Genomic DNA, 57,671 nt, shown 5'->3' on the forward strand with positions numbered 1-57,671 from the left:
ATCCCGACCTCGGCCGCGACCGCCTCGGCGACCGCCTTGTTGTCGCCGGTCAGCAGGATCGGTGTCAGGCCCAGCGCGCGCAGGCGGCGGATCGCTTCCGGGCTGCTCTCCTTGACCGCGTCGGCGACGGTGAGCGCGCCGCGCACCCGGCCGTCCCAGGCCACCTGGACGGCGCCCTCGCCCGGCGACGTGACGCCGATCCCGGCGCCTTCGAGGAGCGCCGCACGGCCGACCAGGACGTGACGGCCTTCCACCACACCGCGTACGCCGAGGCCGGGGACGTTCTCGAAACGCTCCGGTGTGGGCAGCGCGCCCACGCGCTCCGCGGCGCCCGCGGCGACGGCGCGGGCGACGGGATGCTCGGAGGCGTGCTCCAGCGCACCCGCCAGACGCAGCAGCTCACGCTCGTCGGTGCCCTCACAGACGTGGACGCCCTGGAGGGTCATCCGGCCGGTGGTGACCGTTCCGGTCTTGTCGAGCACGACGGTGTCGACGCGGTGCGTGGACTCCAGCACCTCGGGGCCCTTGATGATGATCCCGAGCTGGGCGCCGCGCCCCGTGCCGACCATGAGGGCGGTCGGCGTGGCGAGGCCCAGCGCGCACGGGCAGGCGATGATCAGGACGGCCACGGCCGCGGTGAAGGACGCGGTGGCGTCGCCGGTCACGGCCAGCCAGGTCAGCAGGGTGCCGAGCGCGATGAGCAGCACGACGGGTACGAAGACGGCGGAGATCCGGTCCGCGAGGCGCTGGACCTGCGCCTTGCCGCTCTGGGCCTCTTCGACCAGCCGGGCCATCCGGGCGAGCTGGGTGTCGGCGCCGACCCGGGTGGCCTCGACGACGAGACGGCCGGAGGTGTTGAGCGTGGCGCCGGTGACGGGGTCGCCGGCGGTCACGTCGACGGGGACGGATTCGCCGGTGAGCAGGGAGGCGTCGACGGCGGACGCGCCCTCGGTGACGGTGCCGTCGGTGGCGATCTTCTCGCCGGGCCGGACGACGAAACGGTCGCCGACGCGCAGGTCGGCCACGGGAATCCGTACCTCGCGGCCGTCGCGCAGGACTGCCACGTCCTTGGCGCCGAGGCGCATGAGGGCGCGGAGCGCGGCACCGGCGGCGCGCTTGGCGCGGGCCTCCAGGTAGCGGCCGAGGAGGATGAAGGTGGTGACGCCGGCGGCGACCTCCAGGTAGATGGCCGACGCGCCGTCCGCGGGGGTGGCCGTGAGGTCGAATCCGTGGCGCATGCCGGGCATGCCCGCGTCACCGAGGAACAGCGCCCACACGGACCAGCCGAAGGCAGCCAGGGTGCCGACCGAGACGAGGGTGTCCATGGTGGCGGCGCCGTGCCGGAGATTGGTCCACGCGGCGCGGTGGAAGGGCAGGCCGCCCCAGACGACGACGGGGGCGGCGAACGTGAGTGAGAGCCACTGCCAGTGGTCGAACTGGAGGGACGGCACCATCGCCAGGAGGACGACGGGCGCGGCGAGCGCGAGGCAGACGGCGAGGCGCTGCCGTAGCGCCCGCGTCCGCGCGTCCGCCTCACCGGTGGTCGCCTCGGCGCCCGGGCGGGTGTCCCGGGCGTCCCGAGTGTTCTGGGAGGTCGGAGCGTCGTGGCCGGCGGTGGGCGCGGGGGCGGGGGCCGGTGGGGGCGGTTTGGGTGGCTCCTCGGCGGTGTAGCCGGTCTTGACGACCGTCGCGATGAGGTCGGCGACCTGGACCCCGGTGGGGTGGGTGACCGTCGCCTTCTCCGTCGCGTAGTTGACGGTCGCCGAGACGCCGTCCATGCGGTTGAGCTTCTTCTCCACGCGGGCCGCGCAGGAGGCGCACGTCATGCCACCGATGAGGAGCTCGGTGGTGGCGGTCCGGGTGTCCGGTGGGGTCGTGATGCTGGTCATGGGCGGTTCCAAGGGCGGGGGCCGGGCCGACCGTCGTCACGGTACGGCCCGGCCGCTGGGGCCGTGGGCTCGGGCCCGGCTCAGGCCTGGCCGACGAGCTCGTAACCCGCCTCGTCGACGGCCGCGCGCACCGCGGCCTCGTCCAGTGCGGTCTCGGACACCACGGTAACGCGGCCGGTGGCGGCGACCGCCGTCACGGAGGTCACGCCGGGGATCTCGGAGATCTCGCCGGAGACGGCACCCTCGCAGTGGCCGCACGTCATGCCCGTGACCCGGTAGACGGTCGTGACCGTGCCGGCGGCCGGGGTGTCGCCCGCGCCGTCGTGGCAGGAGCCGGTGGACGAGCAGCAGGAGCCGGTGGTCGCCTGGGGGAGTTCGGTCTTCGGCTCGGGGGTCATGGCGTTCTCCTCTGGTTCGGTCAAGGTCGGCAGGGGCGTACGGGGCCCACGGGGGCACCGTGACTCCCTGACACTCCTCACAGTATACCCCTAGGGGGTATAAACGCCAGGAGGGTGGGCCCCGAACCCCGGCAGCGGCCCCCCAGCCCTGGCGGCGGGGTGCGCCCCGGGCCGGGGCGGGAGGGTGGCCTCGCGGGGTCACTGGTTCCGGGTCGCCCACTCGCGGGCCAGGACCGACATGCACAGCGAGTCGATCCACTCGCCCTCGTGCAGCAGGGTCTCGCGCTCCACCCCCTCCCGGATGAAGCCGGCCTTCTCGTAGACGCGCACGGCGCGTGGGTTGAAGGCGTAGACACCCAGGGAGATCCGGTGGAGGCCCAGCCGTTCGAAGCCGTACCCGAGGAACAGGCCGATCGCCTCGGTGCCGAGGCCCCGGTCCCGGCCTCTGGGGCCGATCAGGGTGCGGAAGTTGCAGCTGCGGTTGGGCTCGTCCCACTCGTTGAAGACCAGCTCGCCCACCACTTCTCCGGAGGCCCGGTCGACCAGGGCGAGGTCGAGGCGGTCGCTTTGGGCGCTGCGGGAGCCGTACCAGGTGCGCAGGAACGCCTCGGACGGGGAGGGTGCGGCAGGGGCGGTGCCGGTGAACCTGACGACCTCCGGGTCGGCGAGGATCTCCGCCATCGTGGGGGCGTCGTCCTCGGTGAACGGCCTCAGCAGCACCTTCTCGCCGGTGAGGGTGGGCTTGACCGAGAAGTCGGTGGGGGTGGTGATCGGCGGGTCCGCGGGCATGCGGCGATCCTCCGCAGGATCCGTGCCGGTCCGCAACGGATTTGGGGACCGTGGCTCGGCCGGGCGGCGGCCGGCCCCGTACCGGGGAGGGGTACGGGGCCGGCGGGGGTGTCAGTCCCTGCGCCCCCGATTGCCGGGCCGGTTGGCGACCCAGACGCGGATCGTGTCCGCGTACCAGTAGGGCTTGCCGCCCTCCACGTGGTCGGGCTGCGGAAGGAGGCCGTGCTTGCGGTACGACCGGACGGTGTCCGGCTGTACCCGGATGTGTGCGGCAATCTCCTTGTAGGACCAGAGCCTTCTGTCCGTCATCTGTGGCACCTCCCTGCGAGAGCCGCGACGGCGGCCCGGGAGGGCCGTCGGGGGAGCCGCGGCGGGACGCTGGCGATCACTGAGCCTGTGCCCGCTCAACGACGGAGAGTGACGAAATGGGGATGCCTGTTGAACGGCTGTGACGGAAGAGCCGCGTAATGCAGACAAGCGTGACGAGGGAGAGACCCCTGTTACACGCGTGACGCCGACGCGCCCCGCCCCCAGGTGGCCGTGTCCCCACCCTGCGAGCCCCGCGACTTCACCGCCGGTTACGCGCGCGGACCGTGCTTCCGCCGACCGGCGGTTGTACGGTGCACGTGGACGAGCGGATCTTTGAACTGCTCGGCCGGAAAGGCGTGTTCGACGGTGTCACGGGGTGCGCGTCGTGCTACCGCGTACCGCGTACCGCGTACCGCGTACCGCGAGACGCCCACGCCCAGATCGCCTCCGGCGCGGGAGGCCGCTTCGCCCTGGCAGGAGCGAGACGCGAGCGACGACTCCCCGCTCGCCGCGGCCCCGCGCCGGAGGTCCCGGGTGGAGCCGCGCGGCACCATCGCCCGGGCCAGCCTGCGCCAGCCCGCGCGAGGTCCGGGGGCCTCGCCGCCGCCGAGCCCTCGCGCCCGCCGCCGCCGAGACCTCGCCCCGTCGTCCCGGTTGCCACCGACGCCGTCGGAACCTCGCCCGCCCGTCAACGCCTCGCCGCCTCGCGCCCGCCCCTCGGCCCTCGCCCCGTCGCCCCGCTCACGGCGGGCACCGGAGCGACGGCCGACGCGGCCACCGAGGGCGGCCCGCCCCAGGTCGCCCGGCGTAGGACGACGGCGCCCCGGGCGGCGCCCCTGCGGGGGAGGTCCCGGTGGGAGACGACCCGGCGGGAGACGACCCGGCGGGAGACGACCCGGCGGACTGCGGCGAACCGGCCCGGGCGGCAGCGGCCTCCCGCCGTCCGCGTACGACGAGACGCCCCCGGTGAGGAGCCGCGAAGCCCGGCGGCAGCGACCGGTACGGCACCGCCACCCTCGGTACGGCACCGCCCACCGATACCCCACCGCCACCCTCGGGCCGGCGCGCCCGGCACCACGTGCACCGACGGCCCGCTCCCGGTGGACGTCGCGGGGCGGCGCCGCCTCCCCCCGACCTGCGCGTCCCGCCCGCCCGCACCCTTCGTGACCTGCGCGAAGAACCCGCCGACGAGCGGAGCTCGGCCGTCCCCACATGTGTCTACGCGGAGACCGAAAGGCCAGACACAGTGTCGGGCGCGGCCCTCGCCGAGGCATGGTGGGATGGGCCCGTGGCCGAGACCGCGACCGCTCGTCGCCGGTCGGGGCCCGCGAGGAGTACGACCGGCATGTCGCAGCCCGACGCCGCCACCTGTAGAGGAGTAGGTACGTCATGACGAAGACCGTCCACCACTGGATCGGTGGCAAGACCGTCGAGGGCACGTCGGGCAACTGGGGCCCGGTCACCGACCCGGCGACCGGCGCCGTGACCACGCGGGTCGCCCTCGCCTCCGCCGGGGAGGTCGACACCGCCGTCGCCGCCGCCAAGGCCGCGTACGCGACCTGGGGCACGTCCTCACTGGCGCAGCGCACCGCCGTCCTCTTCCAGTACCGCGCCCTGCTGGACGCCCACCGCGACGAGATCGCCGACCTGATCACCGCCGAGCACGGCAAGGTCCACTCGGACGCCCTCGGGGAGGTCGCGCGCGGCCTGGAGATCGTCGAGCTGGCCTGCGGGATCACCGTCCAGCTGAAGGGCGAGCTGTCCACCCAGGTCTCCAACCGGGTCGACGTCGCCGCCATCCGCCAGCCGCTCGGCGTGGTCGCCGGCATCACGCCGTTCAACTTCCCGGCCATGGTGCCGATGTGGATGTTCCCGCTGGCCATCGCGTGCGGCAACACCTTCGTCCTCAAGCCGAGCGAGAAGGACCCGTCCGCCGCGAACCTGCTGGCCGAGCTGGCCTCCCAGGCCGGCCTGCCCGACGGGGTCCTCAACGTCGTCCACGGCGACAAGGTCGCCGTCGACGCCCTGCTGGAGCACCCGGACGTCGCCGCCGTCTCCTTCGTCGGTTCGACCCCGATCGCCAAGTACATCCACACCACGGCCTCCGCGAACGGCAAGCGCGTCCAGGCCCTCGGCGGCGCCAAGAACCACATGCTGGTCCTCCCGGACGCCGACCTGGACGCGGCAGCCGACGCGGCGGTCTCGGCGGCGTACGGCTCCGCCGGCGAGCGCTGCATGGCGATCTCGGCGGTCGTCGCGGTCGGCGCCATCGGCGACGAGCTCGTACAGAAGATCCGCGAGCGCGCCGAGAAGATCAAGATCGGCCCCGGCAACGACCCGACGTCCGAGATGGGCCCGCTCATCACCGCCGCCCACCGCGACAAGGTCGCCTCGTACGTCACCGGCGCCGCCGCCCAGGGCGCCGAGGTCGTCCTCGACGGCACCGGCCACACCGTCGACGGGTACGAGAACGGCCACTGGATCGGCCTGTCCCTGCTGGACAAGGTGTCGACCGACTCCGACGCGTACCGCGACGAGATCTTCGGCCCGGTGCTGTGCGTGCTGCGCGCCGACACCTACGAGGAGGGCGTCCGCCTCATCAACGACTCGCCGTTCGGCAACGGCACCGCGATCTTCACACGCGACGGCGGCGCCGCCCGCCGCTTCCAGCTGGAGGTCCAGGCGGGCATGGTCGGCGTGAACGTCCCGATCCCGGTGCCGGTCGGCTACCACTCCTTCGGTGGCTGGAAGGACTCGCTCTTCGGCGACCACCACATCTACGGCAACGACGGCGTGCACTTCTACACGCGCGGCAAGGTCGTCACCACCCGCTGGCCGGACCCGTCCGAGGCCCCCGTCGGCGTGGACCTGGGTTTCCCGCGCAACCACTGACCCAACCGCCGAGGACCGCGGAACGGCCGGCCCCCACCGGGGCCGGTCGCTTCCCGGTGCCGTGCGGCGGAGGGCTAGAACCGCGAGTACAGCAGCCTGTTCGGGGAGCCCGTGAGCGGGTTCTGGACCTTGCCGGTCGTCGCGTTGTTCACCAGCGCGTCGCGCACCTGCGCCGGGGACGCCGTCGGGTGCGCCGCCAGGTAGAGGGCCGCCACGCCCGCCGTGTGCGGGGCCGCCATCGACGTACCGGAGATCGTCTTCGTCGCCGTGTCGCTGTCCTTCCACGACGAGGTGACGTTCACGCCCGGCGCGAAGAGGTCCAGGCAGGTGCCGTAGTTGGAGAACGACGCGCGCTTGTCCGCGCTGTCCGTCGCCCCCACGGTGATTGCCTCGGGGACGCGCGCCGGGGAGGTGTTGCAGGCGTTCTCCGGCAGGCCCAGGATGTTGCCGTTGCCGGCCGCGATGGCGTACGAGACGCCCGACGCGATCGACCGCTTGACGGCGTTGTCGAGGGACGTGTTCGCCCCGCCGCCCAGGCTCATGTTGGCGACGGCCGGCTTGACGGCGTTGGCCGTCACCCAGTCCACCCCCGCGATGACCCCGGCGGTCGTGCCGGAGCCGTTGCAGTCCAGGACGCGGACCGCGATCAGCTTGGCCGCCTTGGCCACGCCGTACGTCTTCCCGCCGACCGTACCGGCGACGTGGGTGCCGTGGCCCTGGCAGTCCTGGCCGTTCTGCCCGCCGCCGACGGTGTCCGTGCCGACCACGGCCCGCCCGCCGAACTCGCTGTGCGAGGTACGGATGCCGGTGTCGATGATGTACGCGTTCACGTTCGACGCGGTCGTGTCGTACGTGTAGGTCTTCGACAGCGGCAGGTTCCGCTGGTCGACGCGGTCGATCCCCCAGGTGGGGTTCGACTGGGTGGCGCTGAGCCGCACCGTCGCGTTCTGCTCGACGTACGCGACCCTCGGGTCGGCCGCGAGGGCGGCGGCCTTCGCCCTGGACATGGTGGTGGAGAAGCCCGTGAGGGCGCTGCGGTACTGGTGCCGCGGCGTGACGCCGAGGTCGGCGGCGCGGGTGGAGCCGTCCTTGAGGACGACGATCCAGCTGTTCGCGACGGCGGTCTCCGTAGGGGCGAGACGGAGGTCACCGAGCTGCGCGCCGTGCGCGGTGGGGGTGGCGGCGAACTGCAGAGCGGCAGCGAGGGCGATGACGGGTATCAGCGCGCCGATGCGGCGACGGGGCCTGCGGGACGGGGCTCTCATCTCGGGGCACCTGACCTTTCTTGCGGACGGGTGCCACAGCGTCTCGGCTGGTCATGTACCGCACAAGAGAGCTAGTCGGTCCTCCCCACTTCGTCGCCGAATTCCCACGTCAGCATGGCGAATTCTCCATCGTCGGCGCCACCGGCCGACCGGTACGTCGCCAGCGCCGGGTCGTTGTCGGTGTCCACGCCCACCCACATGTCGTAGCAGCCGCGCTCGCGGGCCACGGCGGCGAGCGCCTCGGTCAGCGCCCGCCCGATGCCGCGCCGCCGGTACGGCTCGTCGACGGACAGCTCGTACAGGCACATCTCCGCGCCCTTGTCGGGGTGGAGCATCTCGATGCCCGACACCATCCCGGCCGGCGCCCCGCCCACGTACGCGATGAGCATCAGATGACCGGGCGCCGCGAGGAACCGCTCCGCCCACTCGGGGCGCGCCGGGCCGTCGTAGAGGTGCTCGGCGGCGACGAGTTCGGCGACGGTCGTGGCACGGCGGATCTCCATGGGGCCTCCCGGCATACCGCGGCTGGTGTACGGCGACGGTAGTGCGTACTCCCTGAGAAGGCCCGATCTTTCATGCCGCCGGCAGCCGGGACGGCGCGGCGGCCCGCTTAGGGTCGAGTCATGCAGATCCGACTTCCCCGCCCGGCCCGCCTGCCCCGCCGCCGCGCGGCCGCGCTGGCCACCGCCGCCGTGGTGCTCGCGGGCGCCGGCACGTGGACGGCCGTCGCCTCGGACGGTGAGCCCGCCGTGCACCGCGAGGACACGGTGATGACCATGCCGGGGGCGACGATCGACACGTCGTTCTTCACCGCGCCCGGCACGGAGCGCCGCCCGGCGGTGCTCCTCGGCCACGGCTTCGGCGGCAGCAAGGACGACGTACGCGCGCAGGCCGAGGACCTGGCGCGGTCGGGGTACGCCGTGCTGACCTGGTCGGCGCGCGGCTTCGGCGCCTCGACCGGCCGGATCGGGCTCAACGACCCCGCGTACGAGGTCAAGGACGTGTCGCGGCTCATCGACTGGCTGGCCCGGCGCCCCGAGGTACGGCTCGACCGGGCGGGCGACCCCCGCGTGGGCGTGACAGGCGCCTCGTACGGCGGCGCGATCTCGCTCCTGGCGGCGGGGTACGACCGGCGGGTCGACGCGATCGCCCCCCGGATCACGTACTGGAACCTGGCGGACGCGCTCTTCCCTGACGGCGTCTTCAAGAAGCTCTGGGCCGGCATCTTCTTCTCCACGGGCGCGACCACCACGCCGGTCACGCCTCCCCGGCCTCCGGCCCAGGAGGAGCCCCCGGGCCAGGGCGAGCCCCCGGGCGGTACCCCGGCGGAGGGCGCTGCCACCCCCGGCACCGGTACGGCGCGGGGCGCCGCGACGCCGGAAGGCGGGCCGGCAGGCGGGCCGGGCGCCGGTGCCTGTGGGCGGTTCCAGGACGTGTTGTGCGCGATGTACGAGCGGGTCGCCGTCGCCGGGAAGCCGGATGCCGCGGCCCGTGAACTGCTCGCACAGCGCAGCCCCTCCGCCGTCGGGCACCGCATCAAGGTGCCCGCGCTCATCGTGCAGGGGCAGTCCGACTCCCTCTTCCCGCTCGCGCACGCCGACGCCATGGCCACGGCCCTGCGGGGCAACGGCGCGCCCGTCGCCGTCGACTGGATCGCCGGAGGGCACGACGGCGGTGACGGTGAGACCGAGCGCGTCGAGGCACGCATCACCACCTGGTTCGACCGCCACCTCAAGAAGGACACCGGCACCGACACCGGGCCCGCCTTCCGCGTGAGCCGCACCGGCGGCGTCGACTCCACCGACGGCCAGGCCCGACTGCGCGGCGCCACCGCCGACCGCTACCCGGGCCTGCGCGGCGGCGACCGCACCCTCGACCTCACCCCCCGCACCCCGCTGACCTTCCGCAACCCCGCCGGGGCCAGCCCGCCCGCGATCTCCGCCGTGCCCGGCCTCGGCGGCGGGCTGTCACAGCTGTCGTCGCTCGGCGTCGGCCTGTCGCTCGACTTCCCCGGCCAGCACGCCCGCTTCGAAACCCGGCCCCTCACCGAGACCCTGCGCGTCACCGGGACGCCGACCGTGCGCGTGAAGGTCACGTCCGACACGGGCGAGGCGGTCCTCTTCGGGAAGGTGTACGACGTCGGGCCGGGCGGGCGCCAACAGGTGCTGCCCGCCCAGCTGGTCGCGCCCGTCCGGGTCGACGACGCGCGGGGCGGCAAGGAGGTCCGGCTCACCCTCCCCGCCATCGACCACGAGGTCGAGGCCGGGCACCGGCTGAGCCTGGTCCTCGCCGCCACCGACCTCGGCTACGCCTCCCCGGCGGCCCCGGCGACGTACACCGTCACCGCGACGAGCGGCCTGTCCGTGCCGACCGCGCCCACCGTCCGCACCCAGGCGGCCGGCCTGCCGTGGTGGGTGTGGGGCCTGCCGGCCGCCGGTGCCCTGATCGCCGCCGCCCTGCTGCTCACCGCCCGCCGCCGTACCACCGCGCCCGCACCCGACCCCGCGCTCGCCGACGTCCCGCTCACCATCAGCGGCCTGACCAAGCGGTACGCCGGTGCGAGCGACCGGTACGCGGTCCGGGACCTGTCGTTCCGGGTCGACAAGGGCCAGGTACTCGGGCTCCTCGGCCCGAACGGCGCGGGCAAGACCACGACCCTGCGCATGCTCATGGGCCTGATCACGCCCGACGACGGTGAGATCCGCGTCTTCGGGCACGCCATCCGGCCCGGCGCACCGGTGCTGTCCCGGGTCGGGGCGTTCGTCGAGGGCGCGGGTTTCCTGCCGCACCTGTCCGGGCGGGAGAACCTGGAGCTGTACTGGCGGGCCACCGGCCGCCCCGCCGCGGACGCCCACATCGACGAGGCCCTGGAGATCGCGGGCCTCGGCGAGGCACTGGCGCGCGCCGTGCGGACGTACTCGCAGGGCATGCGGCAGCGGCTCGCCATCGCCCAGGCGATGCTCGGCCTGCCGGACCTCCTCATCCTCGACGAACCGACCAACGGGCTCGACCCGCCGCAGATCCGGGAGATGCGGGACGTGATGATCCGGTACGCGGCCGGGGGACGGACCGTCATCGTCTCCTCCCACCTCCTCTCCGAGGTCGAGCAGTCCTGCACGCACCTGGTGGTCATGGACCGCGGCCGGCTGATCCAGGCCGGCCCGGTCGCCGAGATCACCGGCGCGGGCGACACGCTGCTCGTCACCACGGACGGGGAGGTGCCGGAGCCGCTGGTCGAGAAGGTCGGTGCCCTGCCGGGCGTCGGCTCGGTGGCCCGGGCCGAGGGCGGCCTGCTGGTACGCCTGGACGGAGCGACGGCCGCGGGGCTGATCGCCGAACTGGTACGGCTGGACGTGCCCGTGACGGGGGTCGGACCGCACCGCCGCCTGGAGGACGCGTTCCTCACCCTGATCGGAGGAGGATCCGCGTGACCGCCATGAAACCCCCGACCGGTACGCCCCACCCGACGGACCCGACGGACCCGGCCCCCGGGAGCGAACCGGCCCCCGGGACCGAACCGGCCCCCGGGACCGAACCGGCCCCCGGGACCGAACCGGCCGACGCGACCGAACCGGCCGACGCGACCGCCGCGCCCGGCTACCGGGCCGGGCACACACTGCCGTTGCGCGTGGAAGCCGTACGCCAGCTCAAGCGCCGTCGCACCCTCGTCATGGGCGCGATCCTGGCCGCCCTGCCCTTCGTCCTGCTCGTCGCCTTCGCGATCGGCGGCACCCCGGACGGGCGGGACAACAGCCGGATCACCCTGATGGACACGGCGACCGCGTCCGGCGCCAACTTCGCCGCCACCTGCCTGTTCGTCTCGGCCGGCTTCCTGCTGGTGGTGCCGGTGGCGCTGTTCTGCGGGGACACGGTGGCATCGGAGGCGAGCTGGTCGTCCCTGCGCTATCTGCTCGCGGCGCCCGTGCCGCGCGCCCGGCTGCTGTGGTCCAAGCTGGCCGTGGCACTCGGCTTCAGCGCGGCGGCGATGGCGCTGCTGCCGCTGGTGGCGCTCGCCGCCGGCACCGTGGCGTACGGCTGGGGGCCGCTGGAGCTGCCCACGGGCGGCTCCCTGGCCACCGCCGACACCGTGCCGCGGCTCGCGCTGGTCGTGGCGTACGTCTTCGTCTCCCAACTGGTCACCGCGGGGCTCGCCTTCTGGCTGTCGACCAGGACCGACGCGCCGCTCGGCGCGGTCGGCGGCGCGGTCGGCCTGACGATCATCGGCAATGTGCTGGACGCGGTGACCGCGCTCGGGTCCTGGCGTGACTTCCTGCCCGCGCACTGGCAGTTCGCCTGGGTCGACGCCCTCCAGCCGCACCTGGAGTGGGAGGGCATGGTCAAGGGCGCGGCGGTGTCCGTGACGTACGCCCTGGTGCTGTTCGCGCTCGCCTTCCGGGGCTTCGCGCGCAAGGACGTCGTGTCGTAACCGTCGCCGCCCTCACAGCCAGCCACGACGAGCCGCTTCCGCTCCCGCCCGGAAGCGGCTCGTCGTGCCGAGGGCCGCCAGGAGCTCACCCACGCGCCGGCTGTACGTCCGTCCGGATATCCCGAGCCGGGCCGCGGCCGTCTCGTCGGTGAGCCCGGCCATCAGGGCGTCCAGAACCGGCCGCAGGTGCGGTGGCAGCACCCCCGGTGGCGCGGGCACCGACGTCACCTCGTCGCCCGCCTCCCACCACGCCTGATGCGCGCGCACCAGCGCCTGTACGACGACCGGGTCGCGGATCAGCAGCAGCCCGTTGTAGAGCAGTTCGAGGTCGAGGGGGACGGCCGCGACCGTACGGTCCACGACGATCATCTTGAACGGGATCGACTCGGTCAGCCGCGCCCGACCCGTCAGCCGCCCCGCCGCGGCGACGTCGGCCGCCGTGACCCGGTCGAGCGCGTGCCGCGGCACGATCTGACGGACCGTACCGGCCCGTTCGGTCGCCGTGCGCACGCACGCGCCGGCGAGCTCCAGGAAGGGCTGAGGGATCGACTGGCCCAGGCACGCGGCCGGATCGTCGAAGGTCAGCAGCTCCCGGCTGGCGGACTCGGCGAGCGCCGCGAGCGTCGCGCAGATCTGTCTCGTCCCGCGCACCGGCTGCCCGGCCGGTCTCGGTTCCGGGCGCGCCGGCTGCTGACGGGCCATCTGCTGGGTGACCTGCTTGGCCAGTTCTGGTGGCGCCTGCTGTGGCGCCGCTCGTGCCGGTGTCATGTCCCTCGATGCCGTTCGGCCGAGCACGGAGCCCGGAACGTTCGCCACGGCCGACCACCCCCCGCCATCCCCTTGGAACACATCCCGTCGGAACGCACGCCACTCCATGTACGCATGTGACTCCGTACCGTGACAAGGGCCAGTTCAGGGGTTGGCGAGTCCAAGCCAACGCGGAACCCGCGGCGCGCCGTTGCCGCATCGAGACCCATCCGCAACACCCTCGACTGCTCCACGGGGCCTTCCCGGACGTCACATACACAAGTGCCGACGAGCCCCGGGGGGAACCGCATGCGGAAAATGAAGCCGATAGCAGCGACGAGCGCGGCGACGAAAGCCCTGCTCGCCGCCGTGCTCGCCGGAGGGCTGCTGCTCACCGGCTGCTCGGGCGGCGCGTCCACCGGGACCGACCGCGCATCCGCCGGGCAGCGGGGAGTCCACCCCGTCCCCGGGGCCCCGGCAGCCCCCGGTTCCCCGGGCGGCTCCGGCGCACACCACGACGGCGGAGCGCGCCCTGATGGCTCCGATGAGACCGCGCGCGAGCCGTCACCGCGCGCCGACCTGCTGTCCACCTTCGCCCTGGACGTCGACACCGCTTCGTACGCCTACGCGCGCCGTACCCTCGCCGACGGCCGGCTGCCCGAGCCCGCCACCGTACGGCCCGAGGAGTTCGTCAACAGCTTCCGCCAGGCCTATCCGAGCCCCGACGGCGGAGGTTTCTCCGTGACCGTCGACGGCGCCCGCACGGACGCCGAGAACTGGTCCCTCGTGCGCGTCGGGCTCGCCACCCGCCCCGCCGACCGCGACGCCGAACGCCCGCCCGCCGCGCTCACGTTCGTCGTCGACGTCTCCGGGTCGATGGCCGAGCCCGGCCGCCTCGACCTGGTCAAGGAGTCCCTCGGCGTCCTCACCGGCCAACTGCGCGACGACGACTCGATCGCGCTGGTCACCTTCAGCGACGAGGCCGAGACCCGGCTCCCCATGACCCGCGTCGGCGGCAACCGCGACCGGGTTTACAGCGTCGTCGACGCCCTGGAGACCAGCGCCTCCACCAACGTCGAGGCGGGCGTGACAATGGGCTACGACACGGCCGTGGAAGGCCGGCGCGAGGGCGCCACCAACCGCGTCGTCCTGCTCTCCGACGCGCTCGCCAACACGGGGGCGACCGAGGCGGACACCATCCTGGAGCGGATCGACGAGGAGCGCCGGGAGTACGGCATCACGCTCTTCGGGGTCGGCGTCGGCAGCCAGTACGGCGACGCGCTGATGGAGCGGCTCGCGGACAAGGGCGACGGCCACACCACGTACGTCTCCACCTCCGAGCAGGCCCGCAAGGTCTTCGTCGACCAACTGCCCGCCCACATCGAGCTGCGCGCCCGGGACGCCAAGGCGCAGGTCGCCTTCGACCCGGGGACGGTCCAGGAGTACCGGCTCATCGGCTACGACAACCGCGAGGTCGCCGACGACGACTTCCGCGACGACCGGGTGGACGGCGGCGAGGTCGGCCCCGGCCACCAGGTGACCGCGCTGTACGCCGTGAGGACCCGGCCGGGCGCACTGAGCCGCGGCGGGCACCTGGCGACGGCCACCGTCCGCTGGCTCGACCCCGCCTCCCGCGCCCCGCACGAGCGGTCCGGGTCCCTGGAGACCGGCGGCCTCACGGCCCGGTTGTGGGGCGACGACACCACGCACGGGCTCCAGGTCGCCGCCGTGGCCGCGTACTTCGCGGACGCGCTGCGCGGTGGCGAACTGCCCGGCGCGCCGGCCCTGCGCGACCTCACCGAACGGGCGGCGGCCGTGGCCGGCCGGACCGAGTCCGCCGTCGTACGACAGCTGGCCGCGTCGGTCCGGCAGGCGTACGCCCTGAAGGGCGGGCCGGGGGAAGGACCGAAGAGCGACGGTCACCACGGCTGACGCCACGCGGGCACCGGCTGCCATGATGTGCCGCATGCCCACGCTGCTGCTCGCCCTCGCGGTGGTCTCCACCGGCCTGTACGCGGGTTTCATGCTGATCTTCCGTACGGGGGTCATGCCCGCCCTGGCGCGGCTGACGGACGAGCAGTTCGTGACGGTGATGCGGCACATCAACGTGTACGTGCCCCGCGCGGTCTTCCTGGCGGTGTTCGCCGGGGTCGTCGTCCTCCCGGCCGCGGCCCTCGCCGTACCGGTCGAGGGCCGCTCCGGAACCCGGAGATGGCTGATCCTCGCCGCGCTGGTCTGCGCCGTCCTCAACCACCTGGTCACCCTGGCCGGGAACATCCCGCTCAACAACGCCCTGGCCGCCTCCGAGGGCGGCGACCCCGGCCCGGCCCGCGCGGCCTTCGAGTCCCGCTGGAACACCTTCCACCTGCTCCGTACGGTGCTGATCACCGCCGCCTTCGCCCTGCTGGTCGCCGCCTCGCTCACCTGAAACGGTCGTCCCGCCCGCGTCAGGCCGCCGTCTCGTCGGGCTGACACCCGGGTGCACCGTTTGCAGTACCCCGGATGGCGGCAGGCCCCCATCCGTGTCCGGATGGTCACAGGCCCCTCACTCCGGGAGGGCCGCCGACCAACCGACGAGAAACGGACGACACACGTGACCCGCTCCCGCACCCCGCAGCGCTGGGCCGCCACGGCCTTCGCCTGTCTCGCCCTCAGCGGCATAGCCGTAGGTGCCGCCGGCCCCGCCTTCGCCGACGGAAACGCCGCGCTCCCCACCGACAACGCCTTCCTGCGCGCCTCGCACCAAGGCAATCTCGCCGAGATCGCCGCGGGCAAGGACGCCCAGAAGAACGCCACCACCGCCTGTGTGAAGCACGTGGGCGGGGTTCTCGTCCGCGACCACACCAAGCTGGACGCCGCCACCAAGTCGCTCGCCGACAAGCTCGGCGTGGACCTGCCCGTGGCTCCCACGCCCGAGCAGCAGGAGACGCTCGCGAACGTCATGAAGAAGGCCGGCACCAGCGCGTACGACGCCGCCTGGCTCGACGCCCAGGCCGCGGCCCACGAGAAGACGCTGGCGCGCATCGACCACCAGGTCTCCCACGGCAGGAACGCCGAGGTGACCGCCGCCGCCAAGGCCGCCCGCCCCGTCGTCGCCATGCACCTGGGCATGGTGCGCGGCGGCACGTGCCGCGAACACGCGGCCGAGCCGAAGACCATCCACGCCGGCAACGGCGGCCAGGCCGCGACCGCCCTCGCGTCCGACGTGCCGGTGCTCGTGGCGGTGCCCGCCGTGGCGCTCGGCGGTCTGCTGGTCGCGGGCGGCGCGTTCTGGGCCGCGAACCGCATCCGCCGCAACGACGGCCGCTGACCCGGTCGCCTGCCGTGACGCGCGACCACGACGGTCTCCGGCTGCGCGGCGAACCCGGCCCGGACCGGCTACTGGTCTGGGCCGGGCTCGCCGCGGCGTCCTCCGCCGCGCTGACGTGCCTGTGGCCGGGGGCGGCCGGGGACCCCGCCGTGCGCGCGCCGGACGCGGGCACCCTGCCGACGGCCACGTCGGCGGGCGGGGCCGCGCACGTGGCCTCCCCGCCCGTCGCGCTCACCATCCCGGGCCACGTCGAGCGGGCCCCGGTCGACCCGGTCACCGCCGACGTGAGGGGCGCCCTCGCGGTGCCGGAATCCCCCGCGCGCCTGGGCTGGTGGGCTCTGGGCGCCCACCCCGGCGCCGCCCGGGGCACCCTGCTGCTCGCGGGCCATCTCGACTCGGCCGCTGAGGGAGCGGGCCCGCTGGAGGCGCTCCACGACGTCCCCCTGGGCGCGCGCGCCCACGTCACCACGGCCGACGGCGCCCGCCACACGTACAGGATCGTCGCTCGCCGTACGTATCCGAAGGCCGGGCTCCCGACCGACCTGTTCGGCGCCCACGGGGCACCGCGCCTCGCCCTGGTGACCTGCGCGGGCGTCTTCGACCCGGACGCGCACGCGTACGCGGACAACCTCGTCCTCTACGGCGTCCCGCTCCAGCCCGGGCGCTGAACTCCCGGCGCACGACCGGAGTGTCGCCGCCGCGGTCCATACGGCGGCGGACTCCCGGCCCCCGTCCCCCCACCCGCGGACCGGACAACCCGAAGGCCCGCGTCGGCACTTCGCGGGAGCGCCCCCGGTCCACCGGTACCGCCGCACGGCGGTACCGAGGGTGAGAGAGCGCGGGCGGGCGGTGGCCCCCTCGTACAGCGCGGTACACCCCATGGCGCAGACAGCCGCGCGCCCCGGCGTCCCGCGCCCGTATCCGGCCGGAGGGGCGCCCCCCTGTGCCGTGATCGTGAGCACGCGAAGCGCTTGGTGTACGAGCGGTACGCATCCGGGCATGAAAGAGCCTGACCCGCGTTTCCGCTGGTCAGGCTGTGTGCGCGCCCCCGGCAGGACTCGAACCTGCGGCCAAGCGCTTAGAAGGCGCCTGCTCTATCCACTGAGCTACGGGGGCCGGTGGTGGCCTTGTGGCCTGGAGCCCCTGGTGGGTGGTCCGTGACCTTGCCGGGGACAAGGATAGGGCTCCGATCGCCTTGGCCCGGTCGCTTCACCTGCGTGGCACGATGTGGAGGTTCGGTGAAGCGAATCGATAATCGCAGGCAAGTGCGATTCCCGCAGCGCTTTTTGCGCCACGCGCCCCGGGTGTTGTGCACTCGTTATGCCTGTGTCCCACTCGCGCCTTGTGTCCCATGTGCCTGATCGGCGCGCAGAGAAGGCCATACGCTTCAAAACGGTGCCGAAATTGGGCATTCTTCACATGTGGTGACCATGGACGTACGGCCTCAGCTCATCGACGCACTCTCCGCCCTGCGCGACCGTGTCGCCGCCGTGCGTCTTCCTCTCCCTCTTCCAGGGGCACCCCGTGCGCGGCAGACGCGGGCCGAGTTGCTCGCACAGCTCGACGACTATCTGGTGCCCCGCCTGAAGGAGCCCGAAGCGCCGCTGCTCGTCGTGGTCGGAGGGTCCACCGGGGCGGGGAAGTCGACGCTTGTCAATTCCCTGGTCGGGCGACGCGTCAGCGAGGCCGGGGTGCTGCGGCCGACCACGCGGACACCCGTTCTCGTCTGCCACCCCGAGGACCACCACTGGTTCGCCGGGATGCGTGTGCTGCCCCAGTTCACGCGCGTCTGGACGCCGGAGGACGCCGAGCTGGAGGCCGTGGGGGAGAAGGCGCTGCGCGTCGAGACCGCCCACACCCTGCCGCGCGGGCTCGCGCTGCTCGACGCGCCCGACATCGACTCCCTCGTCGTCGAGGGCCGCGAGCTGGCCGCCGAGCTGATCTGCGCCGCCGACGTGTGGGTGATGGTGACCACCGCGTCGCGGTACGCGGACGCCGTGCCGTGGCATCTGCTGCGTACCGCCAAGGAGTACAAGGCCACCCTCGTCACCGTCCTCGACCGCGTACCCCACCAGGTGGTCGGCGAGGTGTCGCGGCAGTACGAGGCCCTGCTCGTCAGGGCGGGGCTCGGCGACGTACCGAGGTTCACCATCCCCGAACTGCCCGAGTCCGCCGGCGGCGGCAGCGGACTGCTGCCCGAGAACGCCGTGGCCGCCCTGCGCGCCTGGCTCGCGCACCGCGCCGAGGACCCGGCCGCCCGCCAGCAGGCCGTCGGACGGACCGCCCGCGGCGTCATCGACTCGCTGCGCTTCCGCATGCCCGAGCTGGCCGGGGCGGTCGCCGCCCAGTACGCCGCCGCCGTACGGCTGTCCGGCGCTGTCCAAGGGGCCTACGAGGGGGAGGGGGAGCGCGTCCGCAGGGAGCTCCGGCGCGGGGCGGTCCTCTCCGGCGACGCCCGCACCCGCTGGCGCGGCTACCCCCGCGACTGCTCCGCCACCGAACTGCTCGACTCCCTCACCGAGTCCCTCGGCGCGCTGCTCCAGTGCGCCGTCGCCGCCGCCGACGAACACGTACAGGAAGCCTGGCGGCGTGAACCGGCGGCCGGGGCCGTCGGAGGCGGACAGTCGCCGTCCGACCGGGAGGCGGCCGAGCGGATCGGTATGGCCGTACGGCGCTGGCGGCGCGAACTGGAAGAGGTCGCCGAGGACGAGGTACGGCGCATGGAGCGGTCCGCCGCGCCCGATCCCGACACCGTGGCCGCGCTCCTGGCGACCACGCTGCTCGGCGGCCGGCGCACGCGCGGCGCGGGGGAGTGGCTCGCCGAACTGATCGGCGCACAGGGCGCCCTGCGACTGCGCGACCGGGGCGGCGAACTGGTGGAGGCGTACATCGACCGCGTACTGCACGACGAAAGGGACCGGCGTCTCGCGCCACTCGACCGGCTCAACCTCACCCCCGAGCCACAGGCCGAGCTGATCGCCGCGCTGTCCGCACTGCAGAAGGAGAGGTGACGGCGGTGAGCGCCGTGGACGAACGCTGGGACGACGGACTCATCGCCCGCCGCGTGCAGGAACCTCACGCCGGTGACGAGGAGAGCCCACCACCGGAAGAGACGAACACCCCCGTCACCAGCCCTTACGCGACCGCCCTGCGCGGCCGGCTGGACGCCCTTCGCAAGTTGGTCGGGCTGTCCACGACCCGGCTCGACGGCCGCACCCTCGCGGAGGCGGGACGGGTCCTGGAGGAGGCGGCGGCCCGTCAAAGGCTGTCCTCCCGGCACACGGTGGTCGCGATCGCCGGTGCCACCGGGAGCGGGAAGTCAACTTTGATCAATGCGCTGGCAGGGGTCCCGGTTTCGGAGACGGGCCTGCGCCGGCCCACCACGTCCGCACCCATCGCCTGCGCCTGGTCCGAGGGCGCGGGCGGCCTGCTCGACCGGCTCGCCATCCCCGGACGGCTGCGGCGCAGGCCCCTGGCGGGCGGAGTCGGTGACGAGGCCCTGCAGGGACTCGTCCTGGTCGACCTCCCCGACCACGACTCGGCGGTCACCGCGCACCGGGACCAGGTCGACCGCCTCCTCGCCCTGGTGGACGCGGTCATCTGGGTCGTCGACCCGGAGAAGTACGCGGACGCCGCGCTGCACGAGCGGTACCTGAGGCCCCTCGCCGGACACGCCGAGGTGATGTTCGTGGTGCTCAACCAGGTCGACCGGTTGCCCGGCGACGCCGCCGACCAGGTCCTCGACGACCTGCGTCGCCTCCTGGACGAGGACGGGATGGCGCTCGGCGAGCACGGCGAACCCGGCGCGACCGTCCTCGCGCTGTCCGCGCTCACCGGCGAAGGCGTGGGTGAACTGCGCGAGCTGCTCGGTGCGTTCGTGCAGGGACGCAGCGCCGCCGAGCGGCGGCTGTCGGCGGACGTGGACGCCACCGCGCGGCGGCTGCGCCCCGTGTACGTCGCGGACGGGCGGCCGGGGCTCGACGAGCGGTCCCGGGACGACTTCGGGGCCCGGCTCGCGGTCGCCGTGGGTGCGCGGGCGGCCGGTGAGACGGCGGAGCGCGAATGGCGGCGCAACGCGGGACGCGCGTGCGGGACGCCGTGGCTGCGGCTGTGGCGGTGGTACGAGGGGCTGCGCACGCCGGGCGGCGCCGAACCGCAGGCCGAGGTCCCGGTGGAGGACGAGCTCACGGCGCGGCAGCGGGTCGAGCAGGCGGTACGGGTCGTCGCGGACGAGGCGGTGCACGGCCTGCCGGCGCCGTGGGCGCAGGCGGTGCGCGAGGCTGCGGTGCGCGGGGCGCAGGGGCTGCCGGAGGCGCTGGACGAGCTGGCGGTGACGGTGGGGCGCCCGGGTCAGGGCGGCAAGCCGCCACGCCCCGCCTGGTGGCCGGCGGCGGTCCTGGCGCAGGCCGCCATGACGCTGCTCCAGTTCTACGGCGCCCTGTGGCTGGTCGGGCAGATCGTCGGCGTCCTGGAACCGGGTCTGGCGGTGCCCGCGCTCATCATGCTCGCCGGCATCGTCGGCGGCCCGCTCGTGGAGTGGGCGTGCGCGGCGGCGGCCCGTGGACCGGCGCGGCGCTACGGCCAGGAGACGGAGCGGCGACTCCGGGACGCGGCGGCGGGGTGCGGCCGGGCGATGGTCCTCGACCCGATCGCCTCGGAGCTGATGCGCTACCGCGAGGTGCGCGAGCAGTACGTGACGGTGGCGGGCGGTGGCCGCGGGGTGGGGTGACACCCGTACGCGGGCAACCGCGGGTCACGGAGTTGTGCACAGCGGCGAGGTTGTCCACAGGGCTCCGCGGGGACGCGGCGGGCCGGTCAGCATGGGGGAGTCGACGGCCGGTGCGGTACCGGCGGACATGAGGGGTGGGTGTCATGAACGAGACCATGGTGACCGTCGTGGGCAACGTCGCGACCGGCGTGGACTACCGCGAGACCCCGGCCGGAGGTGTCGCGAGATTCCGGTTCGCGGCGACGGCGCGCCGGTGGGACCGGGAGAAGGGCGGCTGGGCCGACGGACACACCAGCTTCTACACCGTGTACGCGTGGCGGACGCTCGGGGAGAACCTCGCCGCGTCCGTCGCGGTCGGGGAACCACTGGTGGTGCACGGCCGGTTGAAGGTGCGGGAGGAGGAACGCGAGGGACAGCGAAGGACCTTTGTCGACATCGAGGCGGTCGCGGTGGGACACGACCTGACCCGCGGCACCTCCGCGTTCAGGCGGGCCGCGCGGGGTGAGCCACAACTGACAGCCAGTCAAGTAGGCGCGAGCAAAGGCCAAATGGAGCGAGCGCCGGACAAGGCGGAGGAGCTCGTGGGGTGACGGATCAGCCTCGCCCCCCGGCGTGACCTGCGCGGATAACGATTGCGATTCGGAATGGTTATCTGACGGTATGACAGGGGACTGTGCTGGATCACCTCTCTAGGATTCGCGGGTACCCACGGGGCACTTGAGTCGGCAGGCGAGGCACTCCCCCCACGCGTCCCACGCGACAACGCCTCGCTCAGAGGGGAAATCTGTGTTTGCTGCGTTTTCTGTACGGAGGCGGAAGAGGCGTGCCGGTCGTCTCGCCGCCGCGGTCGTCGCCTCCGGGCTGATCACGGGAGGCGCCCTCGCCGGCGCGACCGTGGCCGCCGCGGACGAGGCGCCCCAGCACCAGGGCGGCGCCGCCGCCACCCTCAACGGGCTGACCACCTTCGACCAGGCCGTCCTCCACATGAACGGCAAGGATCATCAGCTCCCCGCCGGCCTGTTCGAGATGACCGTCGACGGCGGCGGCACGCTCAAGACGTACTGCGTCGACCTGCACAACCCGACCCAGGAGAAGGCCAGGTACCTGGAGACCTCCTGGGACCAGACCTCCCTCGGCGGCAACAAGGACGCGGGACGGATCCGCTGGATCCTCCAGCACTCCTACCCGCAGGTCGACGACCTTATGGGCCTCGCCAAGGAGGCCGGCACCGGCCCGCTCACCAGGGAGACGGCGGCCGCCGGGACCCAGGTGGCGATCTGGCGGTACTCGGACGGCGCCGACGTCGAGGCGCTCGACCCGGCGGCCGAGAAGCTGGCCGACTGGCTGGAGAAGGAGGCGGAGGGCGTCGCGGAACCCGAGGCCTCGCTCACCCTCGAACCCGGCGCGGTCTCCGGCCCGGCCGGGACCCGGCTCGGACCGCTCACCGTGCGCACGGACGCCGACCGGGTCACGGTGGCACCGCCCGCCGACGCCGCCGCCAGCGGCATCCTGATCACCGACGCGGCCGGCAAGCCCGTCGACTCCGCGGTCAACGGCGGCAAGCTCTACTTCGACGTGCCCGCGGGCGCCGCCGACGGCTCCGCCGCGCTGACCGTACAGGCCACCACCTCCGTGCCGGTCGGCCGGGCGTTCGCCGGGGTGACCAAGAGCCAGACGCAGATCCTGGCCGGGTCCAGCGAGTCGACCGTCTCCGCGACGGCCACCGCCACCTGGGCCACGGCCGGCGCCATACCGGCCCTGTCCGCGAGGAAGAACTGCGCCAAGGGCGGCGTGGACATCACGGCGACCAACAAGGGCGACGCCGCGTTCGGCTTCGAGCTCATGGGCGTCGAGCACGCCATCCAGGCCGGCGAGTCCAGGACGATCACCATCCCGGTCGCCGAGGACCAGGCATACGACCTGACCATCACCGGACCCGGAGGCTTCACCAAGACGTTCAAGGGCGTCCTGGACTGCAAGACCACCGGCAGCACCACCACCGTGACCGGACAGCCGGGCTCCCAGCCCAGCCCCCTCTCGGGCGGGGCCTCCTCCGGCCTCACGGCGGGCGCGGCGAGCGGCGACCTGGACCTGGCCGAGACCGGCGCGTCCCACGCCACACCGATGATCGCGGGCGTGGCGATCGGATGCCTGCTGATCGGCGGAGCGGCCGTGTTCCTCCTCCGTAAGAAGAAGGAGGGCCTCGACGGCCTCGACGGCGCCGAGTGAGCGTACGGTGGCGGTGCGCTCACGACGGGGTGGCCCACCCCGGGCCACCTCGTAGCAGCCCCTCACGTACTGGTTTCCATCGGGGGATGGACGTCAGGCAAGATGGGGTGTATCTGCCCACTCACGGATTGCCGGACGGTTTCTCTTGGCTGAGTACATCTACACGATGCGCAAGACGCGCAAGGCGCACGGCGACAAGGTCATCCTCGATGACGTGACGCTGAGCTTCCTGCCCGGTGCGAAGATCGGTGTGGTCGGCCCGAACGGCGCCGGTAAGTCCACCGTCCTGAAGATCATGGCCGGTCTGGAGCAGCCCTCCAACGGTGACGCGTTCCTGTCGCCCGGCTACACGGTCGGCATCCTGCTCCAGGAGCCGCCGCTGGACGAGTCGAAGACGGTCCTGGAGAACGTCCAGGACGGCGTGGCCGGGATCAAGGGCAAGCTGGACCGGTTCAACGAGATCGCCGAGCAGATGGCGACCGACTACAGCGACGCGCTGATGGAGGAGATGGGCAAGCTCCAGGAAGACCTGGACCACGCCAACGCGTGGGACCTGGACGCCCAGCTCGAGCAGGCCATGGACGCGCTCGGCTGCCCGCCCGGCGACTGGCCGGTCACCAACCTCTCCGGTGGTGAGAAGCGCCGCGTCGCGCTCTGCAAGCTGCTGCTGGAGGCCCCCGACCTGCTGCTGCTCGACGAGCCCACCAACCACCTGGACGCCGAGTCCGTGCAGTGGCTGGAGCAGCACCTCGCCAAGTACGCCGGCACCGTCGTCGCCATCACCCACGACCGGTACTTCCTCGACAACGTCGCCGAGTGGATCCTGGAGCTCGACCGCGGTCGCGCCTACCCCTACGAGGGCAACTACTCCAAGTACCTGGAGACCAAGCAGGCCCGTCTCAAGGTCGAGGGCCAGAAGGACGCCAAGCGCGCCAAGCGGCTCAAGGAAGAGCTGGACTGGGTCCGCTCCAACGCCAAGGGACGGCAGGCCAAGTCCAAGGCCCGTCTCGCCCGGTACGAGGAGATGGCCGCCGAGGCCGACAAGATGCGGAAGCTGGACTTCGAGGAGATCCAGATCCCGCCGGGCCCGCGCCTGGGCAGCGTCGTCGTCGAGGTCGAGAACCTCAACAAGGCGTTCGGCGAGAAGGTCCTCATCGACGGCCTGAGCTTCTCGCTGCCGCGCAACGGCATCGTCGGCGTCATCGGCCCGAACGGCGCCGGCAAGACCACGCTGTTCAAGATGATCCAGGGGCTGGAGGAGCCCGACTCCGGCACGATCAGGGTCGGCGAGACCGTCAAGATCAGCTACGTCGACCAGAGCCGCGCCAACATCGACCCGAAGAAGACTCTGTGGGCGGTCGTCTCCGACGAGCTCGACTACATCAACGTCGGCCAGGTCGAGATGCCGTCGCGGGCGTACGTCTCCGCGTTCGGCTTCAAGGGCCCGGACCAGCAGAAGCCGGCCGGCGTCCTGTCCGGTGGTGAGCGCAACCGCCTGAACCTCGCGCTGACCCTCAAGCAGGGCGGCAACCTGCTGCTCCTCGACGAGCCGACCAACGACCTCGACGTCGAGACCCTGTCCTCGCTCGAGAACGCGCTGCTGGAGTTCCCGGGTGCGGCCGTGGTCGTCTCCCACGACCGCTGGTTCCTCGACCGGGTCGCCACGCACATCCTGGCGTACGAGGGCGACTCGAAGTGGTTCTGGTTCGAGGGCAACTTCGAGTCGTACGAGAAGAACAAGATCGAGCGGCTCGGCCCGGACGCGGCCCGTCCGCACCGCGCCACCTACAAGAAGCTGACCCGGGGCTGAGGCAACACCAGTGGCTCGTCACATCTACCGGTGCCCGCTGCGTTGGTCGGACATGGACGCCTTCGGGCACGTCAACAATGTGGTCTTCCTCCGCTATCTGGAGGAGGCCCGCATCGACTTCATGTTCCGGCTGGCGCCGGGCGACGGCTCGCCGTCGTTCTCCGGCGGGTCCGTCGTCGCACGGCACGAGATCGACTACGTACGGCCGCTGGTCCACCGGCATGAGCCGGTGACCATCGAGTCGTGGGTCACGAAGATCGGCGCGGCGTCGCTGACGATCGCGTACGAGATCAAGGACCCCGACCAGGTGTACGTGCGGGCCTCGACGGTCATCGTGCCGTTCGACCTGGAGGCGCAGCGCCCGCGCCGGATCTCCGCGGAGGAGCGTTCGTTCCTGGAGGAGTACGTGGACGACGGCATGCGCGGGGAGGCCGCGGCCGCATGAGCGCGCCGCTGCACTTCGCCGACGCCAGGGAGGCGGCCGATCTCGCCGCCTTCCTGGCCAGGCTGATCCATTACGACCGGGCCGCCGTCGTCCGCCTCCAGGCGGGGGGCGGGGCCCTGGCCGTGTTCGGGCGCCCGCCGTCCTTCGAGGTGCTGGCCATCCGCACGGCCACCCTCATGGACGAGGCGCCGCTGGACATCACCGTCTCGGCCGGCCAGCTCCTGGAAGGCCTCGAGGAGCCGGCCGGCAAGGCGATGATCCCCGCGGCCGTCACCGGCCCGCCGTGGACCGGGCTCCTGCCCCCGCGCGGCGGCTGGCAGGAGGTGCCCGGGCTTCCCGACACCACCGGGCTGCGCGGCGCGGTCGCCGCGGCGGTCGCCGAATTCCGGGGCCGGGACGCGGAGTTGCCGGCCGACCGCCGTACGCGCGCGGAACGCGACCGGATCGGCCGCGAGATATGGTCCCGGACGATCGGCGCGACCGGCCTGCCGCTGCGCGCCGTCCACGCCGCCCAGTCGCTGGGCTTCCTGCCCGCCCAGGACGTACCGGTCGCCCTGCTCGGGACCGGCTCCTGGCTGCGCCTGCGCACGCCCTTCGGCTCGGTGGCCGTCCGCACGTCCGGCGGTCTCGGCGGCCTGACCGTCACCGCCCTCCCCCACCCCCGCTAGGGGAGCGTCCGCAGGGCAGCGTTGTCCGAAAGGCAGGGTCGTCCGGCCGCAAAGCGTGACCTGGGGCCCGCAGCCGGACCCGGCCGGGTTTCCCCCGGCCGGGTTTCCCCCGGCCGGGCTTCCGGGCCGGGTGAGAGGTGGGGCGCGAGGGTCAGCCCTGCGGTTCCGGGGGTGCGGCGTTGACCTCCCGCAGGCTCTGGTCCTTGAGCTCGGTGCGCGTTTCGGTGCGGTGGCCGCGGGCGATGTAGTCCCGCACGACCGCTTCGATCGCGTCCTGCGGCGAGCCGACCCCCGCCAGAACCATCACTTCCACCACCAGCTCGGCGTCGAGACTGATGTTGACCTTCGCCATGGCCCTTCCCCCTTCGTCGGAGCGAGACTCTAGCCCGTCGGCTTCGTTCCGGCGTCCGGCCGGACGGCGATGTGGTCCTCTTCGAGCTCCAGCAGCACCCGGTGCTCCATGCCCAGCGCCGTCGTGTACTCCGCCGGGAGCTGGAGCCGGCCCGCGCGGTCCAGGGTGGCGTACTCACGGGAGACCACCGCCTCCCGGCCCTGCGCGTCGACCTCCGTGCGGCGCAGGACCTCCGAGGCGGTGCGGCCGTCGCGGATCGCCACCGAGCGGCGCACCTCGCCCGCCACCGCCTGGTCGTGGGTGACGACCACGATGGTCGTGCCGAGCTCCTCGTTGGCCCGGCGGAAGGCGGCGAAGACCTGTTCGCCGGTGGCCGAGTCGAGCTCGCCCGTCGGTTCGTCGGCGAGCAGGACGGACGGAAAGTTGGCGAGGGCGACGGCGATCGCGACGCGCTGCTGCTGGCCGCCGGACATCTGGTGCGGGCGCCGGTCGCGACAATCGGCGACGCCCAGCATCGACAACAGCTCCGCGGCCCGCTCGGCCTTCCTCTTCGTACGGCCGCGCAACTGCATGGGCAGGGCGACGTTCTGCGAGGCCGTCAGGTACGGGAGGAGATTGCGGGCCGTCTGCTGCCAGACGAAACCGACCACGTCGCGCCGGTACCGCAGCCGTGCCTTCGCGTTCATGGCCAGCAGGTCGCACCCCGCGACCGTCGCCGCGCCCGCCGTCGGCACGTCCAGGCCCGCCAGGATGTTCATCAGCGTCGACTTGCCACTGCCCGACGCCCCGACCAGCGCCATCAGCTCCCCCTCCGCCACCAGCAGGTCCAGCCCCTGCAGCGCCTGCACCTCCACCCCGTCGGCCGTGAAGACCCGGACAAGACGGTCGCACACGATCAGCGCGTCGTGCCCGTAGGCGGGGCGTTCGAGGTGCGCCGCCGCCCGCCGGTGCAGCTCCGCCAGAGTGGTGGTGCCGGTCATCGTGTGCCTCCTGCTCCGAACTGCCCGATACGTTCCCCGACGCGTTTCCCGATGCGCTTCCCGACGCGTTCCCCGATCGAGCCGGGCCGGGAGGCCCACCACGCCTGGCCCATGGCCACCGCCCCCGCCGGCGCCAGCACCCCCACCGCCGGCAGCACCAGCGACCACGGGTCCGCCCGCAGCGCGGCCCCGGCCGGCGTCGCGAGGCCCGGCGCCGGCGCCGTCGCCAGCCGCGTCAGATCCACCCCGGGCGCCAGCAGTTCGATGGTCACCCAGCCGACGCACACCCCGCCCACCGCCGCGAGCAGCGCCTGCGGCAGGCACTCCAGTACCAGTAGTTGCCGCCCCTGACGCCTGCTGAGGCCCATCGTGCGCAGCCGGGCCAGCAACGCCACCCGCTCGGGCGCGGAGTGCAGCAACGACAGCAGCAGGGCGAGTACGGCGTATCCGGCGCCGGCGGCGACCGCCGCCGTGTAGACCCGCTCGGCGCCCGTCCGCATCGGCGACTCCACGAACCGCGCCCGCGCCTGCGCGCGCAGCAGGACGGAGAACGGCCGGTCGACAGCGGCGCGCAGCGCGTCACCGTCCACGGGGCCGCTCACCAGCAGGGCGGTGGTCGCGCGCCGTTCGAGACCGGCGGCGTTCACGATGATGAAATCGGCACCCGGCACGGCGGGCGTCCGTTCGCGCACACCCACCACCCGCATCCGGAAGGCCCCAGCCCTCGCCTCCACGAGCCGCGCCGGGCCCGCCCCTGCCTGCCCCGCTCCCGCTTGCCTGGCCCCCGCCCGCTCCGCCGCCACCAGCTCCGCGACGGACGGCGACACCAGGGCGGGCAGGACGGGCGCCGCCCCGCCGTCCGGCGCCGCCCCGCCGTCCCGCACCGGCGCGGCGGCCAGCTCGGAAGCCGGAAACGGCCCCAGGCCCGTCCGGCGCGCCAGCTCCGCGTACGCCCGCGGCTCCACCCCGATCAGCGTCACGCTCAACGCGCCCGGCACCCCCGGCCGCGCCGCCAGCGGCACCCCGTACTCCAGCTGTACGGCCGCCACGCCCCGTACGCCCGCCACGTCCCGTACGGCACGGGTCAGCCCGGCCGGGAGCGGCGTCGCCTCCGCAGGCCCCGCCACGCGTGCGTCGGCGCCCGTCGCCAGCAGCGCCGCGCCGTCCCGCGCGTCCGACACACCGGCGAGCACCGATCCGCCGAACGCCGCCGTCGACAGCGCCACCAACAGCGCCAGCAGCGGCAGCACCCCGGTCGCCGACGACCGCCCCGCCCGCGCCAGCGCCAGCGGCCCGACCGCCCCCCGCAGGCGGCGCGCCGGACGGGCCAGCCACCGCAGCGGCACCGGGTACAGCCGGACCAGGACGAGGGCGGCGACCAGGCCGACCAGTACCGGAGCCGAGCCGGCCAGCGGATCGCCGTCCGCACCCACACCGCGCCGCCGCAGCGCCGCCACCGCGCCCACGGTCAGGACCAGCAGCGTCAGTTCGGCGACCGTACGGCGCCGCGAGGGCCGCGCGTCGACCAGGTCGTCCCGCCCGCCGTGCGGGCGCGGACGCCGGTGCGCGTACACCGCCCGCAGCGGCAGCGCCGCGCACCCCACGAGCGCCACAGCCACGGCACCCGCCACCGCGTACGGCAGCCGTCCCCCGGGCACCACCAGCACCGCGGCGAGCAGCCCCAGCGCGGCGGCCGGCACGGCGACCACCGAGGTCTCGGCCAGTAGCCGCCCGCCGACCCCGCGCAGCGAACCGCCGCGCGAGCGCAGCAGCGCCAGTTCGGCGTCCCGGCGTGCGGCGGCCAGCCCGCCGGTCAGCGCCAGTACCACCAGCGCCACCGCGCCGATCCCGAAGGCGGCGACGGCGACGACCGGCGCGATGGCGGTCCGCGTGCCGTTGTACGAGGCGAGGATCTCGTCGAGGCGGGTGTGCAGCGTGGCGTCACCGCCGACCGTGGTGCGCAGTGCCAGGGAGTCCGGGCCGGCGGTGAGCGAGGCGACCGCAGAGGTCAGGGCCGGCGCGTCCCGCGCCGTCACCCGGGCCACATCCGGGGCCAGTCGCCAGAACGCCTGCGGCTCGCCGCGGGTGCCGAGCAGCGCGGGCGCCGCCTCGGGCGGCAGGAGCAGCGCGGCCCGCCAGTGGGAGCGCGGTGTCTCGTGGGGCGAGGAGGTCGCCTCGGGGGCGTACAGCGGCGTACGCAGCAGGGGTTCGACGGACCACCAGTGGCCGTCCGCATCACGCGGCTCCACGACGCCGGTGATGCGTACGGCGAGCGGCCCGCGCCCGGCGGCCCCCGGTACGCGCACCAACGATCCGGCCTTCAGCCCCAGGTCCCGGGCCGTCCGGGCGCTGATCGCCGCCTCCACTTCGGCGGTGCGGGCGGTCACCGTCCCCCGCGCTGCGGGCAGGCGCCCGGACCGTACCTTCACATGCCGGGGCAGGTCGGAAGGGGTGGCGAGCGTGAACTCGGGCGGCAGGCCGTCCGGTGCCGGAAGCCACGGCTCCGGGGCGGGCAGCGGCGCGGTGGTCCGCAGCCCGTACGCCGACTGGACCACGTCGGCCCGTACCGGGGCGGGGAGTTGGACGGACAGCGCCCGGTGCAGGTCCCGCAGCCGGCGCGGGTCGAGCGCGGACTCCTGGACGCCGTCGGCCCCCACGGTCAGCTCGATGACGCTGTCGCGCGCGGCGGCGGTACGCAGCTGATGGCGCAGCCCGTCCGTCTCGTACGCGTCGACGGCGCGCGGGTACGCGGCGGCGAGGAACGCGGTCACTGCCACCAGCAGCGCCAGCGCCACGGCGGGGGCGGGGAAGGTCCGCGACCGGGTGCGCACCCACGGGGCGACGGGGCTGGCGCGCATGTCAGTCCCCTCCCCGGGCGTGGCCCTGGTGGCGCAGCACCGCCGCCGGTTCGTGGCGGCGCAGGGCGATGGCGGCCACCGTCAGCAGCGGCAGCGCCGCCACGCCGGCCAGCAGGGCCACCACCTCCGCGGGCGGCAGCTCCACCAGAACGTGTGGCACGGGCCGGGTCGCCCGCCCGGTCAGGACCACGAGCGGCACCACCGCCCGTGTCAGTACGGCGCCGAGGGCGAGGCCCACCAGCAGCGCGACGCCGACCAGCAGCCCCTGCTCCACCGCGACCAGCCGGGCGAGGCGCCGGCGCGACGCGCCGAGCGCGCGCAACACCGCGAACTCGGCGGACCGTTCCCGCAGCGACCCGGTGGCGCTCACGGCGAACCCCACGGCCGCCAGGGCCGCCGCGGCCACGGACGCCGCCATCAGCGCCGAGCGGGGCCCCGCGCCGAGCGGATCGCCCAGCAGCTCGCCGGCCGTCTCATCGCGCACGAGCACCTGCGCCGGGTCCATCCCGGGCCGGGCGCGCAGGGCGGCGGCGACGTCATCCGCGCGCCCCGGTTCCGTGCTCAGCCACCACTCCGTGGGCGCGAGGGCCGCGCCGGTACGGTTCACCGCGCCGAGGTCGACCAGGAGCGCGCCGCCGTCCGCCGAGGTCGTCGGCACCTCCCGTACCGTGTCGGCGATCCGCACCCGCAACCGCTCGCCCGCCACCGTCACCTCCAGGCTCTCGCCCTTCGCGGCCCCGGCAGCCGCCACGAAGGCGTCCGTGGCGATGGCGGGGACCCCCTCCGGGACCTCCCCCGGGACCCCCTCCGGGGCCGCCGCCGTCACCGCCGGGCTCGCCGTCACCGCCGGGGCCGGCGCGGTGGCCCGGACGGTGAAGTGCTGCGGGTCGGAGCGCGGATGGAGGAGTGTGGCGCCCGTGTCGTACGACAGTGTCAGCGGCGTACCGGACGACGGCACCACCGTCACCGGCTCGGGCTCGCGGCCCTGCTCGCTGGTGGTGAGGCGCCCCTGCCAGCGGGCGGCCGTCGCCGGTACGGGCCGTTCGCCGCCGTCCGGGCCGACGGCGACGAGCCGCTCCACCGTGAAACGGTGCCGTTCGCTCCGCTGGTACGGGAGAGGGCCGGCCACCTCCACGCCGGTGACGGTCACCGGCCCGGCCGGGCCGCCGGACGCCGAGCCGAGGTCGGCCGCGCCGTTCTCGACGGGCAGGCGATACACAAGGCCGTACCGGTCCTCCACGGCCACCGCGACGTCGTACCGGTCCTCCACGGTCACCGCCCTGTCCGTCGCCGTACCCCTCGCGCGCACCTCCAGCCGCAACCGCAGCCGTAGCCGCACGGTGCCGTCGGGCAGGGGCATTCCCGGGCGGGCGGCGCCCTGAGGCCGCGGCGCGAGACCCGCCGGGAGCCGGTCGGGCCGCCCGCCCGCCAGGTCGTCACGGAGCAGGAGCCGCTCCCGCGCCCGGGTGGTGTCCAGCGCCAGTACGGTCGCGGTGCGGTCGCCCGGCAGCTCGGTCTCCGCGCGGTGGGCGGGCGCCGCGTCGCGTACCCCCAGGAGCCGCGCGTACCGGCCGGCCTGACCCGGATCACCGCTCCGGTCGTCCAGCACCCGCACCGGAGCGCCGGTCGCGAAGTCGGCCTGGTCGCGCTGCGAACGGTCCCACGACGCGCTCTGCCCGATCGCCAGCATGCCCATCGCCACCGCCGGCACCAGCAGCAACACCGGCCCGGCGCCGCGCAGCGGACGGCGGCTGAACTGCCAGCCCGCCAGCGCCGCCGACAACCCGCGCCCGGCAGCCGCGCGCCGCTCCGCCAGCCGGGCGGCCGGCGGCAGCAGCCGCAGCGTCAGCACCGTCCCCGCCAGCAGCGCCAGCGCGGGCGCCACCACCAGCGCCGGGTCGACGCCCAGGCCGCCGTCCCGGCCTCCGCTCAGCGCCCCGCCGCCGGCCCCGCTGTCCGTCTGCCGGTCCAGCCGCCAGTACGCCACCGCGGCGACGACGACCAGCCCGATGTCCGCACCGGCCCGCACCGGCCCGGGCAGCGCCGCCGCCCGCCCCCGCCACAGCCGTACCGGACCGGCGGTGGCCGCCGGCGCCACCACCGCCGCCGCGCAGCACAGCGCGACCCCGGCCGCCACCAGCCATACCTCTCCGCCCGGAGCCTCCCCGCCCAACCGCACCCCGATCCGGTGGAGCGAACCGGTTCCCGCCAGGAGCCGCGTCAACGGCCCTGCCAGCAGCGGCGCCACCACCGCCGCCGGCGCCGCCAGCAGCAGCGCCTCGACCGCCGCGAGCCCGGCGATCCGGCGCCGCGAACCGCCGCGCGCCCGCAACAACGCGGTCTCGCCCGCCCGTTCCGTACCGAGCAGCCGCGCCACCAGCAGCAGCGCGTACGCCGCGAGCAGCACCAGCTGCACGGCCACGATCAACAGCGTGGAGCGGGCGACGAGAAGCGCCCGTTCCGTCTCGTCCAGCACGGCCGGCAGCGATGTCCGGGCGCTCGCCGCGCCCCCGAGCGCCGGATCGGCCGCGAGCGCCACCGGCCCGGCCGTCGCCGCCGCGCGCAGCCCGGCCATGTCCTCCGTCGTCACGGCGCCGAAGTCGGCCGTGGCCAGCCAGGACGTCTCGTCGGTGGTCAGCCGGCCCGAGGCGAGGACCGCCGGGTCGGTGAGCAGCGGACCGTACGTGGTGAAGACGACGGTGCGCACCCCGCGCCCGCCGGCCTCGTCCAGCCGCCAGTACGGGTCGGCGGGCGCGGCCGGCCGGTAGACGCCGGTGATCAGGGCGGTCAGGGGGGTGCCGCCGAGCCGGTCGGTGAGGGTGAGCCGCGCGCCGGGCGCCAGCTTCAGCCGCCGAGCGGCTTCCTCGGGGAGCGCGGCCCGTACCGGACCGGTGGCCGCGGCCTCGGGCCAGCTGCCCCGGACCAGGCGGACACGGGAGCGGTCGAGGGCGGCGAAGTGGGTCAGGTCCGGCTCGCCCGAGCGTGCGGCGGGCGGCTGGAGGGCGCGCGGCATCGCGTACGAGCCGGAGCGGGCCAGCGACCGTACGGTGACGGGCAGCCCGCCGAACGTCTCGCGCGCCCCCTTGCGCACCGCCCGCTCCGCAGCGTCCCGCCCGGCCGGAGGGATCTGCGCCGTGACGACGAGCGAGGCGGCGGGGGCGGCGCGTCCGCCGAGGGTGTGGCGGAGGGCCGCGTCACCGATGGACCCGGCGAAGGCGGTGAGCGCCGCCAGGACGGACGTGGTCAGCAGGACCGCGAGGAGGGCGGCGGCGAGGAGGAGCCGGTGGGCGCGGACGCGCCGTAGGACTAAACCGGTCACTCAGCCCCCCGTAGGCACCCATCGAACGCCTGAACGCTCACCGGATGCTTTCAGGTGCACGCGGTCCGGTAACCGCTTGCGCGGCGATCTTGATGGGATCGTGACCGCTATCCGGACTTCCGCACTCGGCCCGCGGTACTCGGGAAGGCTCGGGAAGGCCGGGGAACGCTTCGGGACAGTGCCGGGTGTCCGGGGATCACTCCGCGGTGTTCACCATCGAGGCCGCGGCGTACGTGAGGTAGTTCCACAGCTGCCGCTCGTGTTCCTCGGACAGGCCCAGCTCATCGACCGCGACGCGCATGTGCTTCAGCCAGGCGTCGTGCGCCGCCCTGTCGACCGTGAAGGGCGCGTGACGCATCCGCAGCCGGGGGTGGCCCCGGTCGTCGCTGTACGTGCGGGGTCCGCCCCAGTACTGCATCAGGAACAGCGCCAGCCGCTCCTCGGCCGGGCCCAGGTCCTCCTCCGGGTACATCGGCCGGAGGAGCGGGTCCTCGGCGACACCCGCGTAGAAACGGCGGACGAGGCGCCGGAAGGTCTCCTCGCCGCCGACCTGCTCGTAGAACGTCTGCTCCTGAAGCGTGCCGCGCGGAATCTCATTCACGCGTCCATCGTCTCAGACCGAGCGGCGGAAGACCTGGGCCCTAGGTCCTGCTCGCCTCCCGCCCCGCCGCGCAGGAAAGTGGATGTATGGGGACAGAGCGGCACGAGTCATCCGAGCGGCGCGGGTCATCCGAGCGGTCCGGGCCCTCCGAGCGGTCCGATCCCTTCGCCGAGCGGGCCGCCGAGGCGCGCCGCGCGATGGTCGGTGACCTGCTCCGGGCGGGGGAGCTGACCGATCCGGCCTGGCGGGCGGCGTTCGAGGAGGTGCCGCGCCACCTGTTCGTGCCGTACTACTACACCGGCGGCATGGGCGGCTACGAGCGGCTGTCGTGCGAGGACCCCGATCCGGCGCGGCGCGAGCGCTGGCTGCGGGGCGCGTACGAGGACCAGCCGCTCGCCACCGGGGTACGGAACGGGGACCTGGTCTCCTCCGCCAGCCAGCCCTCGCTGATGGCCCTGATGCTGGATGCGCTGGAGGTACGGGACGGGCACGACGTGCTGGAGATCGGCGCCGGGACCGGGTACAACGCGGCGCTGCTGGCGCACCGGCTCGGCGACGAGCGGGTGACCACCATCGACCTCGACGAGGAGCTCGCGGAGTCGGCGCGCGCCCACCTGGCGGCGGCCGGTCACCGCCCCACCGTGGTCACCGGCGACGGGGCGCGCGGCTGTCCGCGACGGGCGCCGTTCGACCGGATCATCGCGACCTGCGCCGTGCCGTCCGTACCTTCCGCGTGGCTCGCGCAGTGCCGGCCGGACGCGCGCGTCCTGGCACCCATGGCCACCGGCCTGATCGCGCTGCGGGTGCGTGACGCCGAATACGCCGAGGGGCGGTTCCTGCACACGTCCGCGTACTTCGTGCCGCTGCGCGGCGGGATCATGGCCGCCGCGCCGGTGCACACGGGCGGGCTGCCCCGGCGCGCCACGGAGGACGATCTGTTCCGCTTCCTGCTGACCCTCACCGCGGGCACCCTGGACCCGCAGGAGGCGTACTCGCTCTGGGAGCGCGAGCGGCGGCCGGAACGGGAGCGCTTCGGGGTGACGGTCAGCGGCCACCGGCAGTGGGCGTGGCTGGACGAGCCCGAGGGGCCGTATCTCTGGCCCCTCGGGTAAGCGGTCCGGCGCGCCCGGCGCGGCCGGTCGCCCGGACCGGCCCGTTCGCGGGGTTGGCGGGGTTCGTGCTCAGCCGCGGCGGATCGTGATCGTCGTCCAGGCGCCGACGTGCACCCGGTCACCGTCCTGGAGCGGGACGGGAACGTAGGGCTGGATCGGGTCCGCGGCGCCGTTCAGCGTGGTGCCGTTGGTCGAGTTCTGGTCGACCACGGCCCAGGAGCCGTCCTGCTGTCGCACCAGCACCGCGTGCTGGTGCGAGACGCCCGGGTCCTCCGGCGGCACCGACAGGTCGATGTCGGGCGACTCGCCCGTGGAGTGGCGACGGCGGCCGATGGTGACCTGGTTGCCCGACAGCGGAAGGTGCTGCTCCGGCGAGTACGCGGGCAGGTTGAGGCCCGCTGCCTCGGGGCCGCTGCGCTGCATCATCGCCATGAAGTACTCACGGTCCGGCCCGACGACCGCCGTCCAGTCGGCGGACGGCTGGTGCTGCGGTGCCTGCTGCTGGGGTTGCTGCGGCTGCGGCTGCGGCTGCAACTGCGACGGCTGCGACGCCTGGTGTTGGTGCGGCTGCGCGGGTGCCTGCGGTGCGTGGGGTGCCTGCGGTCCCTGCGGTGCCTGGGGCTGCGAGGGTGGGGGCAGCACCCAGTCGTCGCCACTCCCTCCGGTCGGCTCGGGAGCGCGGGGCGGCTGCGGGGCATGCGGCTGAGGAGCGCGCGGCTGTGGCGGAGGCGGCGGCCCCGGCTGCTGGAACGCCTGCGGCGGTCGGGGCGGGCCGGGCGGCTGCTGGAACGCCTGCGGAACCGGCGGCGGACCCTGGTGGCTCGGCGGGCCCTGGTGTCCGGGCGGGCCCTGGGGTGCCTGCGGCTCCGGCGGGAGCGGCTCGGCCGGGCGGTTCACCTGCGACGGGCGGGAGCTCTGGTACTCGAACGCGTCCGGCGGCCGGGGTGGCTGCTGGGACTGGAAGCCCGGCGGCAGGTTCAGCCCCGGCGGCGGGCCGACAGGGCCGCCCCGACCACCGGGACCGCCCGGACCACCGGGACCGCCCGGACCACCGGGACCGCCCGGACCACCGGGTCGGGCCGGGCCGCCCTGCGGCGGGGCGACCGGCGTGTAGGAGGTGGCCGTGTTGGTGAGGAAGTTCCACCGGCACTCCTCGCAGAACGGCGCCATGGCCTCGCGGGGAGTACGGCACTGGGGGCACAGCTCCGCCTGGGCGGTCGCGTTCGGGTCGCCGGCCGGTCCGCCGAACGCGCCCGGTCCACCCGGTCCACCCGGTCCGCCGAACGCGCCCGGTCCACCCGGTCCGTCCGGCCCCGGGTATCCGTACGCGGGCGGCGGCGGCGGCGGGGGCGGGGGAGGCGGAACGGCACCCGCAGGCGCGCCCGCCCCGGCCATGCGGTGGCCGCAGACCTCGCACCAGTCGTCGGAACCCGACTGGTGTCCGTTCGGGCAGGTCGGCATGTCGGCGCTTCCCCCTCTCCTCATCCGGCCCGCAGGCCGAGCAGATCGTGACCTATTTCTTGACGCGTACGGTCTTGGTGGAGCGCGTTTCGAGCGTCATCTCGTCCGCTTCCGCGACCTTCGCCTTCAGGCGCACAGTACCCGTCGCGGCATCGACCACGTCCACCACCTTCGCAAGCAGTTTCGCAGTGTCCGCGTTGCCGGAGGCGGCCGCCAATTGCACGGCACGGCCCAGTTTCGCCGTCGCGCCGTCGAAATCGCCCGACTTGCGTGCCTCAAGCCCTTCCTGGATGACATGGGCCAGCTCTGCCTGGCCGGTGTAGTGGGCGACTTGGGGGTTGATCGAGGTCGACGCCGCCATGTCGTCCGTCCACACCGCCCGTACCAGCCCCTGCGAGAGCGTGTGCGGGGTGCCGCCCGCAGGGTCGGGCAGGATCAGCGATACCCGGGCCGCCAGCATCTCCTGCCCGATGCCCGCCTCCGGAACTCTGACGCACACGTGGTAGTCGCGGGACTCGTCGCCCCACGACCCGGTCGGGTAGTCACCGGCGCGCGGCCCCGCCTCCGTACGGCGGTCCGTCACGTCCGCCACGGTCGGCGCGACCTGCTTCACGAAGACGATCTCCGTCCCGACGGGCGTCCACAGTCGCAGGCTGACGTCCGCGACCTCCTTGCCCATCGCGTTCTCCATCATCCGCGTGAAGTCGGCGGCCAGGCCCGCCGGATCGGCGACGATGTCGGCCGTGCCGAGCAGCGCGGACGCGATGCCGGTGACCTCCTTGACCTCCCAGTCGGTGCCGACTCCGCGAGCGTCGCAGGTGAACCGGCCGGCGCAGGCTTCCAGAGCGGCGCGCAGGTCCTCGGGCGACTCGTGCTCGTTGCGGCCGTCGGTCAGCAGGATGCCGTGCCGGATCGGAACGGCGGCGGAGTTCAGCAGCTTGTCGGCCAGCCGCAGCCAGGTGCCGATCGCCGTGCCGCCGCCCGCGCCCAGTTGGCGCAGCGCCTGCCTGGCCTGGGCACGGGTCCGCGCGTCGGCGGTGGCCAGCCGCCCACCACCCGGGTAGACCTCGTTCGCCACATGCGTACCGGCGACCACGGCGAAGGCGACCCCGTCCCGCAGGGTGTCGATGGCCGCCGCCGTGGCGTCGCGCGCGTTGCGCATCTTCGTCGGCGGGTAGTCCATCGAACCGGAGCAGTCCACCATGATCACCACGGCGGCGGTCGGCCCCTGCCCCGGTATGTACGAAGGGGAGGCCGACGATCCGGCCAAGGGGACCCCTCCGCTGGTGCCGCCACCGGTCGAGGTGACCGTGACGATCGCGTTCACCTCGCGCCCGCCCTCCGGCAGGTACTCGTTCTGGTACACGTCCACCGAGAACTGCGGCACGTGCGACTTGGAGAAGTTCGCCATCTGATGGGCTCCTCGGGGCTCCATACACATAAGGGACGGAACGGGCGGGCCGGCTTGATTCAGGCCGATCCTGCCCCTTGCGGCGCCATGGCGAACGGCAGCACCGCCACTGTTACGTTGTCGTGGCCGCCGCCGTCGAGCGCGTGACCGACCAGGACCCGCGCGCTGTGCAGCGGGCGGACGGCCGCGTCGGACGGCAGTATCTGCGCCATCTCCCGCGCCGCCTCCGCGTAGTTCCACAGACCGTCCGTGCACACCACCACGACACCCGGCCGGTCCGGCTTGAAGGCGGCCGTGTGCGGCTCCAGTTCGTACGCGTCGGCTCCCAGCCACCCGGTGATCGCGTGGGCGCGCTCGTCCGCGTACGCCTCCGCCTCGTTCATCAGCCCCGCCGCCACCATCTGCGCGGCCCACGAGTCGTCCTCGGTGAGGCGGGCCGGTGGGGCACTGCGGTCGTCCGGCACCCAGTAGGCGCGGCTGTCGCCGACCCAGCCGACCACCAGCAGGCCGCCCGCCACCACCGCGCCGACCAGCGTGCACGCCGGGGCGTTCCGGTGGTGGCGCGGGTCGTGCTCCATGGCGTCCGCGCCCTCGTCCGCGGTCTCGGCGAGGGCGTTGACCGCCTCGGACGCGGCGACGATCGCGTCGTGCATCGCCTGCTGGGGATGCGTGCCGCGCGGCAGGGACGCGAGCAGCGACTCGTTGGCGGCGCCCGCCGCCGCGGCCGACGCCTCGTCGGGGCGGGTCGCCGACGACACCCCGTCGCAGACGACCGCGACCACGGCCGGGGAGCCGTCCGGCAACGCCGTCGACGACACGGCGAAGGCGTCCTCGTTGCGATGGTGGCGCAGTCCCCGGTCGCTGACGGCGGCGACCGCGCCGAGTGCCTCCTTCACGTGGTCGCGCTCGCGCGGCTGGGCGTGGCCGCAGTTCTCGCAGTACCCGTCGGGGTCGACGTGCCCGGCGCGGCAGGCGACGCACAGCTTGGTCCCGGCGGGCGGGGTGTGGGCGTGCTCGGAGGTCCGCGGATCGGGCGCCCCGGGCGTCCCGGGCACTCCGGACAGCCCGGGCGTCTCCGGCGGGCCGGTCACAGCAGGGTCGGTGGGCGCGGTTGTGGCGGATGCCGTCGGCTCCGGGACCCCTGCCGGGTCCGGCGACGCCGCCGGGCCGGGCGAAGCCGCCGCGCCCGGGGACGCCGCCTCGTCGGGCGGGGCCGCGCCCGGCCCGTGCGCGCCCGGCCAGAGCGCGCCGGGCTCCGGCGCCGGCGCGGGCAGTTGGAAGTCCCCGGCCGGTTCGTCGAACCGTACGGGCTGCTGCGGCGCCCGCTCACCGGGCCGGGTGGCACCGCCCACCGGTGAGCCCATCACCACGGTCGGCCGGTCCCGCGGCGGTGGCGGCACGGCCGACAGGTCGTACCCGCACGCCCCACAGAACCGATCACCCGACTCCAGCGGCTCCTCGCAGCCGGGGCAGGCGGACAGCTGGTGCATCTGCGACATCATCACACCCATGTCCGGGGGCGGAGGCGGTTCGCCCGCTCCACCATCTCGATCCTCTCCTCGCCGCGCTGAGCGAGCCGGGCGAGCACCCGGTACGAGCGTTCCAGACCGAAGCGCAGACCGCGCTCGTCCAGTTCGCTGCCCAGCAGCGACGTCTGCACGGGCCCGGACGCGGACCCGGAGCGTCCGCAGAGCACCCAGTCCAGCGCCGTACCCAGTACCTCCGTAGCCAACCGCTCCCGGCGCACCGCGTCCAGACCGAACTGCTGGAGCGCGGACACCTGATCGGCCGCCGCCGTCAGGTCCGTGAGCAGGGCGTCGTGCGGCGCGCGGTGGCGCAGCCGGGCCCGTACGGCCGCGACACGGGCCGCCGTGTAGTGGATCGACGCCTCGGGCACGGACTCCAGCGTCCGCACGGCCCTCACCCGGTCACCGGCCGCCAGTTGCACCCGGGCCAGGCCGAACGCGGCGCTCACATAGCTCGGGTCGGTCGTCCAGACCAGGCGGTAGTACTCGGCGGCGTTGTCCAGCTGGCCCAGCACCTCGGCGCACACACCGAGCGCCAGCTTCGGCGCCGGCTCGCCGGGGAACGCGTCGTAGACGGCGTCGAACGACAGCGCGGCGTTCTCGTTGTCACCGGTCGCCAGCGAGGCCACGCCCCGGTACCAGACGACCCGCCAGTCGTCCGGGTGCCGGCTCTCCAAAGTGTCCAGCGCCCGGCCCGCCGACTGGACCTCGCCCATCTCCAGACGGGCGCGCAGCTCACGCAGGCGCAGTTCGAGGGAGTTCGCGGGCGCCCTGTGCAGCGCGGTGATCAGCTCGGCGGGCGCGGCGGCCATGAGCCCGGCGAGGAACCCGGCGTTCGGGTCACCGGGGTCGACGTGCGGCACCGGCAGCGCGAGCGCGGTGGCCCGCGCGTCCAGCGCCGCGAGCATCGGCGCGCCGGGCGCGCCCACCAGCACGTGGGGCGCGGCGGAGGAGGCGGACGCGGTGGCCACCGGCGCGGTCCGCGGCGCCGGAATCGCCGGCCGCGCGGGCGCGTACGCCGCTGCGGCGCCGCCCTGGTTCACCGCCCAGGCCCCGCTCCCGGGCGGCGCGAACCCGGGCGGCGCGGGGACCCCACCACTCCGGCCGTCCGCGCCACGCGAGCTCTGCGCACCGCTCGTCCCCCGCGCACCGCCGCCCCGGGACCGGCCGAAGAGGCGCCGTGGCACCTCGCGCACGCCCAGCGCCGAGACCTCCCCGTCCAGCTCCGCGAACAACCGCGTGTCCGGCACCCGCACTTCCGGGCCGAACAGCGTCGACAGGGCGGGCCGCGGGCGCCCCGTCTGGAGGGCGACGACCTCCCGGAGCACACCCGTCAGCTGCTCCGCCATCTCCTGCGCGGAGGCGAACCGGCGCGCCGGGTCCGGGTCCGTGGCCCGCACCAGCAGCCGGTAGAACGACTCGTACGACCGGAACACCTCGATGTTGTCCGGGTCCGGCAGGGAGTCCACGAACACGTTCGTATAGCCCTGGAAGTCGAACGTGAGCACCGCCAGCGTCCGCGCCACCGTGTACAGGTCCGACGCGACCGACGGCCCGGCCTCCGCGACCTCCGGCGCCTGGTAGCCGACCGTGCCGTAGATGGCCGACTCGTCGTCGTCCATCCGGCGGACCGCGCCCATGTCTATGAGCTTCAGCTGGTCCTCGGTCTGGATCGCGTTGTCGACCTTGAAGTCGCAGTACAGCAGGTTCCGGCTGTGCAGATGCCCGAGCGCCTCCAGCGCCTCGATGCCGTACGCGCAGGCCTGCTCGACCGGCAGCGGGTCGCGCCTCCCGTCGGGGCCGCGCCGCTCGTTGGCGATGTCCTTGAGCGACTTGCCGCCCACGTACTCCATGACGATGTAACCGTCCAGCGAACCCGTCCGCTGGTCCAGGTGCTCCACGAAGTTGTAGATGCGGACGATGTTGGAATGCTCGATCTCCGCGAGGAACCGGCGCTCGGATATCGCCGCCGCCATCGCGTCCTGGTCACCGGTGTCCAGCAGGCCCTTGAGGACCACCCACCGGTCGGACACCGCCCGGTCCACGGCGAGGTAGATCCAGCCCAGGCCGCCGTGCGCCAGGCAGCCCACGACCTCGTACTGCCCGTGCACGATGTCACCGGCCCGCAGCTTCGGCACGAACGAGTACGGGTGGCCGCACGTGGTGCAGAAGCCCTCCGTACGCCCCGGCCGCTCCCCGCGCGCCCGGCCCACCGGCGCCCCGCAGTCGGACCGCGAGCAGAACCGCTTCCGCTCCGGGACCTCGGGGCGGTCCATGACCACCGCACGGGGATCGGGCCGCGGCACGGCCGGGATCGACACCAGCCCCGCACCCAGCCGGTTCCGCCCGGACCGGCCGGTCGACGAGCCGGAGCTGCGCACCGAAACCGACCGGGACGACGCCTCCGTACCGCCCGACAGGGAACGCGACAGCCGCCCCGACACCGACCGCCGCGACGAACGCGAGGACGAGCGCGACGAACGCGAGGACCGGGACGACCGGGAGGAGGACCGGGCGCTGCCCGAGCCCTTCCCGCCGCCCGCGACACCCGTCGGCGGGGAGGACACCATGCCGCTCGCCGAGACGACGGGCGCCAGCCCGCACGTGTCGCAGTACAGCTCACCGCCGCCCATGTCCTCGTACGAGCCCTCGCAGCCGGGCCGCTGACACGACTTCATCGATCCCCCCTGTACTCCGCGGGGCCGGGCCCGGACAGGGCTTCCGCGGCCGCCCGCTGGTAGCGCAGCACCGCCTGCTCGGCGGCCCGCAGGTCGCACGGCGCGCTCCACAGCATCCGTCGCGCCACGTCGTACCGCTCGATGAGCAGCGGATCCTCCGCCAGGCCGTGCCGGGCGACCTTCGCCCTGTACGCGTCGAGCCGGCCACGCAGCTCCGCGCGCACCGCGAGCGGCGCGGTCACGGCCGTCAACTGCTCTCGGGCCCGCAGCAGTTCCTCCTCGGCCTCCTGCTCCAGGGACTCCAGGAGCGGGGACAGCCGGTGCCAGCGGGCGTGCCGCCGGTGCTCGGCCGCGATCGCCAAACGCTCCTGGAGCGCCGTCGGCGGGCCGCCCACCACCGGCACCTCCGACGCGGCGATCTTCGCCAGCACCTCACCGCGGGCCTCTCGGGCCTCGGCGAGCGTCCGGTCGGCGCGCGAGAGCACGTCCCGCAGGCGCAGCAGCCGCGCCTCGGAGTCCTGCCGGACCTGGAGCACGGCCTCGATCTCCCGCCGCACGTCCTCCAGCGCCCGCGCCGCCCGGTCGTACCGGTCGGTGTCCGGCCGCCCGCCCCCGGGCGCCGAACTGCCCACGGCGGGACGCCAGAACGCCAGCGGATCGGTCACCACCCGCTCCCGCAGCGCGGCCAGCTCGTGCGTGATGTCCTCCAGGTCGTCACCGGCCGGGTGCTCCCCGGGCCGTACGCCCACCGAGTGCGCCAGCGACCGGGTGCGGCGCAGCTCGGCGGCGAGGAGGTCTATCCGCGCGGGCAGCGCCGACCACACCGCGTCCGCCGTAACCACCATGTCGAGCGAGCTCGCGTACAGCTCGTTCATCCGCTCCACCAGCCGCTCCAGCGTGAACCGCTCGGCGAGGGAGCCCGTCCCGGACACCGTGACGCTCTCGCCGCGCAGCCGCTCGGTCAGCTCGGCCAGGTCGTCGCGGCCCGGCCAGCGGCGCCGCGCACGCACCTCCCGGGCCTCGTTCAGGGCGGTGGTGTACGCGTCGAAGTACGTCCACAGCAGGCTGATCGTCCGCTCGGTGGTGGCCCAGCGGTCCTTGGTCGTGCCGGTCAGCTCGGCGCCCTCGAGGAGTCTGCGGCCCGCGTGGTCCTGCAAAGCGAGCAGCGAGTCCTCGACCGCCTTGTGCTCCGCCCCGAGCCGCGCCAGCGCACGGTCCACCTCGTCCCGGTCCATCACCGGCCCAGGGGGTCCCGTGACGCCCATCGATCACCTCTCCGCCTCGTACCCATGTCGTTCAGCTGGTCCGGTACTTCGGTGCCGGCGGCCCGGATATGCCGGGCAGGTCGGCCCGCAGCCACTTGTTGTACGCCTGGGTCCACGCGCCGGCGCGGTACTCGACGAGCACGTGGTTGACGCGGCGCACCAGGTCGTCCTTGCCCAGCTTCGCGGCCACGCCGTAGTACTCCGTCGTGAACGGCTTGCCCTTCAGCTCGACGGCCGGGTCCTGCGCCGCCTGCCCGGCCGCGAGGGCGTTGTCCGTGACGATCGCGTCCACCTCGCCCATCTGCAGCCGGACCAGGCAGTCGAGCTGGTTGGGCACGGTGTACACGTCCTTGTCGTCCTTCGTGCCGTCGTCCTCGTCCTCGAACGTGGCACCGAAGGAGTTCCGCGCCAGCGCCTCGTACGCCGTCGAACCCTCCGCCGAACAGACCCGCTTGCCGGAGAGCGTCGGGTTGTAGCCGGTCACGGGGGACTTCTTCGGCGCGAGGACCTGCTGGCCCGCCTGGAAGTAGGCGGTGGAGAAGGCGACCTGCTGGATCCGCTTGCAGTTGATCGTCATCGTCCGGACGACGAGGTCGACCTTCTCGCTCTCCAGCACCGCGATCCGCTGGTTGGTGGGGATGGCCCGGAAGATGACCGCCTCCGGGCTGCCGAGGATGTCGGCGGCGATGGCGCGGGCGAGGTCGATGTCGAAACCCTCCAGCGTCCCGGTGGCCGGGTTGCGGTAGCCCCACCGGTAGCTGTTCTGGTCGACGCCCACGACCAGCTTGCCGCGCGCCTTGATCGCGGCGATGGAGGGACCGTCGGCGGCGGACGGCGGCAGGGAGGCCTCGGGCGACTCGCAGGTGTCCGCCTTGGCCGGGACGGCGCCGCTCGCGCCGGACACCGCGGAGGAGCCCAGGCCGCCCTGGGACAGCGGCACCAGGGTGAGCCCGGCGGTCAGCCCGCACGCGGCGGCCATCGCCGCCACCCCGCCCCACCCGCGCGTCCGCCGGGCCATACGGCGGGCCGCGCGGCGGGCCCACCCCGGCACGCGTGCCGTACCGGCCGCTCCACGGGCGGGGCCCGCTCCGTCGTCGAGGCCCGCTCCGTCGTCGAGGTGCTTCATCGTGCCTCCCCTCACCGGTACTCCGACAGCCTGCGATTGATGCCCATGATGGCCCCCACCGCCCCCAGGACGGCCAGCGCCGCCGCTCCCACCGGGAGGCCCGTCAGCGCGTCGCGCCCGTCCTCGGCGGCGCGGGTGAACTCGCCCTGCTCATGGTCCAGGGCCTTCTTCAGCGCCGCGTCCACCTCGTCGAAGGAGCGGCCGGTGGACTCCTTGTCACCGATCACCTTGGCCAGCGCGCCTTCGTAGTCACCCGCGTCGTCCGTACTACGGGCCACCCCGTGCCGCTTCCGCCACTCGCCGACCCGCTGCACGGCGTCCCGGACCGGCCCGCGGCCCGCTCCGTCGTCGGCGAGCCGGGCGGCCCGGTCGAGCGCCGCGCCCACCTTGCCCATGCCCGCGCCGTACTCGGTCTCGTACTTGTCCTTCGTGCCGTCGTCGGTCAGCACGGCGCCCCGTGCGACCAGGGTCAGGTTCTCGTTGGCACGGGCCTTCAGGGAGTTGATCCGCGCTTCGTTCAGCACCTTGAGCGAATCCTGGCCGTAACGGGTGGCGTCCGCCAGTTGGGTGCGCGCCACCGTGTGCCCGGCCGCCAGCCACAGCAGCATCACCACCGACGCGGCCGTCGCCGCGAGCAGGCCATGGTTGAACACGCGGTTGGTCCGCAGGAACGTACGCCGCTGCGCCCGGACGAGCGCGGCGACGACCACCAGCCCGACCGCGAGGGAGAGGAACGGCCACGCGCGGGCGTCCCGGTCGTCCTGAACGAGTCGCGCCGTCTCCTCCGCGTACAGCCGCTCGGCGGCGGGCAGCAGCTGCGTGGTCATCTGCTGGTTGGCGTACCGCAGATACGCGCCGCCGAGCGGCAGACCCTGCCGGTTCGCGGCCCGGGCGCGCTCGATCAGGCCCGTGTAGCGGGGCAACCACTCATTGAGGGCCGCGATCTCACGCGCCGACCGGGACGAGCCGTCCGTGTTGGCCGCGGCCTTGACGAGCAGCCGCGACGCGGTCGTGATGTCGTCCTCGTACCGCTCGCGCACATCGGTGGGCTCCTGCGCACCGGCGAGGAAACCGCTGGCGGCCGCCGTGTCGGCGTCGGCGAGCGAGCGGTAGATGTCGGCGGCGTCGGCGCTCAGCGGCTGGCTGCGGCTCACCACGTCGTCCGCCGCAGCCGCCCGGTCGGCGACCTCGAAGGCGGTGACCGCCCCGAACGCCAGGACCAGCAGCGCCAGTACGGCTCCGATGATCTGCATCCGCCCCGGCTCGGTCGTCGCCGCGGCACGCAACCGCGCCCGTCCCTCGGCCCACGCCCCACGCGCGGCCGGCACCGGGGCGACTGCCGACGCGACCGCCGAGGGCGGCCCCCCGGGGGTCGGCCCGGCGTAGGACGGCCCGGTGTGGGACGGCGGCGCTGCGGGCGACACCCCGCCCGGGGTGGTCCCGGCGGGAGACGACCCGGCGGGAAACGGCGAACCGGCCCGGGACGGCGAGCCCACCGGTGGTGGCGGTGAGCCCGGCCCGTTCGGCACATTCGGCGTGTATGTCACGTGACCTCCCCCTCGGTCGCTGCCCGCAGTATGGCCGCAGGGCCCGACATTCACACCAGGCTTGACTCGATCTTGTGCCTATCGTGCCGAACGCTCATGGCGCGCCCCACTCGCACCACCTTTCGATCCCCCTGTGAATACGCGACCCGACCGGAATCGGTTCCGCCCCACCCCGTACACACGTCCGCGGTGAGCCGGAAGCGCTGCGTCGCCCACGCCCCCATCCTGGCAAGGGGAGATGAGCGACGCGCCCGGTTTTCCACAGCCGCCGCGATCAGTCGTACTGCGCCCGCAACCATGTGCGCGACCGCGCCGGCGCGCCCACGTGGTCAAGGCCCAGCAGCGCCGCCCCCAGCACCGGCGGCCGGCTCACCACTCCCACGACCGCCTTCGGCGCCCTGGTCGCCAGCAGTTCGGCGATCCGCGGGTTCAGCTGCGGGTGCCCGGCCGCCAGTACACCGCCGCCCAGCAGCACCGGAACCTCCTCGTCCAGCAGGTCCAGCCGCTCCAGCGCGACCGACGCCATCGCGACGACCTCCGTCGCCAGCCGCTCCACCAGCGAGCGGGCGACCGGGTCACCGCCCGCGCTCGTCGCGAACAGCACCGGTGTCAGCTCGTGCCGCCGCTCGAACGGCACCCGCCCCCGGTGCAGCGCCTCGATGAGCGCGTACATCGAGTCCAGACCGAAGTGCCCGGGCAGCGCGCGCGCCAGCTCCGTCGGCGCACCGCGCCCGTCCTCCGCCCGCGCCGCGTACCACAGCGCCTCCTCGGCGAGCCCGCTCCCGCCGCCCCAGTCGCCGGAGATCCTGCCGATCGCCGGGAACCGCGCCGTGCGGCCGTCCGGCAGCATCCCCACGCAGTTGATGCCCGCGCCGCACACCACCGCCACGCCCCTGGGCTCGTCGACCCCGGCCCGCAGCACCGCGAACGTGTCGTTGCGCACCTCCACCGACGCTCCCCAGCCGCGCGCCCGCACCGCGTCGGCCAGCTCCCGCTCCTCCACCGGCAGGTCGGCGTTGGCCAGGCAGGCCGACACGTGGGTGACGTACGGCGGATCGGTGAGCCCGGCGGCCGCGGTCGCGGCGGCCACCGCCTCCGCCAGGACGTCGACCGCGGCCTCGACACCGACCACCGGCGGCTGGAAACCTCCACCGCGCGCCGCGCCGAGCACTGTCCCGTCCGCGCCGATCACGGCGACGTCCGTCTTGCTGTTGCCCGCGTCGATCGCCAGGACGGCGGGCACAGCCGCGGGGACACCGGGCGGCACGGTGCCCCCGGGGACGCCTGGCGGAACGGGCTCGAAGGGGCCGGTGGGCCGTGCCCGCTTCACGCCCACGCCAGGTGCTCCCTGTTGTGCGCGAGGAGCCGGTCCGTCAGGCCCTCGGCGAGCGCGTACTGCCCCACCAGCGGATGCGCGAGCAGCGCCTTGAACACCCGGTCGCGGCCACCGCGCAGCGCGGCCTCCAGCGCCAGGTCCTCGTACGCCGTCACGCTCGCGACCAGCCCCGCGTACAGCGGGTCGAGCTCCGGCACCGCCAGCGGCACGGCCCCCGTGCCGTCCACCGCCGCCTGCACCTCGATCACCGCGTCATCCGGCAGGAACGGCAGCGTCCCCCTGTTGTACGTGTTGACCACCTGCACCCGGGGACCGGCACCGGCACCGCCCAGCAGCGCCGCCGCCAGGCCCACCGCCGCCTCCGAGTAGAAGGCCCCGCCCCGCCCGGCCAGCAGCGCCGGCTTCTCGTCCAGCGCCGGGTCGCCGTACATCGTCAGCAACTCGCGCTCCATCGCCGCGACTTCCGCCGCCCGCGACGGCTTGGCGGACAGCTCCCGCACCACCTCGTCGTGCGCGTAGAAGTACCGCAGGTAATAGGAGGGCACCACGCCGAGCCGGTCCAGCACGGCACGGGGCAGCCGCAGGTCGTCCGCGATGGCGTCCCCGTGCTCGGCGAGCAGCTCGGGCAGCACGTCCTCGCCGTCCGGCCCCCCGAGCCGTACACCCCGCTCCCAGGTCAGATGGTTCAGCCCGACGTGATCCAGGTGCACCGCGTCCGGCGCGACGTCGAGCAGCGCCGCGAACTTCCGCTGGAAGCCGATCGCCACGTTGCACAGCCCGACCGCCTTGTGCCCGGCCTGGAGCAGCGCCCGCGTCACGATCCCGACCGGGTTGGTGAAGTCGATGATCCACGCGTCCGGGTTCGACCGCCGTACGCGCTCGGCGATGTCGAGCACCACCGGCACCGTGCGCAGCGCCTTCGCCAGCCCGCCGGCGCCGGTCGTCTCCTGCCCGACACAGCCGCACTCCAGCGGCCAGGTCTCGTCCCGCTCGCGCGCCGCCTGCCCGCCGACGCGCAACTGGAGCAGGACGGCGTCGGCGCCGTCGACACCCGCCTCCACGTCGGTGGTGGTCGTGAGGGTGCCCGGGTGCCCCTGCTTCGCGAAGATCCGCCGGGCGAGCCCGCCGACCAGCTCCAGCCGGTCGGCGGCCGGGTCGACGAGGACCAGCTCACCGACCGGGAGGGTGTCGCGCAACCGCGCGAACCCGTCGATCAGTTCGGGCGTGTACGTGGACCCGCCCCCCACGACAGCGAGTTTCATCACCCGTACCTAACCCTTCACTCCGGTCAGTGTGACGCCCTCGACGAATGCCTTCTGGGCGAAGAAGAAGACGAGGATCACCGGGGCCATGACCAGGACGGTCGCGGCCATGGTCAGATTCCAGTCGGTGTGGTGCGCCCCCTTGAAGGACTCCAGGCCGTAGGAGAGGGTCCAGGCGGCCGGGTTCTCGGAGGCGTAGATCTGCGGCCCGAAGTAGTCGTTCCACGCGTAGAAGAACTGGAACAACGCGACCGCCGCGATGCCCGGCTTCGCCATCGGCAGCACCACCCGCAGGAGGGTGCGCAGCTCGCCGCAGCCGTCGACCCTCGCCGCGTCCAGGTACTCGTTCGGGATGGTCAGCAGGAACTGCCGCAGCAGGAAGATGGAGAACGCGTCCCCGAACGCCATCGGGATGATCAGTGGCCACAGCGTGCCCGACAGATCCATCTGCTTCGCCCAGAACAGGTACATCGGGATGATGACCACCTGCGGCGGCAGCATCATCATCGAGATCACCAGCATCAGGGCGAGCCGCTGCCCCCGGAAGCGGAATGTGGCGAGCGCGTACGCGACGGGGATCGACGACAGGACCGTGAGCACGGTGCCGAGCCCGGCGTACAGCAGGGTGTTCTTCCACCACGTCACAAAGCCGGGCGTCTCCAGGACCCGTGCGTAATTGCCCCACTCCCAGGTGTTGGGGGTGAGATCGCGGGTGAGGGCCTGCTGGTCGCTCATCAGCGAGGTCAGGAAGAGGAAGACGAACGGCAGCACGAAGAACAGCGCCGCCGCCACACCCAGCGCGTGGACACCGATCCAGTGCAGCAGCGCCTTGCGGCGGGCGGTGCGCGCGGCCGGCGTCACGTCGCGCACGGGCCTGTCGAGTGCGTACGTCACGGCGGTCAGCCCCCTGCCCGCAGGAGACCGCCGCGCCGCCGCATCAGCAGCGCCGTGCAAGCCATGGCGAGAGCGAACAGCACGAGGGCGACGACAGAGGCCGATCCGTAGTCGAAGCGCTGGAAGCCCAGGTTGTGGACGAGTTGCGGCAGGGTCAGCGTCGACTTCTCCGGGTAGCCCGGCTCGAACTGCTGGCCACTGTTGCCGATGATGCCGGAGGCGACCTTTCCGGCCACCAGAGGCTGGGTGTAGTACTGCATCGTCTGGATGACCCCGGTGACCACGGCGAACATCACGATCGGGGAGATGTTCGGCAGGGTGACGTAGCGGAAGCGCAGGAGGGCGGACGCCCCGTCCAGCTCCGCCGCCTCGTACTGCTCCTTCGGCACGTCGAGGAGCGCGGCCATGAAGATCACCATCAGGTCGCCGACCCCCCACACCGCGAGCATGGTCAGCGCCGGCTTGGACCACGCGGGGTCGTTGAACCAGCCGGGGGCGGGCAGGCCCAGATCGGTGAGGAGGGCGTTGACCGGGCCGGTGCCGGGGTTGAGGAGGAAGACGAAGCCGAGCGTGGCGGCGACCGGCGGGGCCAGGTACGGCAGGTGGAACAGCGTGCGGAAGACTCCGGCGCCCGTCCTGATCCTCGTGATGAGCAGGCCGACACCGAGACCGAAGACGACGCGGCAGGTGACCATGACGACCACCAGCCACAGGGTGTTCCCCATCGACGGCCAGAACGCCGGGTAGTCCGACAGGACGTACGTCCAGTTCTCCAGCCCGTTGAAGACGGGCGCGGCGAAACCGTCGTACTTCATGAAGGAGAAGTACACCGTCGAGATCAGCGGGTACGCGAAGAAGGCGCTGAAGCCGACCAGCCAGGGCGACATGAAGGCCGCCGTGCGCAGCGCGCCACGCGTGCGCTTCGACCGCGGCGTGGGCGTGCGCTTCGACCGCGGCGTACGCGCGGGCGCGTGCGGGGTCGCGGACGTACGGGGCGCCGCGGACTCGCGGGTGGTCACTTCGCCTTCTCGATGTCCGTGTCGATCTGCTGCGCCGTCCGCTCCAGACCGGCCCTCAGGTCCTTCTCCCGCCCCGCCTCGTACCGGTAGCCGAACTCCTGCAGCGTCACCTGGTAGGTGCCGCCGTTGACGGACGCGGGGGTGGTGTTGGACCGGGGGTGGCGGGCAATGTCCAGGAACGTCCTGAAGCGCGGGTCCAGCTTCAGGTCGGGCGAGGCGAGCGCGTCGTGCGTGGAGGGCACGTTGCGCAGCTCGTTGGCGAAGTCCACGACGGCGTCCGTGTCGGTGGTCATGTACTTCACCAGCTCCCAGGCGGCGTTCTGCTTGCGGCTGGTGGAGGCGATGCCGACGATGGTGCCGGACAGGTACCCCTTGCCGTAGTCGGCCACCTGGTCCTCGGGGACGGGCAGCGGCGCGACACCGACCTCGAAGGGCACCTTGGCGTCGGTGGTCATGCCCAGCCGCCATTCGCCGTCGAGCTGCATGGCGACCTGACCGGTGTGGAAGGGGTGTTTGGCGCCCCACTCGTCGCCGAAGGTGTTGCGGTACTTCTCCAGCTTCGTGAAGCCGCCCAGCTTGCCGATCAGGTTCTTCTGCCAGGTGAACATGGCGGCGAAGGCGGGGTCCGTGGCGACGGCCGACTTCCCGTCCTCGTCGAAGTAGGTCGGGCTCCACTGGGCGACGAGGTGCCCGGGGGTGGATTCGTAGCCGTGGAAGTTCGGCATGAAGCCGAGCTGTTCGTACGTGTCGCCCTTGGTCTTCGTCAGTTTCAGGGCGGCCCGGTCGAACTCGCTCCACGTCCGGGGCGGCGCGGTGATCCCGGCCTCCTTGAAGGCGTCCTTGTTGTAGTACAGCCCGTACGCGTCACCGAGCAGCGGCAGCGCGCAGCGCCTGCCCTCGAACCGGGTGTAGTCGAGGCGCGGCTTGGCGAACGTCTTCTCCAGGTCGAGCTTCGACTTCTCGATGAACGGCTTCAGGTCGGCGAAGGCCCCGGAGGAGCAGAACTTCCCCACGTTGTCGGTGGTGAACGACGACACCACGTCGGGAGCGTTGGACCCACCGGCCCGCAGAGCCTGCTGGATCTTGTCGTCGGTGATGTTGGGGACGACCTTCACCGTGATGTTCGGATGGGACGCCTCGAACCGCTTGACGTTCTCGTTGACGGCCTTGACCTCGTTCGGCGCGGACCAGCCGTGCCAGAAGGTGAGCGTGGTCCTCGCTTTCGGGTCGTCGGCCGCGCCGGATTCGGCGGAGCCCGTACAGGCACAGGCGGCGAGCAGGGTGAGGGCGGTGAGCGTGACGGCGGCGGTGCGACGTCGTCGTGCGGACATGGCGGTGCCTCCCTGGGGCTGGGGCTGAGGCTGGGGCTGGGACTGGGGCTGGGGCTAGGGCTGTCCGGGGCTGTCGCGGGGCGGTTCGGGCTCTTCGGAGGCTGTTCAACGGGCGGAGGTGTCGAAGACTTCGTCCCGGGTGGCGGCCAGCGCGCTCTCCAGCGCGCCCCGCAGGACGGGGTGTCGCTGTACGCCGCCGAGGACGAGCCGCGGCCGGGAGGCGGCCAGTTCGCCGAGCTCGGCCTGTACGCGCTCCCGCAGCGGTTCGCCGCCGGCGACGATCACGGCGCCGGACAGGACCACGAGCTCGGGGTCGAGGACGGCGACCAGCGAGGCGAGCCCGGTGGCGAGCCCGGTCGCGAAGGTGTCCAGGAGCCGCCGGTACGGCCCCGAGTCGGCGCCGGCCGCCCTGGCCACGAGCTGGGCGGCCACCTGCGCCCACTCCCCGCGCGGAATGTCGTCGATGCCGTACTCGCGGGCCAGCCGGGGCAGCACCTGCCCGCCGGCCAACTCCTGGAAGCCGCCGCCGTTCGCCTTGCCGACCTGCCGCACGAGCGGCGCCCCCGGCACCGGCAGGAACCCGACCTCGCCGGCGCCACCGGTGAACCCGCGGTGCAGCCGCCCGCCCAGCACGAGCGCGGCGCCCAGGCCTCCCTCGTTCCACAGCAGCACGAAGTCCTCGTGCCCGCGCGCCGCCCCGAGCCGCTGCTCGGCGACCGCGACGAGGTTGACGTCGTTCTCGTACTCGACCGGCATGGGCAAGGCGGCCGCCAAGTCGTCCAGCAGCGTGGGGGAGTGCCAGCCGGGCAGGTGCGACGCGTACCGCAGCCGGCCGGTGGACGGATCGAAGGCGCCGGGCGTCCCGATCACCAGCCGGTGCACGTCCGCGCGCGTCACCCCGGCGGCCTTGACGGCTCCGTCGAGCGCCTCGCCCACCTGCCGTACGACATCCCCGGCCGGCCTCTTCGGGGTGGTCAGCTCGAACTCCCCGACGACCGCGCCGCTCACATCCGCGACGGCGGCGCGGACGCGCTCGGGGGTGACGTCCATGCCGGCGGCGTACGCGGCGCGCGCGTTGACGGCGTACAACTGCGCGTTCGGCCCGGGCCGCCCCTCGCTCGTCCCGGTGGCCACGACCAGCCCGGCCGCCTCCAGCCGCGCGAGCAACTGCGAGGCGGTGGGTTTCGACAGCCCGGTCAGCTTCCCGATCCGGGTCCGGGACAGCGGCCCGTGCTCCAGCAGCAGATCGAGCGCGGCCCGGTCGTTCATGGCCCGCAGCACACGCGGCGTTCCGGGGGTGTTTCCGGTTGTTCCGGCCACGACGGGATGCACCTGCCCTTCGGAGGCCCGACGCCTCCCACCACACTGTTAGGAAACTTTCCTGTCCGAGCCGCGCCGAACGTAAGCCGCATGTCGGGGGCGCGTCAAGAGCTTCACAGGTCTTGAGTGGGCGGCGACCGAAGCGTTACCCGGGCGCCTCACTGCGTGTGTGGAGCGGTAGCCGTCGTGACGAGCGAAGAGGGCGCCCCCGCCATCACGGCGGGAACGCCCTCTTCATGGGTGCGCGTATTACTTCGTCAGGTTCGTGGACGGCCCCGGGTTCAGCGGCGTCGCCGCCACCGACTGCGGGGAGGTCGTCGAGGCGAAGGCCGACGGCGGGGCCATCGCGGCCGTCGGGTCGGTCGCCGGCTCCTCCTGCTGGGCCGGGATGCCGCCCACGATGCGGATGCCCTCCGCGTCGAAGGCCCGCTTCACGCGCCAGCGCAGTTCGCGCTCGACGCCCAGGGACTTGCCCGGCATCGTCTTGGCCGAGAGGCGGATCGTCATCGAGTCGAGCAGCACCTCGTCGAGGCCCAGCACCTCGACCGGGCCCCACAGGCGCTCGTTCCAGGGCTCTTCCTTGGCCATGGCCTCCGCCGCGGTGGTGATCACCGAGCGGATGTGGTCGAGGTCCTCGCTCGGGCGGACCGTCACGTCGATCATGGCCGTCGACCAGCCCTGGCTCAGGTTGCCGATGCGCTTGATCTCGCCGTTGCGGACGTACCAGATCTCACCGTTGTCGCCGCGCAGCTTCGTCACGCGCAGGCCGACCTCGATCACCTCGCCGGACGCCACGCCCGCGTCGACGGAGTCGCCGACGCCGTACTGGTCCTCCAGGATCATGAAGACGCCGGACAGGAAGTCCGTGACCAGGTTGCGCGCGCCGAAGCCGATCGCGACGCCCGCCACACCCGCCGAGGCGAGCAGCGGCGCCAGGTCGATCTGGAAGGCGCCCAGGATCATCAGGCCGGCGGTGCCGAGGATCAGGAAGGACGCCACCGAGCGCAGCACCGAGCCGATGGCCTCGGAGCGCTGGCGGCGGCGCTCGGCGTTGACCAGCAGGCCGCCCAGGGCGGTGCCCTCCACCGCCTGAGCGCTGCGGTTCATGCGCTCTATCAGTTTCGTCAGCGCCCGGCGGATCAGCATCCGCAGGACGAAGGCGACCACCAGGATCAGCAGAATGCGCAGTCCTGTGCTCAGCCAGGTGGACCAATTCTCCTCGACCCAGCCCGCGGCCTCGTTGGCCTGCTTCGCAGCCTCGTCGAGCGACACCGGCGCGGGGGTGGGGTCGGCAGCCAGAACGGCGGACCAGTGCACGGCGGGGTACCTCCAGGCGTAAAGAGCAGACAAAACAATCTAACGGGACACAGAGGGGGGTTCGTTGCCATGTTCGGGGGAGAGGTACGTCTCACCTGGGGATGACCAGGGTGTGGTCGAAAACACTCCGGGCCCGTTACCGGTACGTGGTGGCGCTTCGACCTGGCATGAGGAGAGACTGAGAGCAGATCGTCCCGGCGCGAGCCACGCGCCGCCGGCGTACAAGGAGGCATCCGTGCCGCACGTCCTGGTCCTCAACGCGTCGTACGAGCCCCTCGGCGTCGTACCGCTCCGCCGCGCGCTCGTCCTCGTCCTCGAGAACAAGGCCATATGCCTCGAGGAGTCCGGCGCCTTCATGCACAGCGCGACCCGTGCCATCGCGGCGCCCAGCGTCGTCCGCCTGAAGCGGTTCGTCCGGGTCCCCTACCGGGGGCCCGTTCCTCTGACCCGCAAAGCGCTCTTCGCCCGCGACGGAGGGCGCTGCATGTACTGCGGGGGCGTCGCAACCAGCGTCGACCACGTCGTTCCGCGCAGCCGCGGCGGGAAGCACGCGTGGGAGAACGTGGTGGCGGCCTGCCGGCGCTGCAACCACGTCAAGGCCGACCGGCACCTGCGCGAGCTCGGCTGGCGGCTCCACCAGCAGCCCGCCCCGCCCACCGGCCTGGCCTGGCGCATCATCGGGACCGGCCATAGGGATCCGCGCTGGCTGCCCTACCTGCAGCCGTACGGCGCGGACGACGCCCTGGCCCGGATCGACGGCATTTCCGCCTGATGCCTGTTGACCCGGGCCTTCGCACACCCGGGGCCACGGGACGCGGGCGCCACGGGAGGCGGGGACGGCGGGACCCCGGGGCCACGGCTCCCCGGGGCCACGGGACCCGGTCTACCCGGTGACCGCGTAGGCCTCCACCGTGAAGAGTGAGATGCCGTACTCGGTCGCCCGCTCGTCGCCCTGGACGCGGAGGAAGCGGGTGCCGGGGGCGTCCATGCGGATCGCCTCACGGCCGCCCTTCCCGTCCCTGACGGTCGCCGCCGTGCGCCAGGTGCGGCCGTCGGCCGACACCTGGACGCGGTACCTCCTCGCGTACGCGTCCTGCCAGTGCAGGACGACCTGGCCGACCCGGGCCGGCGCGGGCAGTTCCGCCTGCCACCAGGCGCCGTCCTCCGCCGGGGACGACCAGCGGGTTCTCGGGTCCCCGTCGATCGCGGCCGGCGCCGGGAAGTCGGCGGTCTCGTCGCCGGACGAGGACGCCGTCGCCGTACGGGCCAGGTCCGGGCCGCCCGTCGCCGGGTAGGCGCGCACCGTGAGGGCGCGCTCCTCGCCCGCGAAGGAGACCGTCACCGGGTAGTCGCCCGCCGGGGTGCCCTTCGGGACGGTGATCGAGACCGGGACGGTGGCCGCCGCGCCGCGCGGGACGGTGACGCGCTCCGGGACGGTGACCCGGATGGCCTTCGGGGCCCGCACGGTGAGCGCGCCGTGCACCGCGCCGGGGCGCTGCGCGGACAGGACCGCGTCGACCCGCTGCGGGGCGCCGCCGATCACCACGTCCGTCTCGCCGCGCCTCAGGTCCAGACGGGCCGGCGACTCGTCCGCGAACCACGGGACGAGGGACCGGACCTCCGGCCGGGCGCCCGTCCAGGTGACGCGGACGGCGTCCGCGCGCAGGCCCCGGGCGGCCGTCTGCGTCCAGCCGGTCGGGGACAGGGGGCCGAGCCGCCGCCAGCCCTCGTTCGGTACGTGCGCCTCGACGCTGCCGCTCGCCGCCCCGGGCGCCGTCATCGCGGTGATCGCGTCGAGGGGCCTGGGCCGGTCCAGGCGCACGGTGTACGCGTCGGTGGTCCGGGACACCTCGCCGGTCGCACGCGACGCGCCCGTCCACGCCGCCGCTTCCTTGACCGCCCGCTCCACGAACGGGTCCAGCACCCCGTGGCCCACCTTCACCGGGCTCCCGGCCAGCTCCGTACGGAGCGGCTCCAGCTCCAGCGAGGCCCGCCACGCCGCCGGGCCGTCGCCCCGCGCCTGCGCCTGCAGCATGTCGACGGCCGCCTCACCGGCCCGGCCGTACCGCGCCAGCTGCTCCAGCCACGGCCGTACCTCGTCGTCGAGCCGCCCCTCCGCCGCGCCGGCGAGCCGCTGCGGGGCCTCGCGCATCACGGTGAACGCCGCCCGCAGCTCCCCGGCCGCCTTGTCACGCGGCGCCGCGTCCGCCGTCGCGCGGGTGCGCCAGAACCCGGCCATCAGCGGGCGCAGGTATGCCGACTCGTCGGGGCTCAGGATCGACGAGGCGTCGTTGCCCGCCAGCGCCCCCAGCGCCTCACGGGTCCGCGCGTCACCGCCGGCCAGGTCGTCGATCGCGGCCCGCCACGACTCCTGGGGGCGGTAGCCCTTCGGGTTCCAGGCGAAGTCCGCCGCGGTGAAGACGGGGATACGGGACGCGGCGGCCTGCTCCATGGCGTTGGCGAGCAGCACGGCCGACCCGGCGGCGACGGCCGGTTCGCGGCCCGTGTAGGGGCCGAGGAAGATACGGTCCTGCGCGTAGTCGTTGACCGGGTAGTTGTCCATGGTGACCAGCGGGTGCTGCTTGAACGCGTCGCGCGCGTCGGCCAGTTCGCCGCCGGTGATCGTACGCGGCACGACCCCGACGCCCGTCCACGCCACCTGCACGCGCGCGTCCAGCTCCCGGGCGAGCGCCGTGCGGTAGGCGGTGGCACCGTCCTGGTAGTACTCGGTGGGCATCAGCGACAGCGGCTCGGCGTCCGGGTGGCGGTCGGCCAGGTGCCGCGCCACTTCGCTCGCCACGCGCGCGTGGGCCCTGGCCGCCGACTCGGGCCCGGCGCCGAAGGTGTCCGCGTCCTTGGAGCAGTGCCACTCGTCGTAGCCGGCGTCCTGGAACTGCAGCTGGAAGGCCCGCACCCCGAGCGCGTACATCGCGTCGACCTTGCGCTTGAGCGCCCTGACGTCGTCGTCGGACGCCAGGCACATCGACTGCGCGGGCGCCACGGCCCAGGCGAGCGTCACATGGTTGCGCCGCGCCCGCTCGGCCAGCTCG

43 protein-coding genes, 1 tRNA gene and 2 pseudogenes (1 of these 46 running past the window's edge) are annotated in these 57,671 nt (G+C 73.8%); 18 read left to right on the forward strand and 28 right to left on the reverse strand.

All coding sequences use genetic code 11. The features are described 5' to 3' along the window. The 4 genes from ABZZ38_RS19210 to ABZZ38_RS19225 all read right to left on the reverse strand — a co-directional run. On the reverse strand, positions 1 to 1,889 hold a 1,889-nt coding region (locus tag ABZZ38_RS19210; protein WP_356741183.1), incomplete at its 3' end, for a heavy metal translocating P-type ATPase. Positions 1,890 to 1,969: 80 nt separating this feature from the next. Continuing rightward, positions 1,970 to 2,287, reverse strand: a complete 318-nt coding sequence (locus ABZZ38_RS19215) for a heavy-metal-associated domain-containing protein (protein WP_356741185.1) — start codon at positions 2,285 to 2,287, stop codon at positions 1,970 to 1,972. 198 nt (positions 2,288 to 2,485) lie between these two features. Further along, positions 2,486 to 3,076: a GNAT family protein gene (locus ABZZ38_RS19220; protein ID WP_356741189.1), complete on the reverse strand. Its 591-nt coding sequence runs from the start codon at positions 3,074 to 3,076 to the stop codon at positions 2,486 to 2,488. Positions 3,077 to 3,187: 111 nt separating this feature from the next. Further along, positions 3,188 to 3,385, reverse strand: a complete 198-nt coding sequence (locus tag ABZZ38_RS19225; RefSeq protein ID WP_356741191.1) for a MerR family transcriptional regulator — start codon at positions 3,383 to 3,385, stop codon at positions 3,188 to 3,190. Positions 3,386 to 3,705: 320 nt separating this feature from the next. Between ABZZ38_RS19225 and ABZZ38_RS19230 the strand changes: the two are divergent. From ABZZ38_RS19230 to ABZZ38_RS19240, 3 genes and pseudogenes are all read left to right on the forward strand, one after another. Continuing rightward, positions 3,706 to 3,918 (forward strand): annotated as a pseudogene (locus ABZZ38_RS19230) (hypothetical protein); the annotation flags it as partial. Between the two features lie 605 nt (positions 3,919 to 4,523). Further along, positions 4,524 to 4,759: pseudogene (locus ABZZ38_RS19235) on the forward strand (3D-(3,5/4)-trihydroxycyclohexane-1,2-dione acylhydrolase (decyclizing)); the annotation flags it as partial. A gap of 15 nt (positions 4,760 to 4,774) precedes the next feature. Continuing rightward, the gene (locus ABZZ38_RS19240; RefSeq protein ID WP_356741193.1) at positions 4,775 to 6,277 is read left to right on the forward strand and encodes a CoA-acylating methylmalonate-semialdehyde dehydrogenase; all 1,503 of its coding nucleotides are present in this window, start codon (positions 4,775 to 4,777) and stop codon (positions 6,275 to 6,277) included. A gap of 74 nt (positions 6,278 to 6,351) precedes the next feature. Here the strand turns inward: ABZZ38_RS19240 and ABZZ38_RS19245 are convergent, their stop codons facing one another. Both ABZZ38_RS19245 and ABZZ38_RS19250 read right to left on the reverse strand, forming a co-directional pair. Next, entirely contained in the window at positions 6,352 to 7,542 is a 1,191-nt protein-coding gene (locus ABZZ38_RS19245; RefSeq protein WP_356741195.1) for a S8 family peptidase, read from the reverse strand. A gap of 71 nt (positions 7,543 to 7,613) precedes the next feature. After that, the gene (locus tag ABZZ38_RS19250) at positions 7,614 to 8,045 is read right to left on the reverse strand and encodes a GNAT family N-acetyltransferase (RefSeq protein ID WP_356741197.1); all 432 of its coding nucleotides are present in this window, start codon (positions 8,043 to 8,045) and stop codon (positions 7,614 to 7,616) included. Positions 8,046 to 8,165: 120 nt separating this feature from the next. Between ABZZ38_RS19250 and ABZZ38_RS19255 the strand changes: the two genes are divergently transcribed. Beyond that, positions 8,166 to 10,973 carry an alpha/beta fold hydrolase gene (locus tag ABZZ38_RS19255; protein WP_356741199.1) on the forward strand — a complete coding sequence of 936 codons (2,808 nt, stop codon included), beginning with the start codon at positions 8,166 to 8,168 and terminating at the stop codon, positions 10,971 to 10,973. Beyond that, positions 10,970 to 11,968 carry an ABC transporter permease gene (locus ABZZ38_RS19260; RefSeq protein WP_356741201.1) on the forward strand — a complete coding sequence of 333 codons (999 nt, stop codon included), beginning with the start codon at positions 10,970 to 10,972 and terminating at the stop codon, positions 11,966 to 11,968. Before ABZZ38_RS19255 ends, ABZZ38_RS19260 begins: the two co-directional genes overlap by 4 nt. Before the next feature lie 12 nt (positions 11,969 to 11,980). Here ABZZ38_RS19260 and ABZZ38_RS19265 read toward each other — a convergent pair whose 3' ends face one another. Continuing rightward, on the reverse strand, positions 11,981 to 12,736 hold the full coding sequence (locus tag ABZZ38_RS19265) for a DNA-binding response regulator (RefSeq protein ID WP_356741203.1): 756 nt from the start codon (positions 12,734 to 12,736) through the stop codon (positions 11,981 to 11,983). A 297-nt stretch (positions 12,737 to 13,033) separates the two neighbouring features. On the opposite strand from ABZZ38_RS19265, the gene ABZZ38_RS19270 reads away from it, so the two are divergent. From ABZZ38_RS19270 to ABZZ38_RS19285, 4 genes are all read left to right on the forward strand, one after another. Further along, entirely contained in the window at positions 13,034 to 14,647 is a 1,614-nt protein-coding gene (locus ABZZ38_RS19270; RefSeq protein ID WP_356741205.1) for a von Willebrand factor type A domain-containing protein, read from the forward strand. Positions 14,648 to 14,681: 34 nt separating this feature from the next. Beyond that, on the forward strand, positions 14,682 to 15,143 hold the full coding sequence (locus ABZZ38_RS19275; protein WP_356741207.1) for a DUF1772 domain-containing protein: 462 nt from the start codon (positions 14,682 to 14,684) through the stop codon (positions 15,141 to 15,143). A 165-nt stretch (positions 15,144 to 15,308) separates the two neighbouring features. Further along, a complete protein-coding gene (locus ABZZ38_RS19280; protein WP_356741209.1) occupies positions 15,309 to 16,025 on the forward strand; it encodes a DUF4142 domain-containing protein in 717 nt (238 codons plus the stop codon). Positions 16,026 to 16,039: 14 nt separating this feature from the next. Next, the gene (locus ABZZ38_RS19285; RefSeq protein WP_356741211.1) at positions 16,040 to 16,693 is read left to right on the forward strand and encodes a class F sortase; all 654 of its coding nucleotides are present in this window, start codon (positions 16,040 to 16,042) and stop codon (positions 16,691 to 16,693) included. 375 nt (positions 16,694 to 17,068) lie between these two features. Here ABZZ38_RS19285 and ABZZ38_RS19290 read toward each other — a convergent pair. Further along, a tRNA-Arg gene (locus ABZZ38_RS19290) sits at positions 17,069 to 17,141 on the reverse strand. A 314-nt stretch (positions 17,142 to 17,455) separates the two neighbouring features. Here ABZZ38_RS19290 and ABZZ38_RS19295 point away from each other — a divergent pair. The 7 genes from ABZZ38_RS19295 to ABZZ38_RS19325 all read left to right on the forward strand — a co-directional run bounded on the left by ABZZ38_RS19295 (position 17,456) and on the right by ABZZ38_RS19325 (position 25,906). Next, a complete protein-coding gene (locus tag ABZZ38_RS19295) occupies positions 17,456 to 19,036 on the forward strand; it encodes a dynamin family protein (protein ID WP_356741213.1) in 1,581 nt (526 codons plus the stop codon). A gap of 5 nt (positions 19,037 to 19,041) precedes the next feature. Beyond that, positions 19,042 to 20,754 carry a GTPase gene (locus ABZZ38_RS19300; protein WP_356741215.1) on the forward strand — a complete coding sequence of 571 codons (1,713 nt, stop codon included), beginning with the start codon at positions 19,042 to 19,044 and terminating at the stop codon, positions 20,752 to 20,754. 143 nt (positions 20,755 to 20,897) lie between these two features. Next, the gene (locus ABZZ38_RS19305; protein WP_356741217.1) at positions 20,898 to 21,344 is read left to right on the forward strand and encodes a single-stranded DNA-binding protein; all 447 of its coding nucleotides are present in this window, start codon (positions 20,898 to 20,900) and stop codon (positions 21,342 to 21,344) included. A gap of 196 nt (positions 21,345 to 21,540) precedes the next feature. Continuing rightward, the gene (locus ABZZ38_RS19310; RefSeq protein ID WP_356741219.1) at positions 21,541 to 22,983 is read left to right on the forward strand and encodes a Cys-Gln thioester bond-forming surface protein; all 1,443 of its coding nucleotides are present in this window, start codon (positions 21,541 to 21,543) and stop codon (positions 22,981 to 22,983) included. Between the two features lie 145 nt (positions 22,984 to 23,128). Beyond that, a complete protein-coding gene (gene ettA, locus ABZZ38_RS19315; protein ID WP_356741221.1) occupies positions 23,129 to 24,793 on the forward strand; it encodes an energy-dependent translational throttle protein EttA in 1,665 nt (554 codons plus the stop codon). 10 nt (positions 24,794 to 24,803) lie between these two features. Beyond that, positions 24,804 to 25,238, forward strand: coding sequence for a thioesterase family protein (locus ABZZ38_RS19320; RefSeq protein ID WP_356741223.1), 435 nt, complete (start codon positions 24,804 to 24,806; stop codon positions 25,236 to 25,238). Beyond that, entirely contained in the window at positions 25,235 to 25,906 is a 672-nt protein-coding gene (locus ABZZ38_RS19325) for a hypothetical protein (RefSeq protein ID WP_356741225.1), read from the forward strand. The genes ABZZ38_RS19320 and ABZZ38_RS19325 overlap by 4 nt, the downstream gene beginning before the upstream one ends. A gap of 151 nt (positions 25,907 to 26,057) precedes the next feature. Here the strand turns inward: ABZZ38_RS19325 and ABZZ38_RS19330 are convergent, their stop codons facing one another. The 5 genes from ABZZ38_RS19330 to ABZZ38_RS19350 form a co-directional block, all read right to left on the reverse strand. Then, positions 26,058 to 26,258: a type II toxin-antitoxin system VapB family antitoxin gene (locus ABZZ38_RS19330; RefSeq protein ID WP_356741227.1), complete on the reverse strand. Its 201-nt coding sequence runs from the start codon at positions 26,256 to 26,258 to the stop codon at positions 26,058 to 26,060. A 29-nt stretch (positions 26,259 to 26,287) separates the two neighbouring features. After that, entirely contained in the window at positions 26,288 to 27,238 is a 951-nt protein-coding gene (locus tag ABZZ38_RS19335) for an ABC transporter ATP-binding protein (RefSeq protein WP_356741229.1), read from the reverse strand. Next, positions 27,235 to 30,096: an FtsX-like permease family protein gene (locus ABZZ38_RS19340; protein ID WP_356741231.1), complete on the reverse strand. Its 2,862-nt coding sequence runs from the start codon at positions 30,094 to 30,096 to the stop codon at positions 27,235 to 27,237. Before ABZZ38_RS19340 ends, ABZZ38_RS19335 begins: the two co-directional genes overlap by 4 nt. Position 30,097: 1 nt before the next feature. Further along, positions 30,098 to 33,415, reverse strand: a complete 3,318-nt coding sequence (locus ABZZ38_RS19345) for an ABC transporter permease (RefSeq protein WP_356741233.1) — start codon at positions 33,413 to 33,415, stop codon at positions 30,098 to 30,100. Positions 33,416 to 33,611: 196 nt separating this feature from the next. Further along, positions 33,612 to 34,016, reverse strand: a complete 405-nt coding sequence (locus ABZZ38_RS19350; RefSeq protein WP_356741237.1) for a globin — start codon at positions 34,014 to 34,016, stop codon at positions 33,612 to 33,614. Positions 34,017 to 34,213: 197 nt separating this feature from the next. On the opposite strand from ABZZ38_RS19350, the gene ABZZ38_RS19355 reads away from it, so the two are divergent. Further along, complete coding sequence (locus ABZZ38_RS19355) at positions 34,214 to 35,128, forward strand: methyltransferase domain-containing protein (RefSeq protein WP_356741321.1); 915 nt, start codon at positions 34,214 to 34,216, stop codon at positions 35,126 to 35,128. A gap of 69 nt (positions 35,129 to 35,197) precedes the next feature. On the opposite strand, the gene ABZZ38_RS19360 is transcribed toward ABZZ38_RS19355, so the two are convergent. From ABZZ38_RS19360 to ABZZ38_RS19425, 14 genes are all read right to left on the reverse strand, one after another. Continuing rightward, positions 35,198 to 36,589: an FHA domain-containing protein gene (locus ABZZ38_RS19360; protein WP_356741239.1), complete on the reverse strand. Its 1,392-nt coding sequence runs from the start codon at positions 36,587 to 36,589 to the stop codon at positions 35,198 to 35,200. A gap of 52 nt (positions 36,590 to 36,641) precedes the next feature. Then, positions 36,642 to 38,000 carry a VWA domain-containing protein gene (locus tag ABZZ38_RS19365; protein WP_356741241.1) on the reverse strand — a complete coding sequence of 453 codons (1,359 nt, stop codon included), beginning with the start codon at positions 37,998 to 38,000 and terminating at the stop codon, positions 36,642 to 36,644. 59 nt (positions 38,001 to 38,059) lie between these two features. After that, positions 38,060 to 39,499 carry a protein phosphatase 2C domain-containing protein gene (locus tag ABZZ38_RS19370; protein WP_356741243.1) on the reverse strand — a complete coding sequence of 480 codons (1,440 nt, stop codon included), beginning with the start codon at positions 39,497 to 39,499 and terminating at the stop codon, positions 38,060 to 38,062. Between the two features lie 2 nt (positions 39,500 to 39,501). Further along, positions 39,502 to 42,204, reverse strand: coding sequence for a tetratricopeptide repeat protein (locus tag ABZZ38_RS19375; RefSeq protein ID WP_356741247.1), 2,703 nt, complete (start codon positions 42,202 to 42,204; stop codon positions 39,502 to 39,504). Then, complete coding sequence (locus ABZZ38_RS19380; RefSeq protein ID WP_356741250.1) at positions 42,201 to 43,469, reverse strand: hypothetical protein; 1,269 nt, start codon at positions 43,467 to 43,469, stop codon at positions 42,201 to 42,203. The genes ABZZ38_RS19375 and ABZZ38_RS19380 overlap by 4 nt, the downstream gene beginning before the upstream one ends. A gap of 31 nt (positions 43,470 to 43,500) precedes the next feature. After that, entirely contained in the window at positions 43,501 to 44,487 is a 987-nt protein-coding gene (locus ABZZ38_RS19385) for a glutamate ABC transporter substrate-binding protein (RefSeq protein WP_356741326.1), read from the reverse strand. A 119-nt stretch (positions 44,488 to 44,606) separates the two neighbouring features. Beyond that, positions 44,607 to 45,848, reverse strand: coding sequence for a hypothetical protein (locus ABZZ38_RS19390; protein WP_356741329.1), 1,242 nt, complete (start codon positions 45,846 to 45,848; stop codon positions 44,607 to 44,609). A 568-nt stretch (positions 45,849 to 46,416) separates the two neighbouring features. Then, positions 46,417 to 47,385 carry a BadF/BadG/BcrA/BcrD ATPase family protein gene (locus tag ABZZ38_RS19395; protein WP_356741333.1) on the reverse strand — a complete coding sequence of 323 codons (969 nt, stop codon included), beginning with the start codon at positions 47,383 to 47,385 and terminating at the stop codon, positions 46,417 to 46,419. Between the two features lie 83 nt (positions 47,386 to 47,468). Then, positions 47,469 to 48,740 (reverse strand): 6-phospho-beta-glucosidase, encoded by a 1,272-nt coding sequence (locus ABZZ38_RS19400; RefSeq protein WP_356741252.1) that lies wholly within the window; start codon positions 48,738 to 48,740, stop codon positions 47,469 to 47,471. Positions 48,741 to 48,749: 9 nt separating this feature from the next. After that, positions 48,750 to 49,634 (reverse strand): carbohydrate ABC transporter permease, encoded by an 885-nt coding sequence (locus tag ABZZ38_RS19405; RefSeq protein WP_356741255.1) that lies wholly within the window; start codon positions 49,632 to 49,634, stop codon positions 48,750 to 48,752. Between the two features lie 5 nt (positions 49,635 to 49,639). After that, positions 49,640 to 50,521, reverse strand: a complete 882-nt coding sequence (locus tag ABZZ38_RS19410) for a sugar ABC transporter permease (protein ID WP_356741336.1) — start codon at positions 50,519 to 50,521, stop codon at positions 49,640 to 49,642. A 128-nt stretch (positions 50,522 to 50,649) separates the two neighbouring features. After that, positions 50,650 to 51,984 (reverse strand): ABC transporter substrate-binding protein, encoded by a 1,335-nt coding sequence (locus ABZZ38_RS19415; RefSeq protein ID WP_356741257.1) that lies wholly within the window; start codon positions 51,982 to 51,984, stop codon positions 50,650 to 50,652. A gap of 105 nt (positions 51,985 to 52,089) precedes the next feature. Further along, positions 52,090 to 53,304, reverse strand: a complete 1,215-nt coding sequence (locus tag ABZZ38_RS19420; RefSeq protein WP_356741259.1) for an ROK family transcriptional regulator — start codon at positions 53,302 to 53,304, stop codon at positions 52,090 to 52,092. Positions 53,305 to 53,553: 249 nt separating this feature from the next. Continuing rightward, the gene (locus ABZZ38_RS19425; RefSeq protein WP_356741261.1) at positions 53,554 to 54,621 is read right to left on the reverse strand and encodes a mechanosensitive ion channel family protein; all 1,068 of its coding nucleotides are present in this window, start codon (positions 54,619 to 54,621) and stop codon (positions 53,554 to 53,556) included. A gap of 235 nt (positions 54,622 to 54,856) precedes the next feature. Here ABZZ38_RS19425 and ABZZ38_RS19430 point away from each other — a divergent pair, with 235 nt between their 5' ends. Beyond that, positions 54,857 to 55,393: an HNH endonuclease gene (locus tag ABZZ38_RS19430; protein ID WP_356741263.1), complete on the forward strand. Its 537-nt coding sequence runs from the start codon at positions 54,857 to 54,859 to the stop codon at positions 55,391 to 55,393. A 111-nt stretch (positions 55,394 to 55,504) separates the two neighbouring features. Here ABZZ38_RS19430 and ABZZ38_RS19435 read toward each other — a convergent pair whose 3' ends face one another. Further along, positions 55,505 to 57,671, reverse strand: the 3' portion of a protein-coding gene (locus ABZZ38_RS19435) for a beta-N-acetylglucosaminidase domain-containing protein (protein WP_356741265.1). The gene runs 752 nt beyond the window's last position; 2,167 of the gene's 2,919 nt are visible here — the last part of the coding sequence; the start codon falls outside the window, past its right edge; its stop codon occupies positions 55,505 to 55,507.

It is taken from the genome of Streptomyces sp. NPDC006368 (assembly GCF_040612535.1).
Classification (GTDB): Bacteria; Actinomycetota; Actinomycetes; order Streptomycetales; family Streptomycetaceae; genus Streptomyces.

What these genes read in the sequence shown, in the direction of transcription:
- ABZZ38_RS19220 (WP_356741189.1), bottom strand. Translation starts at nt 3,076, where the DNA reads ATGCCCGCGGACCCGCCGATCACCACCCCCACCGACTTCTCGGTCAAG.
- ABZZ38_RS19360 (WP_356741239.1), bottom strand. Translation starts at nt 36,589, where the DNA reads ATGCCGACCTGCCCGAACGGACACCAGTCGGGTTCCGACGACTGGTGC.
- ABZZ38_RS19275 (WP_356741207.1), top strand. Translation starts at nt 14,682, where the DNA reads ATGCCCACGCTGCTGCTCGCCCTCGCGGTGGTCTCCACCGGCCTGTAC.
- ABZZ38_RS19255 (WP_356741199.1), top strand. Translation starts at nt 8,166, where the DNA reads ATGCAGATCCGACTTCCCCGCCCGGCCCGCCTGCCCCGCCGCCGCGCG.
- ABZZ38_RS19335 (WP_356741229.1), bottom strand. Translation starts at nt 27,238, where the DNA reads ATGACCGGCACCACCACTCTGGCGGAGCTGCACCGGCGGGCGGCGGCG.
- ABZZ38_RS19340 (WP_356741231.1), bottom strand. Translation starts at nt 30,096, where the DNA reads ATGCGCGCCAGCCCCGTCGCCCCGTGGGTGCGCACCCGGTCGCGGACC.
- ABZZ38_RS19245 (WP_356741195.1), bottom strand. Translation starts at nt 7,542, where the DNA reads ATGAGAGCCCCGTCCCGCAGGCCCCGTCGCCGCATCGGCGCGCTGATA.
- ABZZ38_RS19380 (WP_356741250.1), bottom strand. Translation starts at nt 43,469, where the DNA reads ATGGGCGTCACGGGACCCCCTGGGCCGGTGATGGACCGGGACGAGGTG.
- ABZZ38_RS19410 (WP_356741336.1), bottom strand. Translation starts at nt 50,521, where the DNA reads ATGTCGCCCTGGCTGGTCGGCTTCAGCGCCTTCTTCGCGTACCCGCTG.
- ABZZ38_RS19400 (WP_356741252.1), bottom strand. Translation starts at nt 48,740, where the DNA reads ATGAAACTCGCTGTCGTGGGGGGCGGGTCCACGTACACGCCCGAACTG.
- ABZZ38_RS19225 (WP_356741191.1), bottom strand. Translation starts at nt 3,385, where the DNA reads ATGACGGACAGAAGGCTCTGGTCCTACAAGGAGATTGCCGCACACATC.
- ABZZ38_RS19415 (WP_356741257.1), bottom strand. Translation starts at nt 51,984, where the DNA reads ATGTCCGCACGACGACGTCGCACCGCCGCCGTCACGCTCACCGCCCTC.
- ABZZ38_RS19270 (WP_356741205.1), top strand. Translation starts at nt 13,034, where the DNA reads ATGAAGCCGATAGCAGCGACGAGCGCGGCGACGAAAGCCCTGCTCGCC.
- ABZZ38_RS19390 (WP_356741329.1), bottom strand. Translation starts at nt 45,848, where the DNA reads ATGCAGATCATCGGAGCCGTACTGGCGCTGCTGGTCCTGGCGTTCGGG.
- ABZZ38_RS19330 (WP_356741227.1), bottom strand. Translation starts at nt 26,258, where the DNA reads ATGGCGAAGGTCAACATCAGTCTCGACGCCGAGCTGGTGGTGGAAGTG.
- ABZZ38_RS19370 (WP_356741243.1), bottom strand. Translation starts at nt 39,499, where the DNA reads ATGTCGCAGATGCACCAGCTGTCCGCCTGCCCCGGCTGCGAGGAGCCG.
- ABZZ38_RS19365 (WP_356741241.1), bottom strand. Translation starts at nt 38,000, where the DNA reads ATGGCGAACTTCTCCAAGTCGCACGTGCCGCAGTTCTCGGTGGACGTG.
- ABZZ38_RS19305 (WP_356741217.1), top strand. Translation starts at nt 20,898, where the DNA reads ATGAACGAGACCATGGTGACCGTCGTGGGCAACGTCGCGACCGGCGTG.
- ABZZ38_RS19355 (WP_356741321.1), top strand. Translation starts at nt 34,214, where the DNA reads ATGGTCGGTGACCTGCTCCGGGCGGGGGAGCTGACCGATCCGGCCTGG.
- ABZZ38_RS19295 (WP_356741213.1), top strand. Translation starts at nt 17,456, where the DNA reads ATGGACGTACGGCCTCAGCTCATCGACGCACTCTCCGCCCTGCGCGAC.
- ABZZ38_RS19375 (WP_356741247.1), bottom strand. Translation starts at nt 42,204, where the DNA reads ATGAAGTCGTGTCAGCGGCCCGGCTGCGAGGGCTCGTACGAGGACATG.
- ABZZ38_RS19265 (WP_356741203.1), bottom strand. Translation starts at nt 12,736, where the DNA reads ATGACACCGGCACGAGCGGCGCCACAGCAGGCGCCACCAGAACTGGCC.
- ABZZ38_RS19215 (WP_356741185.1), bottom strand. Translation starts at nt 2,287, where the DNA reads ATGACCCCCGAGCCGAAGACCGAACTCCCCCAGGCGACCACCGGCTCC.
- ABZZ38_RS19240 (WP_356741193.1), top strand. Translation starts at nt 4,775, where the DNA reads ATGACGAAGACCGTCCACCACTGGATCGGTGGCAAGACCGTCGAGGGC.
- ABZZ38_RS19325 (WP_356741225.1), top strand. Translation starts at nt 25,235, where the DNA reads ATGAGCGCGCCGCTGCACTTCGCCGACGCCAGGGAGGCGGCCGATCTC.
- ABZZ38_RS19250 (WP_356741197.1), bottom strand. Translation starts at nt 8,045, where the DNA reads ATGGAGATCCGCCGTGCCACGACCGTCGCCGAACTCGTCGCCGCCGAG.
- ABZZ38_RS19385 (WP_356741326.1), bottom strand. Translation starts at nt 44,487, where the DNA reads ATGGCCCGGCGGACGCGCGGGTGGGGCGGGGTGGCGGCGATGGCCGCC.